The organism is Gilliamella sp. CG22 (assembly GCF_046635725.1).
Classification (GTDB): domain Bacteria; phylum Pseudomonadota; class Gammaproteobacteria; order Enterobacterales; family Orbaceae; genus Gilliamella; species Gilliamella apicola_I.
The window spans coordinates 1-57,671 of the sequence record NZ_JBIDFK010000004.1 but is presented as its reverse complement, the minus strand read 5'-3'; the positions used below and the strand labels follow the sequence as shown (position 1 = coordinate 57,671).

Sequence of the window (57,671 nt, the reverse complement as noted above, 5' to 3'; positions counted from 1 at the left end):
TCTGTGCTATCCAATATTTTAGATAATCAACAGGGATTGGAAATGGTTCACTACCAGCTAGTGCCTCTTGCGGTGCGGTTTTTTCCACACCAAACCATAAGGATTCTCCAAGTTGATTCGTCGGACCTTGCCAAATTTTTCGTAATGCTATAATTTCAGCATCATTAAAATTATGTTGTTTTAAAAAGTTATCAGAAATTTCTAATGCTGTTGGATCATTGATTATACCGTCTTTAATTCCATCTTGTTCATCAGCTAATTGAATTATTGCCTTTCGTAACATTATAAGTTTATGAGTGTCAATCGGATGCCCTAACTCCTTTTGCATAACAACTTGAGGCCACAATTCAGAAGGGATAAATTTGTCCCATTGAATTGCTGGTGCCACAATATAGATACCGTCATAATCAGCGGGAAATCTTTGCGCCTCCATTAATCCTTGTCGCCCACCCGTTGAACAACCATTCCAATATGAATAGTCAGCCGGTTCACCATAATAAGCTTGAATAATTTGTTTAGTTTTAATTGTCATTTCATGAACACTACGATAAGCAAAATCCACTATCGTATCGGCTTGTAACTGATTATTCTTGAATACAAAATCACCTTCAAACAGATTTCCGCTATGTCCGGTATCAGTTCCCACTGTAGCATACCCTTTTTTAACTGCCACAGCTAATTCGTCAAAAGGAATAAAACCAGCATATCCCCCTCCCCCAATGGCTTGTAAACGATGATTCCATTGAGTTGGCAACCAAATTTCAACATTGATTTTAGGTTGAATCACCAATTCAACCCGACAAATTTGAGGAAGATGAGATATTTCTTTTGTATCCGCATTGCGCAATGAATCCGCTAAATTAGACGGCGGCGTAAAACGATCGGCAATAAGTTCTGTTTTGATAATTTTAGCATCATCAAATTTAAGGTTTACTAATGCTTGGCAACGTTCGTTATCATTAGCGTTTGCAAAATTGAAAGTACCAAAACAGCTTAATATCGTCAAAAATAATAGACAATGTTTCATTCTTACCCATCTCCTTGTGAATTTAATCATTTTTTTAAGTTTACAGATTATTAGTATTTTTATAAATGATAATATCAGTTTTACAACGTTATAGTTAGGCTGAAATTTTGGTTAAGTTTATTGCTGTATTTTAAATTTATTTTATAGTTTTGATAATTAAATCATAATTTTTATGTATGCTTAATGATAAAAACAGCCTCGTGTTGAGGCTAATTTATTATTTAATTGATTTGATTTATAAAAAATACTCTATATTCTTTGGCTCAAACCTTAATATTATCTATAATAGCGGCATTTTTATTACCGGTTGTTTGATCAAAGGCTACGGCATAATATTCATGATTAGGTCTTATTCTTAAACTCACTTGACCATTTTCATCTGTGGTATAAGTCATCATGACTTCTCCCGTTTTTCTTAAACAAAGCTGAATTTCGCAATGCGATAAAAGGTTACCCTCTTCATCTTTTACCTGTGCGACAACATCTTTACGATTAACTAGCCAACTAATAATATCATTGACAATCTGTATTGCTTCTTCCGTTAAGGGGCGGCTAAAAGGAAAACCGATAAAAGCACAATCGCTACCAAAAACTTCACCATTGACATTTAAACTGCCTTGGCGGAATATGGCGGTATTAATATCATAAACCCCATTGACCATCTGATTCACTGATAAAATTTCGATTCCATACTCTATTTTTAAATCTTCTCTTATCATAAACGTGTCACCGCTATTGATAATTGCGCCTGTTTCGATTTTTTTATCACAGGTTAATACGTCGCTAACATTAATTATCCTATTTAAATTTCCACTTGAATAATACATAGGTTTTTTGGTCATTCCCAGTGACATAATACAGCCCGTACTATTTCTGGTTCCACCCGCTATAACTGGAATACCCTTTTTAGAGCAGTTTTTAATGCAAAATGATGTGGTATATTCTGTTCCATTTCGATAATCCATAATTAGATCGAATGTCGATAAATACTGTTCATTGTAATCTGTCGAGCTTGCTATACAAAAAGTAATGTCATGATATGGATTTAGTGCATCTATCATTGATTGCACTCTTATAAGTTCTTCACTGCATATAACAATTTTGGCCATGTTGACCTCCTGAAAAACGTAATTATAAAATTTAAAAGATTGATAAAAACAATTAACCATTCATTGAAAATATATGTTTATTAGCATGTACAAGTGATTTTTGATTCTAAACGTCGTTTTAATATCGTAATAAAATGAATGGTCGAATTGAGATGTTATAATTGGTTAGGTTAGAATTTTGGTTTTAAGTATTATTTAAAATTATCTAATAGGTTAATTTTATGAGACTTATATTGATATGTTATTATTATGATTAATCAAACTTTGATATTATCTATAATTACTGCATTTTTCTTACCATTATCTTTATCAAATGCAATGACATAGTAACTTTGTCCATAAAATACTTCAGCAGAAAATAAACCGTCTTCATTACTTGTTATTTCCGAAACTAATTCTCCTGTTTTCTGATCATATATTTTTACCTCTCTTGAGATTGGTTGATCTGTTTCATCCACCACTTTCCCCGATAGGGTTGTATAATTTTGAAAACAAAAATTGATAGCATTATCGAGCATTTTTATCGCATTTCTTGTTAAATATTCACGATCTAAGAATGACATAAAAATACAATTTGCGCCAAAAGTTCCCCCATATTTATCGACCGTTCCTTTTTTAAATTGTGCACAAATGATTAAATCATCACGTTCATGATACATAGCGCACAGTGCTTCACCCCCAGGTGCCATTGAAGAAATAGGAAAAGACGTACACCATGTTGGCTTCAAATAAGGGGCACAACCCAATTTAGGGATCTTTTGTGTTATTAAAGATATTTTTAATGGTCTTAAGTAATTCCAATCACTAACTTGATGTTCATTTTGATCAAACATACCTAAATCTTTACCTAAAGAAACTGACGATGAATTTCCTTCAGCTACAATTGCAGGAATACCATTATCCACACACTGTTTAATTACCTCTTTACGCGAATATTGGTTTGTTGATACGATTAAATCGTAGGTCATCAATTGATTATAAGTTATATTGTCATCTATCAGATAATCAACTTGGTGACCTAACCCTTCAAATACATTCTTGATGTCTTGTCGAGAGGTGCTATTAGATATAATTGCTATTTTTGCCATAATTTTTCCTATTTAATTTTGACTAGTAGATTATTTTTATCAATTGCTGATTGTTCTTCATGAATTTTAAAAATTAAGTCATTATGAAGTTCAATCGAATGAGAAAATGGTGTAAAACAATAAATATTATCGACAATACTTGATATTTGAATATCTAGCGTTCCCTGAAGATATTCAGAAACATCCAATTCAAATGCAGTAACATCAATAATTTGATCTACAATTATTCTTTTATTGAGTTTGATGGTCACATGATATTTAACACCACTTTCTGGTGTAATATCGCTTTCATACCATCCAATAAGTTCTCCTGATGTTTGTTGAAGTCGATTTCTCGATGACCATTTGATGTAGAGTTGGTCGGTACTGAGTTTATCGGGAAAATAAAAATTATTTATCGTAACATTTGCAGGAGGATAAGGTTTTGCAGCTCGACCTTGAATATTAATCATTGCACCTGTCGCTAATGAAGGATCTAATGAATCAGTAGAAGTGTTTGTAATAATTCGGCAATCAACTTTATCACCTTGATAATATTCATCACTTTTTAATGATAATTGTCCCCCACAAAAATAGACTTTACTCCCTTTTTCATGTTTTTCTGGTAATGTGTCAAGACACCCTCTTTTGACGGTCAGCTGATTGTTAGAAAAAGATTGAACATATAAAATTTCGTTTCCAATCAAGATCCAGTTATAGTCTTGTTCTGGTGGATTAAAGTTGAGTGTAATAATTGATGTAACTTGATCAAGTTCATGCTCTATTAATCTCATTTCACAATCTATGATATTTTCTGGATTCTCAAAAGTATTCGAAAGAGAGGTAACTAACTCACTATGAAAAGTCCCCTCTGGTGGCGATGCAATTGTTGCAGCTATTTGACCGATCGACTTATCATCTTGAATCATAAAATCAACTTCTCTTTGCCCGTAATTATAAACCAGTTCATAATAGGGACATTCCATAATAACGTAATGTTCAGCTGGTTTAGCTAAATTTATATCGGTTGTGGGTATAATGACGGGTTGATTACTTACCACTGTCGATGATGGCAATGAAAACACATCTCTCATGCATTCAACGGTAACTTCATTACTTTTCTGAGTACCGTAATCAAGTGAAGTTACACGCATTACGGCTTTATTTAGCCCTAGCTGTGGCATATCCAATACAAAAACATCACCACGATTAAGCATTCTTCCGTCTAAATTAAGGGATAATGAAACAGAAGCTAAATCTGAAGATAATGCGGCTAAATCACGAAGTGCTAGTCTAGAAGCTAATGAACGATTGTAAACCATATCATAAGTAACAGTCGTATTATTTTCACGTCCAGCCATCAAAATTAAAGCATCATCCCGAACAGTCACCGAACCTTGTTTATAGTCATTTGTTCTGTCTATAAAATTGACGGTAACCGAGTTAATCATCTCAGTAATGATATTTTTTTTAATATCGGAAATTTTGACTATATTCGTTTTATCAAAAAGAGGTAATTTTTCAATATGGTAGTCATTTCGAATTACTTTTATTTCAAATTGATTTGTTTTAGCATTTTGATATAAAACACAGTTTGCAGTATTTTCAATATTTTTCTTCAAATCTTCAAACTTACTTTGATCATTCCATATATAAGAAAGACCAAGTTTTTCTCGATAAAAGAGATCAGCAGCTTGTCTAAATGAATCTTCGTTAATGCTGTTCTTGATTAGGCTCGAATTAAAACCATTTTGCTGATTAAGTACTAATTCTCTTAGTATGTGGGCGGGATTCATATCTGCATTGAGATTATTGATTGCATTCATGATGGTATCATAAATAATGTTCGAATCGGTTCCCTTTATTACTGGTATCCCATCTTCTGGCGTATTATCAATTTTTGAACTTAATGATTTATTGGTATTATCAACATTGATACAAAATATTTTGACATCATGTTCATCTTGTTCATTAAATTGACCTTTTTTATCAATCATATTATGAATTTCTTCATTTTTGATATGGTCAGCATTTTCTAATTCACCATCACTAACAAAAATACAACATCGATTCATTGTTTGATTGAATGTGTCTTTAAAGAAATTTATAGAATGAGATAACACATTTTCAAGATTTTCTCCGCCAACAATTTTTAAATTATCAATAAAAGATAAAAGACCTACAATATCGTTTTGAGAAACTTTTCTAACTAGTTTTGTTTGTGGATTTCCGCCTTGATAAGTGGTTATCAGAATATCTAATCTTAATGTCATCAAATCGATTGAAGTTGAAAGATTTTGTATAGCACGTTTCATCGCTGATTTAAGTGCTTGGATTCGCCCTCCACTCATACTCATTGAAGTATCCAATATAAAATGGATAGCTGTATTTGCACTTCCATTTTCAGTTTTTATCACTGCTTTACTGTCATACCATTGTCGTGTTTTTTTGGAGTCTTGATAATGTATACGCTGAACAACTGCCGAAATATCTTTCATATAAGGGTTATTTCCCCAATAAAATTGTCGGAATACAAGACCCGCGACATGACGATAAGCCGGTACAATAGCTGATAATTTACTTGCCAAATAACTATTTCGATTATGTTGATGATGACCTGAATACACATCAACTGTACCTGATACACCACCTTCCCTTTTGTCACCACCGAATAATCCTTGTTTATTTATGGCTATTTGTCCATCTTGCACAGCACCTCGCCATGCTGTCCTGTCTGCTACGCTAATATTAGTCAATTTATCTATAGTGCCTTGACATAAAACCATACTGACTCCAGCGTAATATTTATAACCTACAGTTTGCTTTTTCTTACTTCCGCCCATGTTCTACGCTCCGCATGTTCTATAACTTGATTTGCCATTGCATCATTGGTTGATTTTAAAATTTCAGAATCTATTCCTTCTTTCAAAAATTGGTTCCAATCGAGTCCATGACGTTTAAAAAACTCCCGTCCACCACGACTACATTGTTTTACTGCAATCATATCGTCTCTGGTTACAATTATTTTCATTATTTTTTGCCACCTTTTTTTCTAATAGCTGACGTTTTTTTATCTCCAATCCAGGTATAAATTGGATTGGTTATCTTAACGGTACCAAATACAATGGGTATTCCCGTTCCTTCTGTTGAAGTTCCCGTTTTAAATTCATCAGCTTCTATTTTTTGTTGATTTGCTTTACCCTTTGAAGACACCATCCCAACGACCATTCCAACAACAACAGCAACTAATGCAGAAATTAAAAAAAACATATTTCGCTCCTAAACAATTGAATTACCGTTATTTAACGGTTCTAAAGGTAAATAAGGAAATCCACCATAATTGATGGTGTTATTAAATGAATGGCAAGAATTTAGGGTTCTTAAACAACCTTTGTACAGCGTAATTTGTAATATCCCTTTATTTAAATTGTCCAACAATTGCTGATTTTTTCTCATTAGGACTATTGATGATTGATTATGTTCTTTAATAAACGTCTGTTCGCCTTCAGGCGTCCTTAAAATACCTGCCGTGAAATAACCATTTTCAATTTCACGTTCAAATTCAACCGTGACGATATCATTTTCATAAGCTAACACAGTGCCTTTTACCTTAAAATCCTCTCTATTTAGACCACAATGTTCGCCATAAAGAGAATAACGACAATTACGCTGAATTTTTCCATTTACACCAGTTTGCCCTGAGCGTGTAATCAATAATTCAAATGTCATCACCATCTCTTTTTCTGATGTTGATGTCTGAGTTAAACGCCCACTCCATGACATCGTAGTCATATTTTTTTTATCGAGAATATAGATATCAACAAGTAAATGCTTCGTGATATCCGGGTTTATCCATGATTTCACGACTTCATTAGTAATTGGCATGGTTATATCAATTTTATTTTTGGAAATAGCGGCATCCCGTTTTATCGCTGTGCGATTGATGGACTCTTTTTTATATGTCTGATTATCAATATTTAGTTCACGCATACCATTGGTATAACGATATGTATTGATTCCATCATTAAAAACATATAATTCAGCTTGTTTAAAAATATTGATCATCGAAAACCTCGATTATTGGAATGTTAGATTGAGCTTGTAAATAGGTATCGTATTCAATTTGTATATCATCGGTGTCAAAACGACATAACATTAAGTGACTAATTTTTGTTATAGGCTTAGTGATAACTTGATCAATCGTTAATTGAATACTTTTACCCGTATTTTTAATATTGATAATTTTCACATACGAAACACTATCTGGATGAAATAATGCTAAATATTTAAATGATGGGTTAAATGATTGATTTTCTATATAAATCTTATCGCCTAATATATGTGTTTTAACAAGATTTTCATCGTTATCACATAACCAAAATGCGTTAAGTTTTCCTTCGATTCGATAAATAAATTTTTTAAAAGCCTGGATTTCTTTCAGTCCATCAAGGTAAAAAGTCAAAGATCGAGACAGCTTTGAATATTGCCAATTCTCAATTCGGGTAATTTTACCTAGATCATAATCAACAATTTCAATATCTTTTTGAATTGTTGATTCATTCACTCCATAAAAATTATGCAATACTTCTAATCCAAGATACTTGATACCATAATTAGCGCCGCTGCTAAAATTCAATTCATGACTTAGCTCAACACTAATATCTATTTGACTTTCATACCCTGAAGTCGTGTATTTAGTATTAGTAAGATAACATGGCATTAATGGAAGAATATACGCTGCTTTATAATGATAATTTATCGGTTTTATATTGACCTGCTTTTCAACAGGAACTCTTTTTTTTAGTTCAAACACTAATTTGGTTTTTTTGGGTTCTATGAAAACAAATTCTAATGGCTTTTGTTTTGGTAATTGTAGCCATTCATTTACTTCACTATGTTCAGCATTCTGATAAATCAAAAACTTATCACCCACTTTTTGATTTAAGATATTAGGTATAGTTTTCTGACCTAATTCTAGCTCACCAAGATATATTCCTGACAACCAATCTGGTATCAACCATATCTCAGTAAAATTATTTCTGAGTGAATTTAAATAATAGTTACGATTATGAATATGAGTTAAAAATGAGTATTCATAAGAAACTCGTGGTAAAGCACGTAAACCTATTCTGTGCTCTCTACCGTTTTTTGTTTCGATGATATCAGTTAGCCAGGAAAATGTTTCTTTAGCCCCTTTTATGGGTTGTTCTGTAATGATATTTGACATGTTGGCCTTCTATAAAAATAAGAGTTAAGCAATTTTTGATATGTTGACAATGGTGAAAGGCTAGCTAAATGCGCTTTTGTTAATTTGTTCTTGAATGTTTATAAAGAAAAAGCGCCAATTGAGGCGCTTAATTTTATTAGTTACTCAAGTTTTAAATCCACTTTGATCTTATAACTATATCATTTGGGATTTTCAATTTTGATGCAATTTGGTCTTACTTAGACATTTTAATTAACAAGCTTTCACTATTGTTGCTAGTTCATCACCATTTTCTCGATTTATTTGCATTATTCGCTTGACACCTTCTTGAGTAGATAACCATTGCTGTGCACTGTCATTGTCATTGACTAATGCAATATTAATGATTGGGGCAATAGTTTGTAAGCTACTTTCAGCTTTTTCAGATGTTGAAGTTTGATTTGTAATTTGAGGAACTTGTATGCTACTCATATCTCCACGTTGTAAGGCTTCAAGGTTATTAACCCCTATTCGTTGCGTTGCTGACGCATTCATCACAAATTCTTGACCATGTACTAGACCTGCTACCTGAGTTCGTGCCAGGTTCCCCGTATAACCACCTTTCATAAAGCCTGTTGATTGAGATCGAATGGCTGCGACATTCGCCATACCGGAAGTAATAGCCGCCGCCGCTGCTGCTGCACCTAGAGCCGGGCCTATATAAGGAATACCTGCCATAGATGCATAGGCAGCATTAGCAGATTGATAAGTATTTACAATGGCCTGTGCAATCGCTGCTGCTTTACCAACTTTAGCCATCGTAGCATTATTTGAACTTTGTAATTTTGCCACATTGCCAAAAAATTTATCTGCCTGACTTAAAATAACATCATTTTGTTTGGCCCAAACTTGTGCTCTTAATGATGCGGCAACCGACTGATCAAGATTGAATTTTTCTGTAAGAACATTTATTTGATCATACATCGATTGATATTGTTCAATCTGCAAACTTAATAAGCTCCAAGAGTTTTCGAACATTCCTGTAAATGGACTTCGACTATCTGTGTTCAACACGTTAATTATTTCATTATCATCTAATTCGGACAGACTTAAAGCATTAACCAAATCACCAAAATCTTGTTGCTTTTGTTTTTTTGAATTATTCTCTAAGCCGTCTTTAATCGCAAGTATTCTCAAATACTCCTGATTCAATTCGATTGTTTTTCTTAATTCAGCATTTTGCTGTTGATTTAATATTAAACCTTTATTCATCAAATCTAGAGTGATACGATTAAATTCATTTTCTATAGCCCTTTCTTGAGAAGAGAGTTTCATCAGTTCCCATGTTCGCTCTAACTCTTTATTATAATTACCAAGTGGATCTATTGATTCATCATATTGCTGATTCAATAATGTCATATAGTCACTGTACTCATTTTGACTAATTGCTGCTTTTTGATAGATGCCTGCCAATTCTGATTGTTTTTTGTTGAATTCTGTTAGTTTATCATTTATTGGATTTAACGAACTTAGTAAAAGTTGTTCATCTGGAGTTATTAATGTGTTATCTGTATTTTTAGCTGTTGATTGATGTTGTGCTATCCCTGTATTTTTTGTTTTTGTCGTCAATGTATTGAAATTTTCATTTGGATTCTTCAATATTTTTGTACGATTTATTACAACCTCAAAGCTTTTTAATATTTCGTTACTTAAGTTTTTAATACTATCTTCAGCTTTCTTAAACGGATCTGTATTCCAACTATTTTTTAACAATGTTTTTAATTTGTTTAAATTTATTCTTGCTGAAACTGAAGCACTATCGATACCTTTTAGCTTTGTTTTGATTGAGGAAGGAATATTCTCTGAAAACTGTAATGTTTCAATTGCCATATAAACCCCTTTTTTGCCTGAATATAATCAAATTGAGGTACAATATTTATTAACTAATAAGTCTGTCTCTCATGTTGATATATTTTTAAAGCGCTGATTTAAATTATTTATAGGTAAACTTTTTACAAAATAGTAGTAGTTATACAAGTTCATTTTAGCCTTATATAACCACTCTATTTTCAATAAAAAATTTAATGAACTAAGCTTAATAAAGATGAATAATCATCTACTTTTAAAAAATGTTACTTAGTTTTTTGATTTAAAAGCCCGATTAACATATTTTAAATTTACCTTATCCATTTCACGTATTAGATAAACAAAATCATTCGTATCTTCATTATCTAATTGATAAAACCGAGCGTATTCAATGATTGCTAACCATGAAATAGGTGTTGGGCCCATTGAATGTGAACGTGTCGTATCTAAATCGAGAAAAGCTTGATAGTAAAATTCAAGATGTTCGTCAAGTTCGGGTTTATTTTTGATTTTATCTGGAAGTGCTTGTCCCATTTGTTGAGACATTCTGATGATATCTTCGTCCTTTCCATTCATATCAAGTTGATATTCAAGGACTTCAATTAGTTTTTTATATCTTTTTCCAGCTCAACCGTTTTAAATAAATCAATATCACTTGCTTGTGCAATTAAATCATTAAATAAATCAGGCAATTGAGTTAAAAGTTTGATGGCATTTTCAGAAGTGAAAGGTATAATTTTATTGTCACGTCCTTGTATGTTTTCCCAGCCTCTTAGTACACCACCAACAAAAGCTTGCATCGAAATTTCAATGACTTTATCTTCTGGCAAAGAATCTAACTGTATTTGTCTTTTGTATTGTTTAGTTAGTTTTTTGATTAACATCGAGTATTTAGAATTTACGCCTCCCATTCGGGCTAAATAGAACGTTGGAATTGTTCCATCTTTATTGGCTCCATAAGTCACTGGAACCCCATCTTTTTCTTTATTTCTATCTGTTTCAAATTGTTCAAATAAACTCATTTTCTTCTCCTAAAAAGCACAATTATGATTAATATAATTAAACGTTAACATATGGCATTGCTGAATCAGGAAGGTATTCAAATGTTTGATACATCATTGTGTAACCATGTTTGTTTTCCGCCCCTGTTTTCTCAAGTGGTATCGTAATTTTCTGATCTTTTTCTATATTAGGCATACCACCACTTAATGCTAATAAAGGAATGTCAAAAATGACACCTGAATTTTCCGCAGCTAAAATTGTCGAAAAGCCAACATCTGCGTTGTTTCGAATCGCTTCTATCGCATCAACCGAAGAAAAGTAAGCGGTAATTGATCCAGTTACACTAAAATTACCAACTGATACATCAAAGCTTCCTAAAATTCCAAGTCCTTTAACTCCTGTAACACCATTAGAAATAGCTAAACTGGAATCAGTAACATAAGCAAATAAAGCACTTGGTGTTGAACTTTTGGTATCATTAATACTTAATTTTTGTCGATAAATATTAGAAGTTGCGTTAAAAGGTGATGATTTATCACATTCTAAACGTTCACCTATAATTCGATTCTTCCCTTTTTTCGTGAAAGAATTACATCCAACATAATTCAAATCTGCAGTAACATATTGTGCTGAACCCATATTAATGGTTAATTCATTTGCAACTGCCCCATTAACGTATTGGGCTTGAATTTCGTTATTAACTGAACCGAGTGTTCGTTCAAAACAATAGGTTTTTTTAACAATTTTATTTTGTTCTTTTTCATTTTTAATTACCGTTCCAAAATAGATTTCTAATTTAATATTAGCACCGGTATCATTTTCAGGCACAAAGTCGGTATCATCAAAAGTTATTGTTTTCGCAGTAATTTCGGTTATTCTTGCCCAACCTCTATTTTTTGGAAAATAAGAGTCCGATGCATCACCACCAACCCAAATCCATTCACCTTCAATTAATCCGAGCTTAGTTAAATCAGTCGAAGTAGAAACTAATTTAGGTAATGTTCCTTTTTTAACTTCCATTGAACAACTACCAGAGCTGAATTTAAAACCTACCGCAGAAATTTTTGCGCTAGCTGGCGGATTCAATTCTTCTATTTGTGGTGTACTTGAGTTAGTTGAAATATTGTTATCAGAGCAAGAAGATACAATTTTTAAACCATTGTTTGCAAAATTGCTAAACCCTGAAGCATGAATAATCGTGCCTGTCAGTAATTTTTGCGGTAATTTATGACTATCTGGAAAATTATAACCTTTTGATACACTCTTAATAGGTAATGTTTTACCGCTAAGTGATTGAGTTGTAAATTTTTCTCTTGCTTCTGCAAACATGAAGCCTCGCATTAGCCATGGAAAAATATTTTTAGTCATATCAAGGCTAAAACCTGCTGAAGCATCAATATCAACAATTTTACCCTTTTGATTTTGTCGTGAAGGATTGATCGTTTCTCGCTGTAGTAAGGTTGTAGAACCGCCGAAATCACTATAGCTATTTACTTCGATACCATGCCAAACAGGATTGCTAGGAAGTATTTTTAAATCATCTTCTTCTGCGATGTATAAACTTGTAACATTACTGTCAATTGTTTTTGTTGTATTCATATTATTTCCTAATTAATTAAATGTTTTAGTTGTATTTGCAAAATAACAATTGAAAATATTGCTATTTTGCGGTGGTTGATTATCAGAATTTCTAAATAAATCGTTAGAATTGAGGCTATCAATTCATCTAATATACTGATGAGATTTCTGATTTAATTTTTTGAGATTGTATTATTAGAAAGTTGTTGAGAGTTTGAATAAACTCACGATGGAGATGATGTTTAAGGTTTAAATCTAAAAATTGAAAACGTTACTTATGTTAACTTAAAAAGTTGTAAGAAAAGATATAACATCTTTTTTATACTGATGACTCTGTTAGTAAGATAAAATTAATTATTTGTTTACGTTTTTTGAAAACCTCCTTTTTAAATAATTTGGCATTGATCATATAAAAAATAAATCTGAAATATTTTATAAACTATCAATTTCATTTCTATCAACTAAAAAACGGGAAATTATTATTTTAGTAACCCATTAATGTTTTCGAGAAATAAAAAAGCCCCACTATTTATAGCGGGGCTTTAAATAAAATTATCTTAGTTTAGGTTAATTATACACCAAAAATGTACGGTGTCAATTAATCAAGCTAAATTATCGGTTTTAATTAACAAAAGTTATACTTAAAAATAAAGAATTTGATATTTTTAAGGTTTTTAATTATTGATTTGACCCAATTTTTTGTAATCTTCTTCAGATACCGCTTCACACCATTCATTATAGGTATCCTCACCCAGCACTTCGATAGCTATATGGCTAAAACATGAGTCAATCTTGGCGCTATGCCAATGTTTTACATTCGCAGGAATCATAATCACCATACCAGGTTCTAAACTTATTGGCTTGTCCCCATATTTTTGATACCAACCGCTGCCAGCTGTACATATAGAATTTGCCCTCCTCCTTTTGATGCATGATGAATATGCCAATTATTTCGACAACCAGGCTCAAATGTAACATTTGCAATTAATAAAGAGGACTTTGTGGGTTCTGTTAATAAATTTAGATATGATTGACCAATAAAATATTTAGCCTAATGTACATTAGGCTCACCTTGTCCAAATGTATTATTTTTTTCAAATTCTGATGGGTTAATTATTTTCATCATTAATATCCTTGTTAGAAAATGAATTAGTATCTGTGTTAGGAAACTGATTTTAAGAAAAAAGGACTTAATGATTATTTATATGTCCTTTCTGTAAGAAATATCGTATTTTATTGCCCTTTTATTGCATTAAGGACAATCTTTAGCTTATCTAATAATCAGGTTATTATATTTAAGATTATCTAATCTGCAATATAAAAAAAATTGCAATAAAACTTTCTTAAAAAGATAAAGTATAAAAAAATTGGATAAAATTACTAAAATTTCAACCATTAATAAGCAATCAATTGTATTATTTGAATAATTAATTCTAAAATAAAACAAAATCACTTTTTGCATTCCTATATTTAAGAAAAATGATTTTGGAATTATACAGTCTAGAAATTTTTAATACCTTAATCTGAAAAATAAGATATAATTTAAATTATTTAAACTGTGTTATTTATCATGAAAAAATATGTAAAACGAAAAAGTAAATTAAGAAAAAGAAAAAAAAGCAAAACTTATAAAACAACTACTATAGATTACATACAACACCTTAATTTAAATAAATTATTTTATGGGAAAGGAATAAGTAAAAATAACAAGGATGAACTTCCTCAGTTAATAGAAAATTTAATTGTTATTTTCTCCGAATATAATCCTTTAGATACTTTTTTAGCATTAAACATATCTGAATTGTGGCTTCCAAACATTTCTAGTCAAGTAAAACATACGTTAGCACTTAACGTCTTACTTTCCATGAAAGTTGAATCATTCAGAAGTGAGAAAAAAATAAACACATATCAAGAATTCAGACATTTTCTTTCTTCGGTTTATCAATATCTACCAGAATCTCCTTATTTAGAAGACTATGTTCCCGAGCAAGATTGGGATGAAATAAAAGTTTTATGGAAAAATGAACTATATAGGATATTTTATGGTGGTTCTGTTGAACTTATTACTGATTACATAAAAGCATTTGAAATATATTACTCAACTTATCCTAATATTTTAAAACAAATGGAAAATATTTTAATATTACAAAATATTTGTTTTTCTTTTTTTGATAAAAAAAATTTCAACGTTAAAAATAACATCGAACCCGGTTATATAGAAATTCCTTCTGAAGAATTCTGGCACGAATGTTATCATATGCTTGTAAGTATTTTTACTTCTTTTCAAAATGTAGCACACCAAATAGATGAGGTATTAATTAAAAAATTTGGTGATATTGATCGTATTGATAGTTCAAAAACATTATCAAATATGATTCTTAAGGGTGTAGCAATCCCTGCGGTTGGTATAAATATTGATAATAATATTTATCCTGTTTCATTTAGAAATATGGTAAATGTAGTTATTGAATATTATGCAAAAAAAAATATTAAAATAAACAGCTCATATGCATTATCAGATTTTTTGTCGCAAAGGTTTAATAATATAATTAAAGAGCCTTTTAAACTATGTAATAAATGTAAAATTCTTCCTTATGAATTTTTTGGGTTACTTCAAAATGAAAATAATTTTTCTTTTTTTACATTTATCGATATAAACCAACCCAATTATTTAAGAAAACTATATAATGATATCTATAAGTTTTTATTAGAAGGTGAATGGCTTTTAACCAAGCGATCTAATCCAAATTTTATTCAAATTAAAAATAATTATGGCAAACAACCAACTATAGATAACATAGAACTCATTGTTATTTTCCCTCATGTTTCAACTTGCCCTACTTGTACTTTTGAATTGCCCAAATTAAAGTGCGATTATTTAATCCTTTCATTAGTTGAATTCATTTTTTTATTTGATTCAGTGAAAAACCTAAAAGAACTATCATCTTTTAGATCTTATTTGCATAACTATGAAAAAAAAATAAATCCTCTTTATTCCATAGCTGATATATTTGCTTCATTTCAAACAAGCAATTCAGTTTTAGAGGATGGGGCTGTTTCTTTCAATATGATTTCACTTGATCCCCATTTGGGATCCAATTGGCGATTTAATGAATTAAAAAAGTATTGGTTAGCAGCTCCATCAAATTTTCCTTCCTCCAATACAAAATGGAATATTAAACACAGTTATGATGGGAATGTATTATTAATTGCTCAAAATCATTTTGGTGCATCTTGGTCAACAGAAATAAACAATTGTACTATACATTTTTATTCCAATTGCGAGCCTTTATTAATAGAAGATCCACTAAATGGTGAATTGCTTACTTTATTTTTAGAGTGTATTTGTGATGCTTTATCACAACGCAAAGATATTTTAAAAGATATATCATTTTTAAAATATAAGAATTTGGCTATAAACTGTTTAGCCGATCAAAAATATTTGGTTAATAGTAATGACGATATTAAAGAAAGTGATGAGCAGGAACTAGTTACATCATATTCATTAATTAATAAGGAGGATATATCTGCTAAATTAGAAATTGGTATAAATCTACAATTACTCCAATATAAATTGAATAAACCACAAGATGCTAGCTTCCAAGCTGAAATTTGTATTGCTTTTTTTAAACTTATTTCAACGATTCTTTCCTTTGAATTTCCTTCAGAAATAGAACAAAAAATTCAGCAAACTAAAGATAGAATTCCGAGAATTATTATTTCTAAAGAGCAACGAAATTTTGACACTTTAGAAAAATCTCCCAAAATACCTGAACAAAAACACTTTAAACTTGCTCGAAAAAAACTGGCACAGTTAATTAAAGACAATGATATTCAAAAAGGAAAATATGAGTTACATGAAGCTAAAGATATAATTAATTCATTAGCAACCTCTTTTAGAGACAAAATACATGCAACAATTACTTCTTTTAATCGAAATGAATTATTGTTAAATATAATTGAAAATTATGATGCTTATGTCAATGAAAATCATAATAAAGAAAAACGAATCAAACTTAGTCTTCAACATGAAGTTAATTATAATAGAGTCGAAGAGTTATCAAAATTAAATATGGAATTTAAAAGAACAGCTGCTAATTATAGATATTTATTAGAATGCGCAGTAAATTTAAATTCGAAAAGTACTTATTTACCTGAAACAGATGAAATATTACAATTAATCGCTGATGTTGATTGGTTAATCGTTCTTTATAACTTCAGCGATATTATACACAATGATATTGATGTAGGAGGATTAATCGTTGATAATTTTTATATTCCTCAAGTTTATTTCTCTAATAATAGAGAAATAAATGAAAAAATATTTAATGAAGAACAGGCTCGTTATAAACTTGGTTATAACTTAAATATTGATGATGAAATAGAACCTAATATTTTAATTAGCAGATTAGAAAGACTTGACGCTGCATTTAAGCAAGATCTTGATTTCAACTATTCTAGTTTATTAGTAACCTTTTCTATATTATTTCAGTGGGCTCAAATTAATCAAATTCCAATGAATTTATCATATACATCAACTAAGGCTGAATTAGAAAAGGTTTTAATAAAAAACTGTAAAAACTTATCTATCGATGAAGCAAGAAAAATAATTAATTTTCTTATATTAGAGCCAAATCAAATAAGAAAATTATTAGGTTCTGAGTCAGAATACTTTGATGTTCCTATATCAGATCATAATAAACGAGGTCATAGATATAATATACGCCCACTAATCGAAATTGATAATAAAATAATTTGGGGAGCAGCTGCAACCTATAGGTCTTATATGATATGGGCTAACCATTTAGCAAACGGTTATCTTCCTGCTGAATTTGAATGGAAACATGTCTCTCATGAAGTTAGAAATATAAAAGAGTATATCGAAAATCAATTAGAAACAAAAACTTTTGAGATCATTAAACGATTTACATCGTTTTTAGAAAAGGGAATTGATTTTAAACGTAGATTCAAAAAAGAAAAATTTCCAGATGTTGGAGATTTTGATACATTAGCTTACTTTCCGGAAAAGAACATTTGGCTAAATATTGAGTGTAAATATAATCAGCCATATTACTGTATAAAAGATATGAGACGATTAAGAGAGAAAATATTTGGTAAAGGAGATAAAAGAGGTCAAATAGGAAAAATAGAAAAAAGAATAACTTTTTTGACTGATAACCAAGATAAAATTCTTTCTTTATTAAATTGGAATAATCCTGAAGTAAAATGCAAACCTCAAATTATTAATTTATATATTAGCAGACAAATTTATTGGTGGTTGAGATACCCACCATATGCAGTTGATATTAATTTTGTGCAAGTTGATTTTTTAGACTTTTGGTTGCAAGAAAAAATTTCAACAATATGCAGTGTATAATTTGAATGGATATAGGAAATTATTTACACTAAAATCTGTCATGTCTCGATTCGATTTGATTCGATTTAAATACGATAATTCATGTAAAAAAATTTATCAATGTTTTCCAATTCAATCATTACCGAATTAATTACCAAAGGAAAAACTTTTTTTTTCAATTTTATGATACTAACAAAGTTTTTCATTATTAATGAATAATGTTAATTATGGGCTATTATAATTTTTGATGTTATTAATGATATAATTAGAATAAATATTTTAATATAGGAATAAAAATAAGTAATCATTTAATAAACAAATTAAAAAGTATTACCAATAAGTACAAAGATTGTAAATATTGTGAATAGTTATACTAGGAGTATAGCTTCAACAATTATGTTTTATTACATGGATGGCAGTTAAATAGTTGGGTGAAAGGTTTTCGTATATTTATTATAGAAATTATTTTCTGTTTGGAGAATATGAGGATTTACATCCATATAATGAAATTTTATAAAAAAACTTGAGAAAAAAAGAGTCTGTTTTCATAAGACTTAAAATAATTGTTTATGTAAGTATTATTATATTTACTTATAAATCTATAGTTCAATCTTTTTAAATTTATCTATCCTCCCTTTTTTTATTCGTCTTATAGGTTGATATCTATTTTTCCATTTACAAGCAAATACCAAATGACATTAGGAGAGCAACACAAGGTCATTCTATTTGGTTGTTTCCTTTTTTAGGGACTAATATTATTATCTCTTTCCATCACTACATCATTAAAGATCTAAACAAAAACAGGATCGCCATTATGATTAATGCGTTAAGGGCTAATAAATACTACGGCAGTTTTTGAATTTGAGCTAAATCATGCATAAATTATAAAAAATGGATAACGACTTAGATAAAGATATGTTATATGTTTTTAAATTTGCTTGATTCTTATGATGGTGGCCCCTACTGGACTTGAACCAGTGACCAATCGATTATGAGTCGACTGCTCTGACCAACTGAGCTAAGGGGCCTTTAGTGATGTGCTACTAAGTTAGTAGGGTTGCGATTATAATAGACTTAAATCGATTTTGCTATAGTTAAATGCATAAATTAAGTCGGTTTGCTTATTTCTTAATCTTTAATCTATTGGATACTTTGGATTTTAATAACTGATATTTTTAAACCCATTAACCTGTTACAATGTTTTAGGTTATAATTAATGTTCTGTTGTTCTAATGGCTGAGGAAATATTATGTCTTGCAAAAAATTATTATTAGTTAGTTTAACAGTGTCTACAGCGTTATTTTTAAATGCATGTAGTAATTCTCAATATGAGCTTACCCAAGCTGGGCGTCAAGTTCAGTTTGTTGATACTAAACCAACGGCTAATTGCCAACTGTTAGGTAAAGCTGAAGGACGTCGTGGAACATTTTTTTCTGGTACAAAAACACATAGCGAATTGATACGTGATGCTGCATCTGATTTGATGAACAAAGCTGCCGCTATGGGGGGAAATGTGATATATGATGCTCAAGATGCATCATTACAATATATCTCAGATGTTGCTCCAACTGATGCGGTTATGGTTGGTGATGTTTATCGTTGTAATTAAGATTGATTAAAAGGGGAAGTACTCCCCTTTTTTATTCACAAAATAAATTTTAATTATCCATTTTGAGCTTCAAATTGTTTCATAAACTCAATTAAGTAATTCACACCTTCAATATCCATCGCATTATAAATTGATGCTCGCATTCCACCGGCAATACGATGCCCTTTTATACCAATAATATTGGCTTGCGTTGCTTCACTAACAAACTTTTTATCTAACTCTTCATTGGGTGATAAAAACGTTACATTCATGATGGATCGATTATTTTTAGCCACAGTGTTTCGATAAAAGTCTGACTGATCAATAAATTGATAAAGTTGTTGCGCTTTAGCATGATTGCGTTTTGCCATCGCTTCTAATCCGCCAAGTTTTTTAATCCATTTAAAAACTAGACCTGACATATACCAAGCAAAGGTTGGCGGAGTATTAAACATAGAATCGTAATCGTTCAACACTTTATAGTCTAAAACGGAAGGCAGAATAGATTTAGCATGACCAAGAAGATCTTCTCGGACAATAACAATGGTAATACCTGAAGGACCTATATTTTTTTGGGCACCTGCATAAATGATACCATAACGGCTAACATCAATAGGTTGAGATAGAATAGAAGAAGAAAAATCAGCCACTACAATTTTATCGTCAAAATTAGGTTCTTCAAATATTTCGATACCATCAATGGTTTCATTTGGGCAATAATGGACATAAGCCGAATCACTATTTAAATACCAATCAGACATAGGTTTAACTGATGTAATTCCTGCCTGTTTAATAACAATATTTTGTTCGATAACATTGCAATATTTTTTTGCTTCTTTAGCTGCACATTCACTCCAATATCCACTATTGATGTAATCAGCACTGGTTTTATTCCCTAAAATGTTTAAAGGAACAGCTGCAAATTGTGCGCGAGCCCCACCCTGACAAAATAATATTTTATAATTATTGGGTACTTTTAAAATGTCACGCAAATCATTGGTTGCTTCAATCGCACATTGATCAAATTCTTTGCCTCGATGACTTAATTCCATCACCGAAGCGCCCGTATTTTGCCAATTTAATAATTCAGCCTGTGCTTGTTGTAAAACATCAGCAGGTATTTTAGCCGGACCTGCACTAAAGTTATAACTCTTACTCATTGCAATTCACTTTAATCCTTCAAAAAATAGACATACATTTTTACACTGTCTGGCAAGATATACAATCAGATTTTTATCAAGATTTTTTGAATAATCGCCGTCAAATTTGTTTTGTATATTTGATAAGATTATTGAGTAATAAAAACAGTGATAATATAAAAAGCCAGCAAAATACTGGCTAAACAAGTGGGATGAGCAATTAAATTGCTAATTGTCGTTTAGCATTTTCAATCGCCATTTTTACTTGGTCTGGTGATACGCCCCCTTTTGCACAACGTTTGGCAAGACAAGATGCCAAAGACAAAATTGGGTAAACATCATTGTCGATTACCGAACTAAACGCTTTTAGTTCTTCTAATGAGAGTTCTTCTAAAGCTTTTTGTTTAGCGATAGCACCGACCACGGCCTCACCCACAATATGATGGGCTTCACGAAATGGTATACCTTTAGCAACTAAATAATCTGCCAGTTCAGTCGCATTTGAATAGCCTTGTTTGGCGGCTTCTCGACATCTATCGCTATTAATTTTGATATCTTCCAATACTAAAGCGGCCATATCTAAGCATTCAAGCCATGTATCTAGAGCATCAAAGAGATGTTCTTTATCTTCTTGTAGATCTTTATTATAAGCAAGCGGTAATCCTTTAAAAGTGACAATTGCACCAGTTAAAGCCCCCACAACTCGCCCGACTTTTCCTCGAATTAACTCTAAAGCATCCGGATTTTTCTTTTGAGGCATCAATGAAGAACCAGATGTAACACGATCAGACAATTCAACAAAATTAGCTTCACCGCTATTAAAAATAATCAAATCTTCTGCAAAACGTGATAGATGTACCATACCAATTGAAGCGTTATTTAATAATTCCAGAATATGGTCACGGTCAGAAACAGCGTCTAAACTGTTATTTGTTGCTTGAGCAAACCCTAACCAGCTTGCAAGCTCCTCCCGATCCATAGGATAAGCGGTACCGGCTAGTGCCCCACTACCTAATGGACTCACATCCAAACGTGTTAACGTATCTTGTAAACGGCTCACATCACGCGTTAACATCTCATAATAAGCAAGGCACCAATGCGCAAATGTAATGGGTTGTGCTCGTTGTAAATGGGTGTAACCTGGCATCACAGTCTCTTGATGCTTGTCAGCCGTATTAACTAAAGATTGTCTTAAGTGATTAATGGCTGAAATCAACTGTTGAATTTCAGATTTGCACCATAGTTTTAAATCGGTAGTAGATTGGTCATTACGACTTCGTCCTGTGTGTAATTTTTTACCAAGATCGCCCACTTTTTCAATTAATTTGTGTTCGACCCAACTGTGAATATCTTCAGCATCACTTTCTAAAATTTGATGAGGATTGTGTTGAACACTGACTAATAATTCATTTAAGGCTTTTTCGAGTTTTTTTTGCTCATCATAGGATAAGACACTAACCGTGACCAATGCTTTAGACCAAGCTATAGATCCAATAATATCTTGCTCAGCAAGACGATAATCAAAGCGCAAAGAATCATTAAAATGTTTAAAATGTTGATCTGCTGCTTGGCTAAAACGCCCACCCCATAATGCCATACCTACCTCAAATATTTATTAATCAATTTTAATTGCTAAACAATCTGAATTTATTGTTCTTATTTTGTATAAAATAGCTAACAGAGTATAAAAGAGATATATACAGGACATAGCCTATATATATCTTTTATCTCACTTATCTAGATCAATATCAAAAAATTACTTTTCCGATTTTTTTGTTGTTTTAGATTTAGTTACTTCTTTGGTTGCTGCTTTAGCTTTACTCTCCGTTTTTACCTTTTTTGGTGAATCAGATGTTTTTGTAGCAGCTTTAGCTTTTTTAGCTGGCTGTTTTTTCTTTTCTTCATTCAATGCTCGAATGCGTGAAGATAAAGAAAATAATCGAATAAAACCACCAGCATGGCTGTGATCATAAACCTCATCTTCTCCGAATGTAGCAAACTCTTCGTTATATAAGCTATTCGGTGATTTTTTCTGCACTGCGGTAGCACTGCCTTTATAAAGCTTCACCACAACTTCACCTGTCATATCTTCAGCTAATACATCGGCTGCTGCTTGAATAGAACGACGATAAGGGGCAAACCAACGACCATCATAAACAACATAAGCCATTTCAAGACCTAACTGCTCACGCCATTTGAAACTATCACGATCTAAAATCAACTGCTCAAGCCCTCGCAAAGCGGTCATCATAATGGTACCACCAGGCGTTTCATAACAACCACGTGATTTGATTCCTACTAAACGATTTTCAATAATATCGACCCGACCTACTCCATGTTTAGCACCAATTTTATTCAATGTGGCAACACAGTTGTAAGGCGAAAGTTTTTTACCATTAACTGAAACTACCTCACCTTTTTCAATACCAATAGTCACAAGTTCAGGTTTATTTGGTGCATCTTCAGGAGAAACCGTCCAAGCCCAGCAATCTGCGTTTGCTTGATTCCAAGTACTTTCAAGAACGCCACCTTCGGTTGAGATGTGCCAAGCATTTTCATCACGACTGTAAATTTTTTCGACCGTTGCGGTTGTTTGTATTTTTCTTACTTTTAAATAGTCAATTAAGGCTTCACGTGAGCGTAAATCCCACTCACGCCAAGGTGCTATCACTTTTAATTGGGGAGCAAGCGCGGTATAAGTTGTTTCAAAACGGACTTGATCATTACCTTTACCTGTCGCACCATGGCAAAGCGTATCGGCGCCAACTTCTAACGCATATTCGACTTGTGCTTTAGCAATAATTGGACGTGCCATTGATGTACCAAGATAATAAGTTCCTTCGTATAAAGCACCGGTTTTTAAGACTGGGTAAACATAATCTTTAACAAATTCTTCTCGTAAATCGACCACTTTACATGCTACAGCGCCAGAAGCTTTGGCTTTCTTTTCAACATCTTTCAATTCTTTTGGATCTTGACCGACATTAGCCACTAACGCATAAACTTCACATCCACCATAATTTTCTTTTAACCAAGGAATAATAGCGGATGTATCTAAACCACCTGAATAGGCTAAAACGACCTTTTTTGTGCTACTTTTTTTCATGTTATACCCTTTCTTAATTAACGACGATCGACAAATAAGTTAAAAAATCTTGAAACCTACATCACTTTTTTTCTTAAAACAGTTATAATGATAACCGATGTAATATAATATCTGATCGCTATTTAAGCAATAATTCTTGTGCCCGTTATACCGGATTTTCCATTAAATAATTCTATTAGCTTATCCGGTTCTTTCCAACTTGCTATATCAATTCCCCTGCCTAACGCTTCAGCAGCTTCAAATGCAGAATTAACTTTAACTATCATGCCATCAGTAATCACCCCATTAGCGATAAGTTGATCAGCTTGTGATTGTGTTAATGATTCAATGCGCTGTTTATTCTCATCTAAAACGCCAACTACATCAGAAAGCAAAATTAAATCAGCATCTAATGTTTTAGCTAACGCCACTGCTGCATGATCAGCGTTAACATTCATCATTTGGCCTTCATCTGTTATACCAATTGAACTTACGATCGGTAAATAACCGTTTTTTATTAGAAGATTCACTAAAGTTGGATCCCCAGCCTGAGCTTCACCAACATACCCGAGCTCTTCCGAAATCTGCTTAACTTTGACGCTATCACCGTCCGCTAAACAGAGCCCTATACTTGGTATATGCTGTTTTTTAGCTTCAGAGAGTAAAGTGGTATTTGCGCTACCGGCAAGACTACCAACAATCACATCAATTTGATCTGCCGGCGTGACCCTTAATCCATTACGACGAACAACGGGGATCGATAACCTATCCATTAAGGAATCAACGACACTGCCCCCACCGTGTACAATAATTAAAGGACGGTTAAAATTCTGTTTATAATCACGAATAACTAAAAACAACTTATTGAGTGCATCTTTATTATCGAGTAGTACTCCGCCAAGCTTAATAATTAATGGTTTCATTTCAATTCCCTATTAACTTAGATTATCGTTAACCGTTATTCATCTTAATTTATCGATAAATATCCCAATTTTCAAAGTAACGCTGTTGTTTCATCAAAACCAAATCGAATATTCATACACTGCACAGCTTGTGCTGCTGCACCTTTCAATAAGTTATCTTCCACTGAAATTAAAATTAAATGTCGTCCTTTTAAAACAAATCCTATATCACAATAAGGTAATCCAACGACAGCTTTTAAAGCTGGCCAATCTTTTTGATAAACTCTAACTAAAGGCTTATCGATGTAATACTTATTTAAAGCCGAAAGAATATCATTAGAAGACACATTGGCTTTTACAAGGCAGGTTATCGTAGCGTGAATACCTTGTTTAAAACATCCTAAATGAGGGGTAAAAATGACCTCTTGACCTAGATGCGTTGCAATTTCAGGTTGATGACGATGAGTAAACAATCCATAGGCATGTAAGCTGACTTCACAAAATAAATTATTATGTGAAGGTTTACGCCCTGCACCACTTACTCCACTTACCGCATTGATGACAGGTAATTGCGATTTATCTATTAAATCTTCTTCAATTAATGGCTTTAAAGGTAACAAACTGGCCGTTGGATAACAACCGGGAACGGCAATTAATTTTGCTTGTTTAATTGCATTAAAATTCCATTCGGCTAAACCATAAATCGCTTGGTCTAACCATTGTTGATGTTGATGAGTAAAACAATAAAAATCTTGATAAAATGAGGAAGAATTAACACGAAAAGCACCCGACAAATCAAAAACCGTACAGCCATGCTCTAAAAAATAAGGGGCGATAGCATGACTAACAGCATGCTCAGTTGCCAAAAATACCAAATCGATATCATTAATTAAAAAAGAATAATCTGAGGTTGCAATCAAAGGTAAATCAACCACCCCTTTTAATTGAGGATGAAGATTATAGTCTGAGATAAGCTTTCCCCCATCTTGACTATTTTCTGAAACCGTTAAAGCAACAAGTTCAACATGTGGGTGTTTAGTCAAGTAATAGGCTAATTTTGCACCTGCATAACCACTCGCTCCAACAATAACCGCTTTTAACATACCATTCCTATAATTTATTATTAAATAATGAATATATAGTAGGTTATTTATTAAACCGACACAAGCCCTAAAATGAATTTTTATTCACTTTTTGTGAATTTAATTTCATTTATCGATTTAAAGTAATGTTTAAGACAGTTAAAAACCTGCCGACGACGATCCGCAGGTTTTTTAAATTGATACTATTTCAAAAGTGTTGCTGATTTTAAAATTGCAATAAGTAGATCCCAATAACGATGAACGCTTTGAATATTCACTTTTTCATCAGGAGAATGAGGAGATACAATTGTTGGCCCAATCGAAATCATATCCATATCAGGATAAGATTGCTTAAATAGACCACATTCTAGCCCAGCATGTATTACCATAATTTTTGCTTTTTGCGAAAAAAGTTCATGATATTTGTCTTTCGCAAGTTGCAACAAACTAGAATCTAATTTCGGTTCCCAACCAGAATAACCGCCACTAATTTCATAATTTGCATTGACTAATTGACTCAATGAAATTAAGGTCGAAACAACCGCATCTTTAGCTGAATCTACTTGTGAACGGATTAAAAAATTTATATAGAGTTGATTCTCTTTGATATTCACAATGCCTAAATTTAAAGATGTTTCAACGACGCCATGTATTTGATTACTCATTCTCACCACACCATTTGGTGCTGAGTTCAACCAATTGATGATTTTGTTTTGATGCTCGGTTGTTAATACACGTCTAACTTTAGTTTCATCAACATCACTCAAATTTATTTCAATATTTGGTTCAACGCTACCTAATTCGTTTTTTAAGGTCGATTTGTATTGCTGAATGATTGACTCAAGCTTAGGTAAATCTTGTTTATTCAATGAAATTTCCGCAAATGCTTCTCTTGGGATTGCATTTCGTAATGATCCACCTTGTATATCCGCCAATCGAAATGAAAAGTCCTGAGCATACTCCGCCAAAAACCTTGCCATAAGTTTAATGGCATTACCTCGCCCAAGATGAATATCACACCCAGAATGCCCACCTTTTAAACCTTTTAATGAGATACGCATATAACAATCATGTTTTTCTGGCATAACAGCATAAGTAATCGCGAACGTTGTGGTAAAATCAACGCCTCCAGCGCATCCTGTAAATATTTCACCTTCATCTTCAGAATCGGTATTAATTAAGTATTTGCTTTTAAGCCAATTAGGTTGAAGACCAAATGCCCCGTGCATACCGGTCTCTTCTGATGTGGTAACAAGCACTTCTAACGGCCCATGCTCAACAGTCGGATCAATTAAAACAGCTAATGCGGAAGCCAGCCCAACACCATTATCAGCTCCTAAAGTTGTTCCTTTAGCTTTGACCCATTCACCGTCAACATAAGCTTGAATAGGATCAGTCAAAAAATCGTGTACTGTGCCTTCATTTTTTTGAGGAACCATATCCATATGGGCTTGTAACGCAATTGAAGGACAATGTTCCAAACCTTTGGTTGCTGGTTTTGTTAACAAAATATTCCCTGCTTTATCGATTTGATAAGCAATATGATGAGAATTGGCAAAATCAACAATATATTTAGTTATCATTTGTTCATGATGCGAAGGATGTGGAATTTTACAAATATCATTAAAAATCTGCCAAGTAAATTTTGGCTCTAATGTGGAAAGCATAATATATCCTCAATATTAAGTGAGTAATTAATTAATGAGTGGTTTTTTTTGTGTAATCGCTCTATAATAAGGTGCAATTTTACATCTATTTTTAGTCCATTAATATTAATTTATTATATTTACACATTCGATTAAAATTGCGAGTTACTCATGTCAATAGAACAAAATTTAACTGAAGAAGAAATTAAAGCTAAAAAACAGCATAAAGCCGAAATCATCGCTGAAAAAGAAAAATTCAACGTTACCTGGGAAATGTTACAAGCCTATGGACGTCAACTTTCAAAACGTTTATTACCCGCAAATCAATGGAAAGGCATTATTGCAGTAAGCCGTGGTGGTTTAGTTCCAGCTGCGATTCTTGCTCGAGAATTAAGCATTCGTTATGTTGATACTGTCTGTATTTCAAGCTATGATCATGATCATCAGCGTGAAAAACTGATTCTTAAACAAGCTAATGGTGATGGTGAAGGTTTTATTGTTGTTGATGATTTAGTTGATACCGGTAACACCGCTCACACCATTCGTGATATGTATCCTAAAGCACGATTTGTGACTATATTTGCAAAACCGGCTGGTAAACCTCTTGTTGATGATTATGTTGTAGATATTGAACAAGATACTTGGATTGAGCAGCCTTGGGATACCGGTGTCATGTTTGTTAAACCAATTAGTGATCATGAATAATTAATCTACCACAAGGGATAATTGGCTGTTATGTCAGCGACTAAAAATCTATCAGAACAGATATTTAAACAGCAATATGATTATCCAGAAACTTCGGGGCTTATTAATCGTATTGATTACAGTGACGGTAGTAGTATTAGTCCGTTAGACGGCGACCTAGATTCAAGATGGTATAGAATTATCAATCCCATTTTGTGGTTTTGGCGTGGTTTGCCAAAGCTTGAAGTTGAAGCAGTTTTATCACGAATTGCTGCTTCAACTAAAAAACACACCAATGATAAATGGTTAGATTCAGTTATTAGTTATCAACCTGGTAATTGGATTTACGAATTTTTGAATCAAGCTGCTGAATGGTCAGCAAAAGCCGATGCTATCGATCCCACCAATTTAAGCGAAGACGATAAAAAAAATCTAAATACTTATTATTTGATTGCAAGCGAATATGCAAGTATTGCAAGCTATCCTCATTTTAAAAATGACGAGTTAGCGATGTATGCCCAAACATGTGCATATCAAGCTTATACAAAAGCACTCAATTATTCCCCTTATAAGATTAAAGAACTTGAATTCAAAGTTGAAGATCGGAATATCAAAACGCTACTTCATTTACCTAAAACTGAAGGTACTTGCCCTGTCGTTGTGATCTGTAATGCACTTGGTAATTTGCAAATTGATTTTTATCGATATTTTAGTGAATATTTAGCACCGCAAGGCATTGCGATGTTAACTGTGGATTTACCCAGTGTTGGATACAGTCGTAACTTCACTTTAACTCAAAATAGTAGTCAGATTCATCAAGCCATTATTGAGCAACTTTCTACCGTGCCTTGGGTGGATAATAATCGTTTAATTGTGGCAGGTTTTCGTTTTGGTTCGCATATTGCAACACGATTAACCTATTTGATGCCAAATAAAATCAAAGGATTATTTAATTTTACACCTTTAGTTCATCAAATTTTCACTGATAAAGAACTACAAAAGAATCTACCTAATAGCTACAAAGATATGCTAGCTAGCCGTTTGGGATTACCGCTAATATCCAACCAACAATTAGCCGCCGAATTAAATTATTTTTCACTAAAAAATCAGGGTCTTTTAACTCGAGCTTGCCCAGTTCCTGTGATGAATATTATTTTCGAAAATGACGTGCTTAGTACCTTAACTGAAGCAAAACTTATTCATTCAGCCAAGCAAAATAAAATTATCACTATTCCAAAAACACCATTACAAAAAAGTTTACATCAAGCATTAACACAATCAGTAACATGGATGAAGTCTATTTTGTAATACCAGTATAAAATGAGTATTGTTATGACTAACATAAAACAGCAAGTTGTCGTGGTTAAATTGGGTACAAGCGTATTAACAAGTGGGACAAAACAGCTAGATCGTGCACGGATAGTAGAATTAATACGACAATGTGCAATTTTACATCAAGAAGGTCATAAAGTTATTATTGTAACGTCAGGTGCGATTGCTGCCGGACGAGAGTATTTAAACTACCCTAACCTACCTAATACGGTTGCATCAAAACAATTACTTGCTTCTGTTGGTCAAAGTAAACTCATTCAACTTTGGGAACAACTCTTTTCTATTTATAAAATTTATATTGGTCAAATGCTATTAACACGTGCAGATTTAGAAGATCGTGAAAGATTCCTAAATGCTCAAGATGTGTTAAAAGCAATGTTGGATAACCAAATCGTACCCGTTATCAATGAAAATGATGCGGTAGCAACAGCGGAAATTAAAGTTGGCGATAATGATAATTTATCTGCACTTGCCGCTATTTTAGCAGAAGCCGATAAACTTATTTTATTAACTGATATCGAAGGTTTATATACTGCCGATCCTAGATCAGATAAAAACGCTAAATTAATTTCAGAAATCGAACAGATCGACGATCATTTGCGTAGTATCGCAGGCGATAGTGTTTCAGGGTTAGGTACCGGTGGAATGAGCACAAAAATACAAGCTGCCGAAGTCGCAGGAAGTGCCGGTATCGAAGTTGTTATAGCGGCAGGAAACAGACCCAATGTAATTATCGATATCATGAGTAATAAATCGGTTGGCACCCGTTTTCTTGCTCAAAAAACACCATTAGAACATCGCAAACATTGGATATTTGGTGCACCGATAGCAGGAAAACTTATATTGGATGATGGTGCAGTTAATGCAATTTTAAATAATGGAAGTTCCCTTTTACCAAAAGGAATTATAAAAGTTGCGCAAACTTTTTCACGTGGTGAAGTAGTTGATATATGTGATAAATCAGGCAAATCCATTGCCCGAGGAGTCAGTCGTTATAACAGCGATGCACTACAACAAATAGCAGGACATCACTCGTTGGAAATTAGCCAAATTATTGGCTATGAATATGGTTCAGTTGCCGTTCACCGAAATGATATGATTATTAAAGCATAATTTATTAGCAATCTTATTTAAATACAATACACTAATAATTATTAGGCTTAATAATTAAGATAAAATCAATTGATTTAAATTCATAAATACCAATAATAAGGCAGAAAATCAGCATAATGCTTTAAACGTATATTTTGCGTTTAACCAATATTAAGAATTAAAAAATCTAAAAAGGTCTCATCATGTTAAACCAAATCGGAAAAGCAGCAAAACAAGCTGCATACCAATTAGCACAATGCCCTACTGCTGCTAAAAATAAAGTACTTACGGTCATTGCCGATTTATTAGAAGCACAAAGTACCCTGATTCTAACAGCTAATGCGCACGATATAAAATTAGCAAAAGAACAAGGCTTAAGTGATGCTATTGTTGATCGTCTACTGCTAACCCCTGAGCGATTATCATCGATTGCCAATGATGTTCGTAAAGTTATCACATTGAAGGATCCTATAGGTGAAATTATTGATGGGTCAACGTTAGACAGTGGTTTAAAGTTACAACGTCACAGAGTGCCATTAGGTGTAATTGGTGTTATTTATGAAGCTCGTCCAAATGTAACCATTGATATCACCTCGCTTTGCTTAAAAACAGGTAATGCTGCGATACTCAGAGGTGGCAAAGAAACGCTCAAGACTAATATGGCGATTATTTCTGTTATCCACCAAGCCTTATCACAAGTTGGATTACCACAAACCGCCATACAATATATTGACAATCCTGACCGAAAATATATTAACGAATTACTTAAACTCGACAAGTATATTGATATGATTATTCCAAGAGGTGGCATGGCACTCCATCAGTTATGCCGTGAACAATCTACTATACCTTTCATTACAGGTGGAATTGGTGTTTGTCATATTTTTGTTGATGAAAGTGCTGATTTTGATAAAGCTTTAGCCATTATTATTAATGCCAAAACACAGCGGCCTAGTACTTGTAATACGCTGGAAACATTATTAGTTCATCATAAAATTGCACCAATGTTTATGCCGATATTAAGTCAAATAATGACGGATAATGAGGTTACCTTACATGCAGATAAGCGCACAATTGAAATGTTAAACTCAAATAAAGCTAATGTGTATCCGATAAAAGATGAAGAGTTACGTCAAGAATGGCTATCAAAAGACCTTAATGTTGTTATCGTCGATTCCCTCGAAAATGCAATAGAACATATACGAGAATATGGAAGTGGTCATTCAGAATCAATCTTAACCCGTACCCTAACTAATGCTGAACAATTTGTTAATCAAGTCGATGCAGCAGCGGTATATGTCAACGCCTCGACACGTTTTACCGACGGTGGACAATTTGGCTTAGGCGCTGAAGTGGCTGTAAGTACTCAAAAATTACATGCCAGAGGCCCTATGGGACTTGAAGCACTAACAACCTATAAGTGGATAGGTATTGGGGATGATTTAATTCGTCAATAAATCTGTATCAACTGTTCAGTAACACCTGACAGTTGATACTTCAATATTTAGTCAAAATTACGCATTAATAATGCATAATTTAAATCGATTTCTTCTGGGATTGGAATATAAACAATATGCCCATCACCTAATCCCGCTGGCACTGGTTGCCCTTTTTTATTCTCCATACGTTCAATAGTAAAAGTCATGTTACCTTTTGGTGTCATCATCTCAACACTATCACCCACTGAGAACTTATTCTTAACAATAATTTCCGCTAAACCATTTAGACGTTCACCACTAAATTCCCCCACAAACTGTTGTCTGTCGGATACCGAATGACTGTGAACATAATTTTGCATATCTTCATGCTTATGACGACGCAAAAAGCCTTCGGTATAACCGCGATGCGCTAAAGAATCAAGTTCAGCCAACAAACGAGGATCAAATGGCTTACCTTCGCTTGCAGCATCTATCGCTTGACGATACACTTGTGCCGTTCTTGCACAGTAATAAAAGGACTTGGTACGCCCTTCAATTTTCAATGAATGGACACCTATTTTAGTCAAATCTTCTACTAGTTCTACCGCTCTTAAATCTTTAGAATTCATGATATAAGTTCCATGCTCATCTTCGAATGCTTGCATGTATTCACCCGGTCGACCAGATTCTTCTAACATAAATACTTTATTTGTTGTTTGACCAATGCCAAGTGTAGGTTCAACTTGTTGTACCGGTATGGGCTCATATTTATGTACAATCTGACCTACTTCATCTTCTTTTCCTTCGGCAACTTTGTATTCCCAACGGCATGCGTTAGTACAAGTGCCTTGGTTAGAATCTCGTTTATTAATATAACCAGATAACAGACAACGCCCAGAATATGCCATACAAAGTGCACCATGGATAAACACTTCTAATTCCATCTCAGGAACTTTTTCACGTATTTCGGCAATCTCATCAAGAGACAGCTCTCGAGACAACACAACACGTGTTAGTCCCATTTGATGCCAAAATTTAACGGTTGCCCAGTTAACAGCATTGGATTGTACCGATAAATGAATTTCCATTTCCGGAAAATGCTCACGAACAAGCATAATTAAACCCGGATCAGACATAATGAAGGCATCGGGTTTCATATTGACAATAGGTTCAAGATCACGAATAAACGTTTTAAGTTTCGAATTATGAGGTGCAATATTCACCACCACATAAAACTTTTTACCCTGTGCGTGGGCTTCGTTAATGCCGATAGCTAAATTTTCATGATTAAATTCATTATTGCGAACACGCAAACTATAACGAGGTTGACCGGCGTAAACCGCATCTGCACCATAAGCAAACGCATAACGCATATTTTTAAGAGAACCGGCAGGCGAAAGTAACTCAGGTTTTGGGTATAAATTTGTCATTAAAAAATGCCTCTGATTTCAAGTCAGTATTACTCAGCAGTAATAGGTTAAGCAAAATAGGTGGGCATTTTACGCTTTAGGCTAGAGCTTGGCAAATTTATTTAAAGATGAACTTAACAAATCCTAACTTGATAGGATTTAATACGATTTTCATCAAAAATGATGATTAAATTCAAATCAAATTGTTCAAATAACTAATTCTTTAATGATTGGAACAACGATAAGAATATACCATATATCGTAAACTAGAAAATAAATGGTTTTCACTTTATTTAACTATTCATCTTTTAGATTTCTTTATTAATAAGAGGGAAATACTCTTCCCAACGATACTCTCTGATTGGCATAGGCTTTTCGTTCACAAAATACAACACCAAAGCGGGTTTAATTCCATTCCAATTATCCACAAACTCATAGCCAAGAAGAAAACCATCTTTGATTAATTTTTTTGCTTTTGCATGATAATTAAAGTAGCTCATAGTAGTCAAATCAAGAATACCTATAATTGACTATTATTTGTACTCTTTTTTGAGCAATATAGCAATCAGTTTAAACAAAAATTAATGAAAATAGCGTAAGATTAAGTTTGAAATTTAGAATATGAGTTGATTAGAAATTTAATGGAGGCGCGTCCCAGAATCGAACTGAGGTAGACGGATTAGCAAACCGGTGCATTAAACCAACTCTGCCAACCCTCCCAATAAAAACGGCAACCGACATTAATTAAAAAATTATGAAACAAACAAAATGTGCCGATTGCCAAAAACTGGGTATAAAAAAAGCCCCGAACACGGAGCTTATAAATGTGAAATTTTTGAATATTAATTTTTTGATATTAGCAAGGAATGAAGTCTTTTAATGATCATTAAAATAGTTAATAGTAAATTAATGGTTACAAAAATTATTAATGGCAAAAACAACAAACGATTTATACTCAATTCAATTTCAGTCCAAGGAATGTCTAATATAAATTTACTACCCATTGAATATACTAGGCATAACATAATCAAAAATAATGAAACAATCATTGAATAGCTGATATTAAAATATAAATCTTGGAGTAAGCTTGATTTCAATTTCAACATTGAATCGTTCTTATTTTATCATCATTTAATTTTTCATTAACCTTACCAACCTGATCATAAACCAAGACCAGAACGCTTAATAGTAAGGCCGTGAATATCGAGCCGAAATTAACGAGCAACGAAATAATATCAATGCTTAAAAATATACCCCAAAAACTACCTAATATAGCAACTAGCGCTGGTAGAACAAAAAAAGTCACGATATCACTAAAATCCAGCTTTTTTGTACTGGCATTATAAAGTGTTTTAATGTGCCCCTTAATTAAAGAGCCTATATTTATTTTGGAATTCATAATTTATCAACCTATAGACAACCCAGGATACATGTGTTGAGCGTACTCCTTTGAGATTCTTATACACCACTTTTGCATTGATTCAAATACAGGAACTCCGCCAACTATTTCAACATCATCATCTAACTCAATTTCGCACATAACATTGGTTGCTTTTTTGCCAATTCTAAATGTTCTTTTTTTACCACCCAATTCAACAACGCTTTTTATTACCCCCGAATTTTCAGCTAGCACTTCAATCACTTTTAACTTATCGCCTTTACCGATGAAATCTCTCAGCCTCCCCAAAGATTTATTTTTCTTTGGTTTGATAACCAACTCTTGCTCTTCATGTCCCAACAGCGTTAATTGGTCTGTGATATCTTTGCAACCTTCAAATTTAACACATCTAATTTCAGTTGTTCTGGCATCCAACCAAGAATTAAAGGCTTTGTCATATGATAAAGGATTCATTTGTAAACTTTGATTAGTCATACTGTTAAAATACTTAGAAAATAAAGAATAAAATAAGGTTTTCACACCAGAACTTCGGTAATTAGATGTTAATACAATAGCCTCATCAAAGTTTTTTGGTATAAAAAAATACATAAAATATTTTATAATTTCAGCATTTTCTTGAGCTTTTTCGAAATCAACTTTACCTGTTTTTATATCAATAATATCTGTTTTGATTCCATAAACACCCACAGAAAACCATATTGATATAAATCTTTGTTCATCATCAAAGAACAAATTTTCAAATCGATACACTTGCTTTGAATCAGATTTATCATGGTAATCTCGATTTTTTTTAAAAAAATCTTTCAAAAGTTCAAATAAATCATATCCAGCAATATTATTAAGAGGCGAATAATGATTTCCTTTAGGGCCCATAATGTTTTTATTATAACTACGGAATAAATATGGAGAAATTGAATACATTTTCTTAATTTCATTTTATTAACAATACAAAATATATTTAACAGTATAGTTTATATTTTAACTATTTTATATATTAAATTTATAGAAAATTATATTTATTTATAACCAATTTTGTGTTAGTAGTTAAATCTTTAACAATGGAGTATTTCGATGTTTGTTAATGCTGATTGCTGGAATGGGCATAAAAAAACCGACTTTTGTCGGCTTAATTACATTGTTGAGTAACGAATTTATTATCATTACCCTGAATTTGTTTTATTTTCAGACTACGAAGGTGCGACCAAAGATAAGCAACTATTTAGTGGTCACAAAACTGAAGCGCAAGTTAATACATATGACAGAAAAGTCAAAGTTACACCGACGCTAAACCCACCTCAGAAAGAAGATTTATTCTAACTGTATATTCTAAGTATATTCTAAGTGGTTTAAATTTTGAGCGATTATTTTTTTAATTTATTGATTTATTTTATATTTTAATGGAGGCGCGTCCCAGAATCGAACTGAGGTAGACGGATTTGCAATCCGCAGCATGGCCACTCTGCCAACGCGCCGTTGAGGTCTAACTGAATAGGTGGCAAATATTAGCATTGGCATGTTTATACGTCAAGAATAAATAGTTTATAATTACAGCAGTCACAAAAGTTATTTAATCTCACTGCCCTTTTCGATAATTATTCATCCAAATTTCAACATATAATAGACATAAATATAAAAAATTAAATTTAGTGATCAGCAAAAATCAATTAGTCTATTACGTTTTAAAAATGGTATTCACTTGCTTACGGATTAACTAAAAAGGCGGTTGATAACGACTGATGTCAGTACTTAAAACAAAAAAACCAATAACCGTGAATTATCAGAACTGTCTTTACCAGCTTTGTTTATCTGATTAATTTTCAGAATAGTGATAGATCCATGTGATACCCTCATAGTCTGCGAAGGCACTCGGAAATAAGTAAATGCCATTGAATAAAGGAAAGTTAGCATACTTCCATTCTAAATTAAACTGCGGATAGATTTTGACAATGGCGTCATAAAGCAATGTAGTGCAATATAAATGATCTTCATCACGACTAGCTAGTACAAACGGAGCACCTTGTTTAGTTAATAGTTCTGCAACTATCAATTGTTGTTGTTGATCAGATAAAAAATGGGGTCTTGCTATCGCATACTTCTGCGCAAGTGAAGGCGTAGTAAATTCGTCAATTGTTGAAATAATAACTTGATTTGGTAGATTTTCATTATCGCCCGTTGTTGCATGAATTACTCTAACTTCTGGCTCAGTTGCAATAATAAAACCAATATGAGAAAAATCACCCCCGCCTAATTGATTAATAACCAAGCTATCAATTTGTACACCTTTGCGAAAAATCCAATCCCCTACTTTTATAAGTGGAATAAAGTTAGATTGAGCATCTAAAGAATCAGCTGATACCGTTTTTGTCACTAAATTAGAACAAAACAGTATAACAATAAAGACATAATGGCAAAATTTCATGACAATTTAAAAATTAGTTAATCATAATTGAAAAAGGGTAACCATTGATTTACCCTTTTTTATTTTCGTTATTAAATACTATTCTTATGATTTATTTCATATTGACAAGCCATTTACCATCAATCTTTATCAAATCTAAACTAGATTTCTTTTGAGCACCATCTTTAAATGAAACAGTGACTTCAACTTGAGCTTTTGTTTTATCGGTATTATATTCAGCAGGTGAACTAACGATTTTATCAATTCCGCCATGGTTTTTTGCCATTTTTGCAGATTCATCTAAAACACTCTTAAATTTACTTTTTAATAGTATTTTTACATCAACTCCATCTTTTTGCATATCATCAGAAATATACAATAAATCCATAAAGGTATCCATATCAACGCTATAACCAGCTTTTGTAAATTTTTCTCCAACGGCTTCTGGAGAATCATTATTGGTACAGGCAAAAACCATAAGCGATAACATAAAAATACCCAAAAATTTTACAACTAATTTCATTTTTTTTTCCCATTAACAGAATATTAACGACATAAATCTATTCGAATTCCTTTTCAAGGTAGCATAAATCGATTTACAAACTTGAAAAGGTACAAAATCATACTATGTAATATTTTAATTGAAAAGAAATAAGTAAAATTTTATTAATTATTCTTAAGTAATCAAAAACAAAATCGTTATATTAAATTACATTTTAATACTTTATTTACTCCGTTTTTTAAATGGACTTAATGACCCTGTTCATTTGTATTATTAATAGAAATTGAAGCAACTTGCACTGAAATAACACCAAATTATCTAATAAAAATATGAAATAAATTGATTAAATCAATTCAAAATTATTCAAAATAGATTGCCAGTTATCATCTAAATCAGCTTTAATCGTGATTGGACACAGCGTTAGAGGGTGAATAATATTTAGTGAACTTGCATGTAACATTAGTCTTTTAATACCAAAGTAAGCAGTAAAGGCTCGATTTTGATGAAGATCACCATGTTTACTATCACCTAAAATAGGATGAAATATATGTTTCATGTGGCGACGTAATTGATGTTTTCGACCGGTTTGGGGTTTTAATTCCACAAAACTAAATCTTGCTGTATCAAATTTACCAACTTTAATCGGTACTTCGATCTTACTGATACCTCGATAAAAGGTAATTGCATCTTGTGCGGGTTTATTCGGTGTTGAGAACTTATCGGCAATTTTATCCAGCTCCTCAACTAATGGATAATCAATTATCGCCTCACCTTCAACATAACCACGAACAATTGCATGATACGTTTTTTCAATTTGTTTAGTTGCAAACTGTTGTGACATTAAACGAGCCGTTTCACTAGATAAAGCAAACAATAATACCCCAGATGTAGGACGATCTAAGCGATGAATAGGAAACACATGTTGCCCAATCTGATCTCGCAAAGTTTGCATGACAACCGTTGTTTCATGTTTATCTAACCAACTGCGATGCACAAGCCAACCGGATGGCTTGTTAATCGCAATTAAAGCATCATCTTGATAAAGAATTTCGAACATTATTTAACAAATACTATAAAAACAGTTTTTCAAGTTCACTCGCAATACTGGTACTGTTATTGTCACCAATAACATGGTCGGCTTTGGCTTTCACTTCATCATCTGCGTTGCCCATCGCAATACCCAGCCCCGCCAATGTCAACATTGAAATATCATTATAGCTATCACCAAATGCGACGATTTCACTAAGATCGATATTTTCGTGATTAGCCCAATGCATTAAACCATTTCCTTTTGTATTGCCCTTCACGGCGACATCAGCGCGATTCGACCAAGACCATTCGCATGAAAATTGATTAAGTGCTTCAACAGCATCCGAAAATTGTCGTAATGCAGGCAGATCATGACTACTTGTGGCAAATTTGTAAACCGCTCCTGCTTCGTCAATTACCTTATCAAAGCTATCTACTTTTTTAATCTCAGGTTGTAAAAATGAAGGCAACGAATTTACCCATTTAAAAAAACCTTCTAAATGATCATCGAGCACTTCATAAGTCATCATTTGGTCAGTGTAAATAAGCGTATGAATACCATATTGATTGACCAAATTAAGCAATGTTTTTGCTTGCTCTTTTGTCATGGGTTTACCGGCAAATGATTGCTGTTTTTCAAAATCATACAGGTAAGATCCATTACAACAAATTGCAGGTGTTGATAATTTAAGTTGATAATAATACGGATAAATAACAGAATGGTGACGACCAGAAACTAAAATAACTTTAACACCTTTGGCACTGATTTTTTCAATCATCGCAACTGTCTCAGGTAAAATTAGACGATTACTGGCAAGTAAAGTACCATCCATATCAAAGGCAACGGCTTTATACTTCATTTTATTCCTCTTTCTATCTTCAAATAACTATTCCTACACCCTTTTACATCATTCGATTTTGGCTAATTTAACGAATGATTTGGTAACTAATTAGAAAATACTGATGCTTAATCTACAACCGATTTACCATTCAATTTTTTGACGACCAACAAACGAGTGCGATAACGTTGTACCGTCTACCATTTCAAGTTCTCCACCAACTGGCACGCCATGAGCGATACGGGTTGCCGTTACATCAAACTCTGCACACATTTGAGCAATATAGTTGGCGGTTGCATCCCCTTCAACTGTTGGGTTCGTCGCTAAAATAACCTCACTGATCGTTTCTGAAGATAGTTTGTGCTTTAATAGATCAAGACCAATATCAGTTGGACCAATACCATCTAAAGGAGAAAGATGACCTAACAATACAAAATAACGACCACTGTATTGACCGGTTTGTTCAATAGCAACGATATCTGCTGGGGTTTCAACAACACAGAGTTGACCGCTACTTTGACGACGAGCATTGGCACAAATGGTACAAATGGATTGTTCAGTAAAAGTTCGGCACTCTTGGCAATGACCGATATTAATCATCGCTTCATGAAGTACGTGAGCCAATTTAATACCGCCTTGTCGATTACGCTGTAATAAATGGAAAGCCATCCGTTGTGCAGATTTGGGACCAACGCCAGGTAAGCAACGTAATGCTTCCATGAGTGATTCTAATAATGGGCTAATTTGCATAAATTCGTTTAGTTATCACAATAAATACATTTAGCGTTAATAATACCTCTTTTCAAGCTTTGATAAAACAACAATTACATCGCTTTTAAATTTCAATTCAGGCAGAACGATTTAATAAATCACCCGATTTTAATGTCGATAACCGAAGCCATGAATGGTTTTAATTAAAACAGGATTCAATGGATCGAGTTCAATTTGTTTACGTAATTTAGAGATATGCTGATCAAGTGTTCGACTATTTGGTGAATAATCATATCCCCATACATAATCAAAAAGCATATCCCTTGTCACAACTTGATTTTGATGTTGATATAGGCAAGATATAATTTTGATTTCTCGAAGTGAAAGCTCGATTACTTGTTGATTACGTTTTGCACATAACTCGATTGGATAAACCGTCAAATCACCAAAATAAAAAAATTCATCGTTTATATGGTTAGCATGTTTTAATTTTAAATAACGTTTAGCAATAGCTTTGATTCTTGCTCGAAGTTCATGAATGCCAAAAGGTTTACTCATATAGTCATCAGCGCCAAGCTCTAAACCAATAACGCGATCGATTTCTTCATCTTTAGCGGATAAAAAAAGAATCGGTATATCATCATCTAATTTTCGAATCTCACGACAAACACAATACCCATCCATTTCGGGCATCATAATATCTAAAATGATAAAATCAGGTTTATCCTGTTTAAACAATTTAAGCGCAGTTTTCCCATTTTCAGCTTGAAGGATGGTATAACCTTCTTGTTGTAAAAGATCCGACATTCCTTTACGAATGTTATGATCATCCTCAGCGATTAAAATCTTCATGCACATGCTCCGTTAAAATTAATGAAAACGCAGTACCCGGATTTTCATTGGTTACCTTGATAGTACCCTGCAATTGCTGCGCTAATTGGTTGGCAATAGTAAGCCCAATTCCTGTTCCCGAAACGCCTTCGGTAATGGATGAATTTATCCGATAAAAGGGTTTAAAAATTTTCTTTAATAGATGCTTAGGGATACCACGACCATAATCCCGCACGGTGATAATAGTCTGTTTATCATTAGTCGTCAGTGATAAATCAACATTTTTGCCATTTACGGCATATTTTTCAGCATTGCTTAAAAAATTACTTATGATTTGCATCACACTATCTTCATCGGTAAAGATAGTGTGATTTTTATTCGAATTTAAAATCAAATTCAGTTGCAATGATTTTGTTTTAAGAACGGGATTGAAAGTTTGAAAAACTCGCTCAATGAGCAACGTTAAATTAACGGCTTTAAAATTCTGTTTAGCTGGCTTACTTAAATTAAGTACATTTTGCACTAAGCGAGTTAATCGCTGACTTTCACTGGTGATCACATCCAAATATTCAGGTACAGGAAAAGGTTCATCGATTAACTGTTCTTTTAACATTTCTGAATAAAGTGTGATATTAGTTAATGGCGTTTTAAACTCATGTGAAACTTGCCCAACAAAGCTAACTTGTTGTTTAGCTAAACGAATCGCTCGTGTATATTCTCGATAAACATAACAAACGATACCAATAACTAACACAATAAACAAAAATAATATTCCACCACCTAACCAATAAAAAGTAACAAAGTTTGGTGATAAATAATAATAAGTTAATTGCCAATTCTGTAGTGGATAGTCAAGCATCACATTAATGTCATTGATTGTCGAGTAACCATGAACATAGATTTGTTTTGAACCATCATAAAGACTGAAATTATCATCGATAGATTGATCTTCAAATAACCGAATAATATCTAACGCAAATTTAATCGTTGATAGCTCAAATCCCTTGATAATGTTACCCTTTTTAGACCAAAAAATCAGATGATCATAAGACTGATACCAGCCCGAGGTTGGCTGAGATAATTCACTGGAGGAATTGGGATTGATTAAAATTGCATTATCATACTTAATCGACTCAACAAATTTAACCCATTGCAGATCGTTACTATTACTGATATAAACAATGTTATTATGGCGAATTTCGAAAGCATTTTTAATATCCGATTGTGATTCTAACAGATTATCAAACGTACCTACGCCCTTTTCCAAAAGTTGAATTAAGCTAATCAAATCAACAGAACGCTGATTTAACAGCGATTCAATCGATGATTTTATATTCTCCAACCGGCTTTGTGCTAACATTCTTTGCTGATGTTGGCGCATTAAAACTTCATGTTCAATACTACGCCAACCAAGATAGCTAAGTGCCATTACAAATATTATACAAGAAAGAATCGCTGCTAATTGTTTCATACTTTCGTTATTTTTTAATCACACCCAGTTTAGTATTTTGTTGCTTTTCTGCCATTTCTTTACTATAAATTTTGCCATTTCCACTTTCATTAACTGCATCTGCTGCCATTTTTTTATTCCATTTCATATCATCTTTCACTCTATTCGCATATTCTGGATACATATTAGCAACTGCTTCAAGCCTATAACTGTTATCCTCTAGAATTTTCTGCGCAGCTTTTCGATCGCCTTTATTATAGAGTTCTAATGCTTTAACGCTATTTTCATTCACTTCTTGTATTTCAATCTCAGTAACGACATCTTGGCGCAAAGCTTTTTTTACGGCTTCCAGATTATCGGTATAAGCAAGTTTTACTGATTGTTTTTCTTTTTGAGTTTTCTTATCTAACAAATCATCATACACTAAATCAATTTCCGCTATTGTTTTTTCTTCGCCTACTTTACCTTGTGGTTGCTCGACCTCTAACAAAATATACTTTTCTTGATTAGAATAAATTTGATTCATTGTTACCGTTACTTGATTACCTTTGATTATGCCGTCTCTACCTAATAAACGAACCGGTTTTACCCCATCTTTTAAATAGATATTGATCTTAACATGTTGGGCAACCGTTGACATTACATCCTTGAACTCACGGGCAAATACATTTTCAAGATCTAAAGAATCATTAACAAATACATGATTACCATCACTATAACTGGCAATCGATGACATCAATAATTCATTATAATCCTCACCGATACCAAAAGTACTGACAGAAATATTCTTTTTGGCGGCAATAATGGCAAGTTCAGAAAGTTCTTGAACGGATGTCGGACCAATATTCGCCTGCCCGTCCGATAATAAAATAATGCGATTAACATTATCTTTAGACAACTGTTTTTCAACTTGATGGATACCTTTACTTAATCCGGCAAATAACGCTGTGCCACCATCTGCAACAATATTTTCTTTTATTAAACTAATCAATTTTTGTTTATTGTTAACTTTGGTTGAAGGAATAATCACCTTTGCATCATTATCATAAGCAACGACAGATAAAGTATCATTCTCATTAAGCATGTTAATAGCAAAAATAGCCGCCTCTTTTGCTTTAACAATACGATCACCTTGCATCGAGCCTGAGCGATCAATCACAATTGCCAAATTAATGGGAACCCGTTTTGCTGAATCAAATTCATGGCCGGTTAAGGAAATTTTTAAATAATTCTTCTCTTGGGAATTTTGCATAACAATTGGCGATGCAAGTTCTGAGCGAATTTCAATTTGCTTATTGACTTGTGCATGACTGCATAAACTTAATATTGAAAGCCCAGCTAATAGGACTGTTTTAATTAATTTCATTGTTTTTCCTTATATAAAAATATAAAAAGTTTATGTCATTATATTTATTTGACCCATCAAACTGTCAGATAGTTGTATTTAATTGTAAAAAGTTGTAAAAAATACCATTTTAGAACAGGAAAACGCCAATAAAATTTTCTTTTATAAAAAACAGATCATCTCATCCCCACTTCCAATATATATCAATCAAATGATGAACAATCGACCGATTTTACTGCATTGTTACGGTTTGTTTATTGCAAGCACAAAGAACGAAGGTATATAATACAAAATTAGCCATTCTTAAAAAGAGAATATTTAGAGAACATTTAATATGACTCAGTTACAAGAAAAACTTGCGCTTATCAAAAACAGCATTATCACCATTCCAGACTATCCTAAGCAAGGAATTTTATTTCGTGATATTACCAGTCTGCTTGAAGATCCTGTCGCATTTAGAACTTCGGTCGAATTGTTAATCGATCACTATCGAGATAAAAAAATCGATAAAGTTGTCGGTACTGAAGCGCGTGGTTTTATTTTTGCAGCACCAATTGCATTAGCGTTAGGCGTTGGTTTTGTGCCAGTTCGAAAACCCAATAAGTTACCGCGTCACGTATTTAAAGAAGAGTATCAACTTGAATACGGAACCGATACACTTGAAATCCATTCAGATGCAATTAAACCAAATGAACGAGTACTGATCATTGATGATTTACTTGCAACAGGTGGAACGGTTGCTGCAACCGCTAAATTAATTCAAAAAGCAGGTGGTATAGCAGAAGATGCCGCATTTGTTATTAATTTACCGGATCTGCATGGTAAAACAAAATTAACCGATCTGGGTATCAACTGTTTTACCCTCGTTGATTTTGCCGGTGAATAATCTTAGTCTACTGGGGCGATGTTGTCGCCCTACTCATGCTACGAGCTAACTCCTCCCTTCACTTTTTGTCCATGTTGTATATCAACTTCATTTTTATTCAATACTGATCGCCAACTACCACAACTGACGCTACGCAATAATACTCAATTTAAATCAACCACACGCCTAAAAAAGTCGCTCATTAAAAAGTGAATAAAAAATCAACTTAATGCTTGATTTACATTTTAATGTGAATTATTATTCAAAAATATCGCATAATTATTAAATAGGAAATAAATCAAACATGAAAAAATTTAGTCATATCATTGCCAGAACGCCTGCCAAATCCCTGATTCACGGATTAACTTCAGCAAATTTAGGCAAACCTGATTATCAAAAAGCCTTAGACCAACACAACAACTATATCCGAGCCCTACAGCAATGTGATGTTGATATCACCCTATTACCCGCCGATGAACGCTTCCCTGACTCGGTCTTTGTTGAAGATGTTGCACTGTGTACGCCACACTGTGCCATTATTACCAGACCAGGGGCAGAAAGTAGACGTAACGAGACTGAAATCATCATCGATACCATTGAACGATTTTACCCAAATAAAGTCGAAAAGATTAGGGCTCCGGGCACGGTTGAAGCCGGTGATATTATGATGGTGGAAGATCACTACTATATCGGATTATCGGCACGTACTAATCAAGAAGGTGCTAATCAAATGATTGCTATATTACAAAAATATGGCTTAACCGGTTCGGTGGTCACACTTGAAAAAGTACTACATTTAAAAACAGGATTGGCTTATCTGGAAAACAACAATTTATTAGCAGCCGGCGAATTTATTACCAAACCCGAATTTCAACATCTGAACATTATTGAAATTCCAGAACATGAAAGCTATGCCGCTAACTGTATTTGGGTTAATGATCGGGTCATCATGCCTGCTGGTTACCCAATCACTAAAGCTAAGATCGAAGCTTTAGGTTATCAAGTGATTGAGGTTGATACATCAGAATATCGCAAAGTCGATGGTGGTGTTAGCTGCATGTCATTACGATTTTAATTAAACGCTGCCAAAGCCGAATAAAACGCAAAATAAGACAAAATTATGAATACACCTACCCGTACAAAACTAGGCATACTTCCTTTAACCTTACTTGTGGTTGGCAGTATTGTTGGAAGTGGTATTTTTAGTTTACCGCAAAACATGGCTGAAGCGTCTGGTGCCGGCGCTATTTTAATTGCGTGGATCATAACGCTTTTTGGCATGTTAATGCTGACACGGATATTTCAGTATCTTTCGATTCGTTTTTATAAGATTAATGATGGTTTATATGGTTATGTCCGTGAAGGCTTTGGTGATTATATAGGATTCAACGCAGCTTGGGGATACTGGATATCTGCATGGATGTCGTGTGCCAGTTATTTAGTTATCTTATTTAGCGCATTAGGATCATTTGATTGTTTTAGTTATTTTGGTAATGGCACCACCTTGCCAGCAGTCATCGCCGGACTCATCTTTTTATGGCTGGTTAATGCCCTTGTTCTAAAAGGGATTTATCATGCTTTCTTATTAAATTGCTTAGTCACATTAGCAAAAATTATTCCGATTGGTCTGTTTATTGTCTGCATTATTCTTGCTTTCAAGGTTTCAACATTCAAAATTGACTTTTGGGGAACGCCACAACTTGGCTCAATCGTGGATCAAATAAAGCATACTATGCTTTATACCGTTTGGGTTTACTTAGGTATCGAAAGCGCAACTGTTTATGCTTCACGAGCCAAAAACATTTTAAGCATAAGCCGGGCAACTTTTTTTGGTTTTGCGATTACCAGTTTATTGCTCATCTGTGTGTCTGTTCTGTCGCTGGGTATTGTTCCTCAACAAGAACTCGCAGCAATGAAAAATCCTTCAATGGCTTTAGTCATTGAGCATGTAGTTGGCAGTTGGGGAGCAACGTTAATTAATATTGGGCTGATTGTTTCGGTTAGTGGTGGATTATTATCTTGGTTAATGCTTGCCGCTGAAATGCTATTTTTAACCGGACAAGGCAATAATCATACTGTTGCACGCTGTTTTGGCAAATTAAATAAAAATGGCACGCCTGCCAATGCATTATACCTAACATCAAGCTTGATCAGCCTATTGATTGTTCTCGCATATTTCTACCATTCGGGTTATAACACTTTAATCCAATTATCTACCTCAATGGTACTAATCCCCTATTTATTATCAGCTTTATTCGTCCTTAAATTAGCCATAAAATCTCGCAAAGTTTACCTGATTTTTATTGGGGCTGCGGGATCAATTTATGGCGCATGGTTAATTTATGCTGGTGGGATGTCTTACTTATTATTATCAATGATATTGTATGCAATTGGGCTAATATTTTACTTATACGCACGCAAGCAACGATGCCTTACGGCTTTCACTTATGTTCATGACAAAATCTATGCAATCGCAATTATAATATTAGCCATTATTGCCGTTATGTATTTTTATGTCATACTGGATTAACTAACATTTGGCGCTATTTTTGGAACAAATAAAAATCCGCTAATAGCGCTCTAAAAGCAGGCGAATACTGCCCATCATCACAACGCATACACAGTTGTTGTTCAATGACATTCGCATTAGGTTTTGGAGCAAACGCCATTAATGATAAAGAAAACTCTTTATCTGCCATGTATTTTACCTGCAACAATTGTTGTAAAAATAGATGATTTGATTCGCATAATTGCCTAAATTGATCTGCTAAATTAAAAGGCAGCACCAAACAGAATAGACCGTCTGGCTTTAATAATCGTTTGACTGAATCAATAAGCTGTGTGTAGTTTAAACTTTCTGTATAACGGGCTAATTGCCTTTGGTTCGTTCGACAATCCACGGCCGACTCAAAATAAGGCGGATTGGTCACAATCAAATCATAGCTATTAGCATCATCCCTATTAAAATGATTTACATTCCCCTGTATTGTTGATATGGATGTAAAGCCTGCTTGTTGGCTATTTTGTTGACATTGGTTAACGGCTTGTACATCAATATCGATAGCATCAATTTGACAAGCTTGATGTTCAAGGCGTTGTGCAAGCATTAACGCAATCACGCCACAACCACAACCGATATCAAGCACCTTATGAGTTGAAGAAAAGATCGGAGCCCATGCCCCAAGTAAACAACTATCAGTGGTAATTTTCATCGGACTTTTGTCATGCGCAACAAAAAAGCGCTTAAACGTAAAGCCCCCTTTTTTTAACGATTGTGATTTATTTTGCATGGATAAATTTTTTAAATAACGGTTTATTCGACGCCACCGCATCCGCCCAGCGTGTAGGTTCAGGCAAACGATAATCACGTAAACATAAATTGACCCAATTCAATGCACTCGCTTGGCTAATACGATGACCCGATGAAATAAATAACGGATTACAATTATTCTTGCTTTGTAATACCCAACCAATCTGTTGCTGCTTATCGGTGAGTGGCGTCATTTGACCGGCGACTTTAGGTAATGGATTATAATGACCGCAAAGGCGTTTTTTAGCGACACCAATGGTTGGCATATCTAATAATAAACCAAGATGACTGGCAATACCTAATCGCCTTGGATGCGCAACGCCTTGACCATCAACCAACAATAAATCAGGTTTATGTTCGACCTGCTCCCAAGCAGAAAGTAAAGCAGGATACTCCCGAAAAGATAAATAACCAGGGATATAAGGAAACTCGGTTTTTAACCGCGCGACATGATATTCCACCACATCAAAATCCGGATACGTTAAAATCACAATAGCGGCACGGGTGGTTTTGCCTTCATCTTCAAAGCCTACGTCGGTACCACCAACTAAAGTGATTGATGAATTAAAATCATCGGTTAGGTTTACTTGTTCAGATAATTGCTGCTGGGTTAGTTTCAATTGTTCTAAATTAATAGACATTTTCTTTCTGCTGAGTATTATTAACGGCAATAAAATGATTTTACCAGATTTAGTATGCCATATACATTAGCAAATCCAACCGAACTGACAGAAGAAATTAAAAAAAGCCGCTTTATTGTCAATGCGGCGCCGGTTATTAATGCCCAGCAAGCAACGGATTTTATCGATCAAATTAGCGATCCTAACGCAACACATAATTGTTGGGCATGGAAAATTGGTCAACAGTATCGATTTAATGATGATGGCGAACCAACCAGCACCGCAGGGCGTCCAATTCTATCAGCGATTGAAGGACAAGATTGTGATCAAGTAGTGGTGGTGGTAACTCGTTATTTTGGCGGAATCAAGCTTGGCACAGGAGGCTTAATACGAGCCTATGGTGGGTCAGCCAGTCATTGTCTACAAAAAGCAGAATTGATTGAACTTATTGCCCGAATACCTTTGCAGTTTCACTGCTATTATAATGAATGGCCAATTATAGAAAATCGCTTAAAAGAAATGGATGCACTAATTGAAAATCAAGATTTTGATGCCATAGGGGTAAACGTCAATATTGCCATTACGCAAGATAAATTGCTTTCACTACAAAAAAGCATCAGTGATATTACTCGTGGTAGAGTGATAATACCAATATAAATCCTGTTGGTTAATTTCCGTTAGATGTTCACAAAGTCATAACTGTCCCTATTTTTATAATATTGCTAAAGTTTTTTTATTAAAAAATGGCTTGCTACGAAATTCTTAAATTATCACTGAGCACTACCGATAACTCTATGCTCTGAGTAAGCAAGAAATAAAGCGATATAGGATGTGTTTTTCATTTATTATGCTGGATTATTCCTGTGTATATAGGGAACACTAAATATGATTTTATTTATTTACAACAACATGCTTATCATATAAAAGATGACTTGCCCACCTTGAGTTAAGTGTTTATTATTAAAACTCATTTATTTTTATTCCAAATGCTCTAATATATCTGTTGTACTAGTTGGATTTTTTATATCAGACTTAGGTAAAATTTCCTCTCTCATATAATATTTTGAGTACATAGAATCAGGATGAGGAAAAGCATTTTCTTTAATATGATCTTCAATCCAATTATCTTCTTGTTTTTTAGAAGATAAAGGATATTTTTTATTAAAAATTAAGTACCATATCCCCCCCCCAAATACTTATAAATATAATCGAAAAAAGAATAGCTTTAATACTCATTTTTGATCTCTCCTTAATTTAGTTTTTCTTTTTTATTTATACTATCTTGAACAGGGTTAGGATCTTTGAACCATTGATCGGCTTATCCCTGTATATACAGGAAACACATGTTTGTATCGTAACGTTTCCGTTTTTCCTGCGGTTTATCCCTGTGTATACAGGGAACACGTACTTTACGTATTTTGTCTTCAGGCATTTGCAGGTTTATCCCTGTGTATACAGGGAACACTCTAATTATAACCTATTGTTTATTAATTAAAATAGGAAGGTGTAAAATTCCACCAATTTTTTGTTGTTTTTTTAGTCGATTTAGTTTAAAACGCATTAGGAATGTAATTTTATATTTATCAGATAGTTACTTGTGATCATACAGTTTTTTTAGCGGTACTTTCTTTTGCGATTTTTACTGCGCACCAAGCAATTTTTGATAACAAGGTAACATTTTTCTTTTAGGTAGATGATTTTAACGATATACTTAATATTGCTCTTGCCTTTGTCCCCTTATTTTATTCGGCTCTATGCCGAATGATATTATCATTAACTCATTTGGCAAAATTTATAAAAAATAGTTGAGAGTTTGAACAAAGCATTACCTTTTGGATCTCAAAATAATGGCTATCCTTATATGTTAGAGAACACGCTCATTTATCATGTTTTGAGTGATAAATGCTCTCTTAGTTTATTCAGAAAGTCCACTTTTGCTTTAGTAGCTATTGTTTCGGCAATTATGTCTTTTTACTTTTAATCACAATATTTGTAAGTAAATGACTGTAATTGTACGTCTATTTAACAACCTTTCTAAGTTTTAGAAAGATTTTTTCTTATGCTTACTGACTCTTTTGAGACGGTATTAACATCTCTTAAGCTCTCAATCAAATTTCGAAAATCAACATAAAATTGATCACTTAATTAAGCAATACACCAATGACGTCTTCAACCTCTTTAGTTGTTCGAGAAAGAGTTTTGATAGTTTGTTGACAACTTTCGAATTCATTAGTAGCAGAGCGGTGCGCTCCGCTTTTTTACAAAAATCATCAAGTTTTTTTATCCGCTTAATCGATGCTTTCCACATCAATTTTTAGTTTTAACGATGTAATTTCTTCCACCTTATTTAGTGAGGGGTATTAAAATTGCTAATAACTTTGTATTTTATATGCTGATTCGTGGCTTGCAGAACCTCAATAACAGTACCTTTATACCTTATCATTCTAGAACGCGATAAATCATACTCAGCATTATTAGAAAAGGCTGGACGAGCCATATCGTTATTAAACTCTCGATATCCTATATTAATTTTACTACCGACCATACCGTTGTAAATCAGTGTTTGTTGGAATCCATCTTGATTCGTCACACTAACCTTTTTATAGGTAAACTGTTTATGAGCCTCACAAAAATCAGTTCCTGTTGTAAAAGATATGCACACTTCATTTTTAGACGAATCTTTACTGACCCTTATGCCTATCGGAGTTGCAGGTACATTGACACTTTTTACAGTAGCATTACCGTTTACACTTTTTGCTGCAAAAAATAAATATTTTTTATCTTCACCTAGCTTGGGATAATCGCCTGCATCAATGATATAAGCGCTCCAAAACCTATTAACTTGAGTTGTTACAGGAAAAGAAATGACATCCATTGTTTTAATATTGCCTTGACGAACCATGTCATCACCTATATACGTAGTTGTAACTACATTAAGATCGGGATAACTTTTTTGTGTAACTTCTGGCACATAATTATATTTAATATCACTGACACACCCGACTAACACAAACCCAATGAAACCAGCTAGTAAAGTCTTTTTCATACCATTCTCCTGTAAATAATTTTTGTTAATAGTATGAAATTAATTAACAAAGAGCAATAAAAACCAACCGAAGGTAATTTGACTGTATTTGATGCATGCGGTGATCGGTTGTACATAGAACACTGTAACCAAAGATAAAGGATGAATAAACCACACCCAACCATTTTGACTTAAAGTGGCAAGTGTTGATGAAGTTTGGGTTTGATTAGTTGAGATGTCTGCTAATTGCTCTTTTTGAGTTTCTGCGTCACTTTGTTCTGTCTGTTGACTTTGCTTAGCTAATCCTTTGGCGACATCATCCCACCACAGCATTTTTGTCGCTTTTTCTTTGGTTTTCTCCCATAATTTATACTTCTCTTCTAACTCATTTATATAACCCAATAATTTAAGTTGCTCTTGTGTTAATTTCTTGTCGGGTGCATCTTCATAACCATCTGGAAAACGTTGATAATCTCTTCTTTGTTGTTCTAATATCTAAGAACGAACAATTGACTTTCTTCACATCTCAGTATTACTTAATGCTCCAACTGCATGAAAAAATTTTTTCAACAAGAGCTTTTTCAATTTATATCCATAAATTGAATTGTTCATACTTTAATATCATCACGATTTTTAACATCTAATAGTAAATTTATAGCCCCCCAATAATGTTAATCATTTTTCTAAAAGCTCAAACTTTTCATTTATGAAATTATAATATCTTCTTCTATATCCTTCGTTAGCTTCATTTTCATCAGGATCCGCTATTATTCCAGAAATAATAATTAAACTACTATTTAAGTGATACTCTATAGAAAACTTATTTTCTCCATTTTCATCTTCTATTAAATAAGCATTAGGAAGCCCAATAACTTTGTTAGAGAGTAAGTTTCGAATCTCTCCACAAATTGCACCACCACCACACCCATAAACCTTAATCAAATAATGATACGCAAAGTTTGCATTTTTAATTTTTGTTTTAGTTTTAATAGCGAAATCGTTAAAATTTAATTTGATAAGTTCTTTACTTTGAGCTTGAGCTATTAAGGAATAATTAATTACAAATATTATGAAACACAGAAGAGCAAACTTTAACTTTTTCATATTTACCTCCAAATTCCATTTTTCAATACTTTTAAGGCTTCAACCATTTTATCTGGTAATATATGGGCAGAATTTAGCCTATCTCCTTGATAATATGATGAACCTTCAAAAGCTGCTATTCTTCCCTTACTTATTGTTTTCCCTTTACGTACTCCTGTTGATGCAAATTCTTTAGCCCAATCATAAATAGCATCTTCAACATCACCATCCTGTTCTAAATATTTTATTATGTTCTTCCTTTTAATTTTATTAAAACCGCCTATTTAATTAAAACTATTCAAAATCATTGGTTCAATAGTACTTGGATTACATTCAAACTTCTTAAAGTGCATCTCTTTTCTTTTAATTCTCACACTTTCTTTTCCTGGATTTGTGTCCACCAAATAATCAGTGTCTTTATTGGTAAAGGTTATTACAGATTTTTTCTTGTCTTTATCATCAATTATTTTTACTAATTGCAATTCTAATTTTGACTGGCTACCAAACCTATAGAATAACTTAGAATTAATATAATCATAACATAACGATAATTGAGTATTGTTAACTTCACATCCAAATGCATTTTTTTCATTTTTATCTTTATTACAAAGTGTAGTATTTTTAAAAAATACATTTTGACTATAAATATTAATGATATCTTGATGCTGCATTAAATTTAATTTTTTATAAAACTGCTTTATCCAATCTTTAGAAATGTTTTTTTCCAAAAATGAATTAAATAACAGCAATAAAAAATAATCAGGATAAGACAATTGAGTATTATCTATAAAATAATGCTTTATTTTTTCTGAGAAGATAGAACTCATAATGTCTAGTTTGTCATTAATATTCTGTATAGAATAACTAACAACTTGTCCTTGAGAATAATCTAGATTAATTTCGCCAAGTATGATTAATTTTTTATTTAAACTAGCTAAATAAGTTATTTTAGCTGGGCTTTCCATTCCACCAAATTTATCAAAAATAGAAATTACACCTAAATTTGAAGTTTCAATTGATGGATTACCTCCTCCGTTGTAAATATAACTATTAATTGTTCCATCTATATTTAAATTAAAATTAATTTGTGAGATTTTGTCTTCTTCAGGATTACTCAAACGACAATAAATATATTTTCCTTCAAAATTATTGCCATTAATAAATTGACCTTTAATAACATTTAATTTGCTTTCCTTACATATTTGCGCAAATATCGGAAAATTAAAAAAAAGCAATATAGTAAAAATATAAATTTTTTTCATTTTAACCTCTGTGTTGTAAATCTGCATACAAAGCACTTAAAGCTGCCTCAACTTCTTGTACTTTAACTGTATTATTTTTATACCATTTACTATTAATCATTGCACTAGTAGCAAAAGAATAGTTATCAACTTTAATATCATGATATTCTTTACAATTTCTGATATTAAACTCATTGTATAAAGTTATAAGAGCTTTGTTTCTATCTGCAACATGGTTATATCCCCCATTTATAGCCATGGTAACTTTAAGAAAGTCATTATTTGCTGCAATATTATTTACATTTCCCCATGCACTACCTTCAATCCAATACCAAAATGCCGATTTAATTGTATAATCCAAATCAGAGCATATAAGATCTGGGTTATCTTTAATCAAATCATTTTTAATATACTTACCAAAAGATTTATAATTATAATCATGAGTAATTTGAATTAGTCCCCTACCATGATAATTTGAACCACCACTATAATTATTCCAATTCTTAGGTATAGAACCATCCCTATTTTTATACTCTTCAGAAGTTCTTAAAAAATCACTTTCACATAATATTTGTGATATAAAATGAGCTTTCTGTAAACAACTTGTAACGTTATATTGTTTAAAATATGCATTCAACTTTGAAAGAAATGTATTTATTGATATATTTTTTAGATCATTATTCATTTTATGAAATAACCCATTTTTTAAAACATCTACAGGTATAATAGATTTAAATTGTTCTTCAGTTATACATTTATTACACATACAACTTTCAAAATTAAATATTTGGATTCCAATGGGATGCATAAACCAAACTTTACCATTTTGACTTAAAGTGGCAGGCGTTGATGAAGTTTCGGTTTGTTTAGTTGACGGGGCTGCTGTTTTACTGTTTTCAGTGGTCGCATCACTTTGTTGTGTCTGCTGCTTTTGCTTAGCTAAACCTTTGGCGACATCATCCCACCACAGCATTTTTGTCGCTTTTTCTTTGGTTTTTTCCCATAATTTATACTTATCTTCTAACCCATTTATTATGCCCAATAATTTAAGTTGCTCTTGTGCTAATTTCTTTTCGGGTGCATCTTCATAACCATCTGGAAAACGTTGATAATCTCTTTTTTGTTGTTCTAAGCCTTGTTTTATTGATTCTTGTTCGCTTGCGTCCATCTTACTAACATATGCATCACGTTTTGCTTCATCACCATCTTTTATATAACCCAAATAGTTTTCCGCATCATCGGTCATTTCACTGTTTAATGCTTCCCATTCCGGTCGCTTTCCTTCTGCATCCAGCTTTTCATACCATTCACTTTTATAATTTACTAACAGCCATCCCAGTGCCGTTGTTAAGTATGGTTTTTGCGATATTCTCTTAAAACATTTTCAAAATGAGGAATATCATCTATAAGTTTATTCCTCCAAATAAAAATATAAATGTTATTTTTTTATTCAACGTAAGGCTCATAATGAACATATTTTAAACACTCACCTTTAGAGCAACCAAAAATTAATTGTCTAGTATTTTTTCCATAAATGAAAGCTAAGCCACCTAAATCAATATCATATTGCTTATTAACTCCATTAATCAATAAGTTACCTTTTATTTTGCAAGAGTAAACATCAAAAGAATTTATTTGAGCAGAATTAATTGATTTTTCTGCTGTTGAAAAAAAATGAACAATATCTTTTTTATTTAATTGCCACTTATCACATAGATCCTTAATGTAACCATTATCATTTATCTCTAATGTCTTTTTTATCGTCAATACTTTAATATCATCACGGTTAATAGCATTAGTAACAATTGGGGTCAACATTCCAATGATCAGCAGGAGGATAAAGATTTTTACCTTCCCCACTTGTCTTATAAGCAATACATTGATGTTGATATAAGTCTTTGTCTCCAAGATTGAACTCCTTTTGTAAGAAAATAACTAAATTTCTAATTGATTTCAACTGTTGTGGTGTAGCTTCATCCCATAATTTTGTATCCTTGTCCCACCATGCAACAACTTCAATACCTATACTATCCCTATTATATGGATATCGTTCAGGATAATCCTTTTTTAATTCAGATAAATATTTTTCTGTCAAACTTTTTGATTTGTAAGTTGAATCACAACTTCCAGTTAAATTACAGCGAGGTCTAATCTTTCCTACATGATTAGCATATTTTTTTAAACTTACAACTTGATACGTTGTTCCATCTTTATCGATAACAAAATGTGCACCAATATTGTCTTTATTTGCAGAAGATTTCCATGCATTTTCTATAAGATTAATTGCACTCCCTTTTGAATAAGTTCTATGTAAAACAATAGCATTGGGACCTAAATTATTTCCTCTTTCTAATTTTTTAACCTGATATTGAATAATATCACTATTACAAATAAACCCGTCAACATTTATATAAGGTTTGTTATCATAAATTTTCATTATTTCAATGGGATGAATAAACCACGCTCTACCCTTTTGACATATGGTAGCCAGCGTTGATGAAGTTTGGGTTTGTTTAGTTGACGGGGCTGCTGTTTTACTGTTTTCAGTGGTCGCATCACTTTGTTGTGTCTGCTGCTTTTGCTTAGCTAAACCTTTGGCGACATCATCCCACCACAGCATTTTTGTCGCTTTTTCTTTGGTTTTTTCCCATAATTTATACTTATCTTTTAACCCATTTATTATGCCCAATAATTTAAGTTGCTCTTGTGCTAATTTCTTTTCGGGTGCATCTTCATAACCATCTTGAAAACGTTGATAATCTCTTTTTTGTTGTTCTAAGCCTTGTTTTATTGATTCTTGTTTGCTTGCGTCCATCTTACTAACATATGCATCACGTTTTGCTTCATCGCCGTCTTTTATATAACCCAAATAGTTTTCCGCATCATCGGTCATTTCACTGTTTAATGCTTCCCATTCCGGTCGCTTTCCTTCTGCATCAAGCTCTTCATACCATTCACTTTGATAATTTACTAACAGCCGTCCCAGTGCCGTTGTTAAGTGTGGTTTGTCGGATATTCCTTTAAAACATCCCTGTGTTAATGTTGCATATTTATTACTATTTTGAATGTATTGCTTGTCTAATATTGTTAAGGCCTCTTTGAGGGTTGGCTTATAGTTCTCCAGTGAAGCATTATCCTTATTTCGGGTTTCCGCTTTTTTCGCACTCAGGTAAAACTCTTTTAAACTGCCAGTTTCTGTAATCTGTTTAAAACCAAACCACTCCCAACCACTGACTTTCTTCACGCCCTCACTGCCAATAAATGTCCATCCTTTGATAGGAACATTTTGACTATCCACTGCATGCTCTATCCATAACCATAATGTCCCCTTTTCATCCATGGCTCGTTTATCATTCTTGATTAAATCTTCATCATTTAAATTCAGTAGCAACGGTGGTGTATCGACTTCTTTTTTACTGGTTGTTAACTCACTCTGTTGTAATGGAAACTTGCTCC

General features: G+C 33.0%; 48 protein-coding genes, 2 tRNA genes and 3 pseudogenes (1 of these 53 running past the window's edge). 11 read left to right on the top strand and 42 right to left on the bottom strand.

Annotated elements, in window-relative coordinates:
• The 13 genes and pseudogenes from ACGH46_RS04900 to ACGH46_RS04840 all read right to left on the bottom strand — a co-directional run.
• Positions 1-1,027, bottom strand: partial view of a tannase/feruloyl esterase family alpha/beta hydrolase gene (locus ACGH46_RS04900; RefSeq protein ID WP_411589845.1) — the 5' portion only. 488 nt of this gene lie to the left of the window's left edge; only the first 1,027 of its 1,515 coding nucleotides appear in the window; its start codon is at positions 1,025-1,027; its stop codon lies beyond the left edge, outside the window.
• A gap of 263 nt (positions 1,028-1,290) precedes the next feature.
• The gene (locus ACGH46_RS04895) at positions 1,291-2,136 is read right to left on the bottom strand and encodes a hypothetical protein (RefSeq protein WP_411589846.1); all 846 of its coding nucleotides are present in this window, start codon (positions 2,134-2,136) and stop codon (positions 1,291-1,293) included.
• A gap of 257 nt (positions 2,137-2,393) precedes the next feature.
• Positions 2,394-3,224 (bottom strand): carboxypeptidase-like regulatory domain-containing protein, encoded by an 831-nt coding sequence (locus ACGH46_RS04890; RefSeq protein ID WP_411604487.1) that lies wholly within the window; start codon positions 3,222-3,224, stop codon positions 2,394-2,396.
• 8 nt (positions 3,225-3,232) lie between these two features.
• Positions 3,233-6,046, bottom strand: coding sequence for a phage tail protein (locus ACGH46_RS04885; RefSeq protein ID WP_411604484.1), 2,814 nt, complete (start codon positions 6,044-6,046; stop codon positions 3,233-3,235).
• Positions 6,016-6,234, bottom strand: coding sequence for a hypothetical protein (locus tag ACGH46_RS04880; RefSeq protein ID WP_411589850.1), 219 nt, complete (start codon positions 6,232-6,234; stop codon positions 6,016-6,018). Before ACGH46_RS04880 ends, ACGH46_RS04885 begins: the two co-directional genes overlap by 31 nt.
• Positions 6,234-6,473 carry a hypothetical protein gene (locus tag ACGH46_RS04875; RefSeq protein ID WP_065557716.1) on the bottom strand — a complete coding sequence of 80 codons (240 nt, stop codon included), beginning with the start codon at positions 6,471-6,473 and terminating at the stop codon, positions 6,234-6,236. Before ACGH46_RS04875 ends, ACGH46_RS04880 begins: the two co-directional genes overlap by 1 nt.
• Before the next feature lie 9 nt (positions 6,474-6,482).
• Positions 6,483-7,268 carry a phage BR0599 family protein gene (locus ACGH46_RS04870; protein WP_411604481.1) on the bottom strand — a complete coding sequence of 262 codons (786 nt, stop codon included), beginning with the start codon at positions 7,266-7,268 and terminating at the stop codon, positions 6,483-6,485.
• Positions 7,252-8,430 (bottom strand): hypothetical protein, encoded by a 1,179-nt coding sequence (locus ACGH46_RS04865; protein ID WP_411604479.1) that lies wholly within the window; start codon positions 8,428-8,430, stop codon positions 7,252-7,254. Before ACGH46_RS04865 ends, ACGH46_RS04870 begins: the two co-directional genes overlap by 17 nt.
• Positions 8,431-8,661: 231 nt before the next feature.
• Positions 8,662-10,278: a hypothetical protein gene (locus tag ACGH46_RS04860; RefSeq protein WP_411604476.1), complete on the bottom strand. Its 1,617-nt coding sequence runs from the start codon at positions 10,276-10,278 to the stop codon at positions 8,662-8,664.
• Positions 10,279-10,524: 246 nt separating this feature from the next.
• Positions 10,525-10,830 (bottom strand): hypothetical protein, encoded by a 306-nt coding sequence (locus tag ACGH46_RS04855; protein WP_220217140.1) that lies wholly within the window; start codon positions 10,828-10,830, stop codon positions 10,525-10,527.
• Positions 10,831-10,856: 26 nt separating this feature from the next.
• Positions 10,857-11,276, bottom strand: a complete 420-nt coding sequence (locus ACGH46_RS04850) for a hypothetical protein (RefSeq protein ID WP_065557711.1) — start codon at positions 11,274-11,276, stop codon at positions 10,857-10,859.
• Between the two features lie 37 nt (positions 11,277-11,313).
• A complete protein-coding gene (locus ACGH46_RS04845) occupies positions 11,314-12,855 on the bottom strand; it encodes a phage tail tube protein (RefSeq protein ID WP_411604472.1) in 1,542 nt (513 codons plus the stop codon).
• 653 nt (positions 12,856-13,508) lie between these two features.
• Positions 13,509-13,957: pseudogene (locus tag ACGH46_RS04840) on the bottom strand (cupin domain-containing protein).
• A 447-nt stretch (positions 13,958-14,404) separates the two neighbouring features.
• Between ACGH46_RS04840 and ACGH46_RS04835 the strand changes: the two are divergent.
• Entirely contained in the window at positions 14,405-18,211 is a 3,807-nt protein-coding gene (locus tag ACGH46_RS04835) for a hypothetical protein (protein ID WP_411604469.1), read from the top strand.
• A gap of 930 nt (positions 18,212-19,141) precedes the next feature.
• Here ACGH46_RS04835 and ACGH46_RS04830 read toward each other — a convergent pair.
• Positions 19,142-19,218 (bottom strand) — tRNA-Ile (locus ACGH46_RS04830).
• 221 nt (positions 19,219-19,439) lie between these two features.
• On the opposite strand from ACGH46_RS04830, the gene ACGH46_RS04825 reads away from it, so the two are divergent.
• Positions 19,440-19,799 carry a DUF4156 domain-containing protein gene (locus tag ACGH46_RS04825; protein ID WP_065557704.1) on the top strand — a complete coding sequence of 120 codons (360 nt, stop codon included), beginning with the start codon at positions 19,440-19,442 and terminating at the stop codon, positions 19,797-19,799.
• Between the two features lie 53 nt (positions 19,800-19,852).
• Here the strand turns inward: ACGH46_RS04825 and serC are convergent, their stop codons facing one another.
• From serC to ACGH46_RS04795, 6 genes and pseudogenes are all read right to left on the bottom strand, one after another.
• Entirely contained in the window at positions 19,853-20,938 is a 1,086-nt protein-coding gene (gene serC / locus ACGH46_RS04820) for a 3-phosphoserine/phosphohydroxythreonine transaminase (RefSeq protein WP_267352275.1), read from the bottom strand.
• A 199-nt stretch (positions 20,939-21,137) separates the two neighbouring features.
• A complete protein-coding gene (gene argH, locus ACGH46_RS04815) occupies positions 21,138-22,514 on the bottom strand; it encodes an argininosuccinate lyase (protein WP_411604466.1) in 1,377 nt (458 codons plus the stop codon).
• A 291-nt stretch (positions 22,515-22,805) separates the two neighbouring features.
• Positions 22,806-24,023, bottom strand: a pseudogene (locus ACGH46_RS04810) (argininosuccinate synthase); the annotation flags it as partial.
• A gap of 122 nt (positions 24,024-24,145) precedes the next feature.
• Positions 24,146-24,925, bottom strand: a complete 780-nt coding sequence (gene argB / locus ACGH46_RS04805) for an acetylglutamate kinase (protein WP_267352278.1) — start codon at positions 24,923-24,925, stop codon at positions 24,146-24,148.
• Positions 24,926-24,996: 71 nt separating this feature from the next.
• Entirely contained in the window at positions 24,997-26,007 is a 1,011-nt protein-coding gene (gene argC / locus ACGH46_RS04800) for an N-acetyl-gamma-glutamyl-phosphate reductase (RefSeq protein ID WP_411604462.1), read from the bottom strand.
• A gap of 182 nt (positions 26,008-26,189) precedes the next feature.
• Positions 26,190-27,653, bottom strand: a complete 1,464-nt coding sequence (locus tag ACGH46_RS04795) for an aminoacyl-histidine dipeptidase (protein WP_411604459.1) — start codon at positions 27,651-27,653, stop codon at positions 26,190-26,192.
• 150 nt (positions 27,654-27,803) lie between these two features.
• Here ACGH46_RS04795 and gpt point away from each other — a divergent pair, with 150 nt between their 5' ends.
• From gpt to proA, 4 genes are all read left to right on the top strand, one after another.
• Complete coding sequence (gene gpt, locus ACGH46_RS04790; protein WP_220217131.1) at positions 27,804-28,337, top strand: xanthine phosphoribosyltransferase; 534 nt, start codon at positions 27,804-27,806, stop codon at positions 28,335-28,337.
• A gap of 30 nt (positions 28,338-28,367) precedes the next feature.
• Entirely contained in the window at positions 28,368-29,624 is a 1,257-nt protein-coding gene (frsA, locus tag ACGH46_RS04785) for an esterase FrsA (protein WP_411604457.1), read from the top strand.
• Between the two features lie 24 nt (positions 29,625-29,648).
• A complete protein-coding gene (gene proB, locus ACGH46_RS04780) occupies positions 29,649-30,761 on the top strand; it encodes a glutamate 5-kinase (protein WP_411604454.1) in 1,113 nt (370 codons plus the stop codon).
• 182 nt (positions 30,762-30,943) lie between these two features.
• The gene (gene proA / locus ACGH46_RS04775) at positions 30,944-32,197 is read left to right on the top strand and encodes a glutamate-5-semialdehyde dehydrogenase (RefSeq protein ID WP_411604451.1); all 1,254 of its coding nucleotides are present in this window, start codon (positions 30,944-30,946) and stop codon (positions 32,195-32,197) included.
• Between the two features lie 47 nt (positions 32,198-32,244).
• Here proA and yegQ read toward each other — a convergent pair whose 3' ends face one another.
• The 4 genes from yegQ to ACGH46_RS04755 all read right to left on the bottom strand — a co-directional run bounded on the left by yegQ (position 32,245) and on the right by ACGH46_RS04755 (position 35,887).
• Positions 32,245-33,588, bottom strand: a complete 1,344-nt coding sequence (yegQ, locus tag ACGH46_RS04770; RefSeq protein ID WP_267359846.1) for a tRNA 5-hydroxyuridine modification protein YegQ — start codon at positions 33,586-33,588, stop codon at positions 32,245-32,247.
• A 287-nt stretch (positions 33,589-33,875) separates the two neighbouring features.
• Complete coding sequence (locus tag ACGH46_RS04765; protein ID WP_065557694.1) at positions 33,876-34,067, bottom strand: thermostable hemolysin delta-VPH; 192 nt, start codon at positions 34,065-34,067, stop codon at positions 33,876-33,878.
• A gap of 599 nt (positions 34,068-34,666) precedes the next feature.
• The gene (locus ACGH46_RS04760) at positions 34,667-34,966 is read right to left on the bottom strand and encodes a hypothetical protein (protein ID WP_411604448.1); all 300 of its coding nucleotides are present in this window, start codon (positions 34,964-34,966) and stop codon (positions 34,667-34,669) included.
• 6 nt (positions 34,967-34,972) lie between these two features.
• Entirely contained in the window at positions 34,973-35,887 is a 915-nt protein-coding gene (locus tag ACGH46_RS04755) for a hypothetical protein (protein ID WP_411604446.1), read from the bottom strand.
• A gap of 261 nt (positions 35,888-36,148) precedes the next feature.
• Here ACGH46_RS04755 and ACGH46_RS04750 point away from each other — a divergent pair.
• Positions 36,149-36,283: pseudogene (locus tag ACGH46_RS04750) on the top strand (integrase); the annotation flags it as partial.
• Positions 36,284-36,364: 81 nt separating this feature from the next.
• On the opposite strand, the gene ACGH46_RS04745 reads toward ACGH46_RS04750, so the two are convergent.
• The 9 genes from ACGH46_RS04745 to ACGH46_RS04705 all read right to left on the bottom strand — a co-directional run bounded on the left by ACGH46_RS04745 (position 36,365) and on the right by ACGH46_RS04705 (position 44,092).
• Positions 36,365-36,438 (bottom strand) — tRNA-Cys (locus ACGH46_RS04745).
• 338 nt (positions 36,439-36,776) lie between these two features.
• A complete protein-coding gene (locus tag ACGH46_RS04740; RefSeq protein WP_267352286.1) occupies positions 36,777-37,385 on the bottom strand; it encodes a YiiX/YebB-like N1pC/P60 family cysteine hydrolase in 609 nt (202 codons plus the stop codon).
• 91 nt (positions 37,386-37,476) lie between these two features.
• Complete coding sequence (locus ACGH46_RS04735) at positions 37,477-37,887, bottom strand: DUF4878 domain-containing protein (protein WP_267378808.1); 411 nt, start codon at positions 37,885-37,887, stop codon at positions 37,477-37,479.
• 322 nt (positions 37,888-38,209) lie between these two features.
• The gene (truC, locus tag ACGH46_RS04730; RefSeq protein ID WP_411604443.1) at positions 38,210-38,923 is read right to left on the bottom strand and encodes a tRNA pseudouridine(65) synthase TruC; all 714 of its coding nucleotides are present in this window, start codon (positions 38,921-38,923) and stop codon (positions 38,210-38,212) included.
• A gap of 13 nt (positions 38,924-38,936) precedes the next feature.
• Entirely contained in the window at positions 38,937-39,755 is an 819-nt protein-coding gene (locus tag ACGH46_RS04725; protein ID WP_267352289.1) for a pyridoxal phosphatase, read from the bottom strand.
• 123 nt (positions 39,756-39,878) lie between these two features.
• A complete protein-coding gene (gene recR / locus ACGH46_RS04720) occupies positions 39,879-40,484 on the bottom strand; it encodes a recombination mediator RecR (RefSeq protein ID WP_267352290.1) in 606 nt (201 codons plus the stop codon).
• A gap of 129 nt (positions 40,485-40,613) precedes the next feature.
• Positions 40,614-41,297: a response regulator transcription factor gene (locus ACGH46_RS04715; protein ID WP_267352291.1), complete on the bottom strand. Its 684-nt coding sequence runs from the start codon at positions 41,295-41,297 to the stop codon at positions 40,614-40,616.
• On the bottom strand, positions 41,278-42,747 hold the full coding sequence (locus tag ACGH46_RS04710) for a sensor histidine kinase (protein WP_411604440.1): 1,470 nt from the start codon (positions 42,745-42,747) through the stop codon (positions 41,278-41,280). The genes ACGH46_RS04715 and ACGH46_RS04710 overlap by 20 nt, the downstream gene beginning before the upstream one ends.
• A gap of 7 nt (positions 42,748-42,754) precedes the next feature.
• Positions 42,755-44,092, bottom strand: coding sequence for a vWA domain-containing protein (locus ACGH46_RS04705; RefSeq protein ID WP_411604437.1), 1,338 nt, complete (start codon positions 44,090-44,092; stop codon positions 42,755-42,757).
• Positions 44,093-44,405: 313 nt separating this feature from the next.
• On the opposite strand from ACGH46_RS04705, the gene apt reads away from it, so the two are divergent.
• From apt to ACGH46_RS04690, 3 genes are all read left to right on the top strand, one after another.
• Entirely contained in the window at positions 44,406-44,957 is a 552-nt protein-coding gene (gene apt / locus ACGH46_RS04700) for an adenine phosphoribosyltransferase (protein ID WP_220217113.1), read from the top strand.
• A gap of 283 nt (positions 44,958-45,240) precedes the next feature.
• The gene (gene ddaH, locus ACGH46_RS04695; protein ID WP_411604434.1) at positions 45,241-46,011 is read left to right on the top strand and encodes a dimethylargininase; all 771 of its coding nucleotides are present in this window, start codon (positions 45,241-45,243) and stop codon (positions 46,009-46,011) included.
• A gap of 45 nt (positions 46,012-46,056) precedes the next feature.
• Positions 46,057-47,466 (top strand): basic amino acid/polyamine antiporter, encoded by a 1,410-nt coding sequence (locus tag ACGH46_RS04690; protein ID WP_411604431.1) that lies wholly within the window; start codon positions 46,057-46,059, stop codon positions 47,464-47,466.
• A gap of 13 nt (positions 47,467-47,479) precedes the next feature.
• On the opposite strand, the gene ACGH46_RS04685 is transcribed toward ACGH46_RS04690, so the two are convergent.
• Together ACGH46_RS04685 and nfi are read right to left on the bottom strand one after the other, a co-directional pair.
• Positions 47,480-48,226: a tRNA1(Val) (adenine(37)-N6)-methyltransferase gene (locus tag ACGH46_RS04685; protein ID WP_411604429.1), complete on the bottom strand. Its 747-nt coding sequence runs from the start codon at positions 48,224-48,226 to the stop codon at positions 47,480-47,482.
• Positions 48,216-48,887, bottom strand: a complete 672-nt coding sequence (gene nfi, locus ACGH46_RS04680; RefSeq protein ID WP_411604426.1) for a deoxyribonuclease V — start codon at positions 48,885-48,887, stop codon at positions 48,216-48,218. Before nfi ends, ACGH46_RS04685 begins: the two co-directional genes overlap by 11 nt.
• A 54-nt stretch (positions 48,888-48,941) precedes the next feature.
• Here nfi and ACGH46_RS04675 point away from each other — a divergent pair, with 54 nt between their 5' ends.
• Entirely contained in the window at positions 48,942-49,523 is a 582-nt protein-coding gene (locus ACGH46_RS04675; RefSeq protein WP_411604424.1) for an IMPACT family protein, read from the top strand.
• A gap of 1,690 nt (positions 49,524-51,213) precedes the next feature.
• On the opposite strand, the gene ACGH46_RS04670 is transcribed toward ACGH46_RS04675, so the two are convergent.
• The 7 genes from ACGH46_RS04670 to ACGH46_RS04640 form a co-directional block, all read right to left on the bottom strand.
• Positions 51,214-51,912: a hypothetical protein gene (locus tag ACGH46_RS04670; RefSeq protein WP_411604421.1), complete on the bottom strand. Its 699-nt coding sequence runs from the start codon at positions 51,910-51,912 to the stop codon at positions 51,214-51,216.
• A 39-nt stretch (positions 51,913-51,951) separates the two neighbouring features.
• A complete protein-coding gene (locus ACGH46_RS04665; protein ID WP_411604419.1) occupies positions 51,952-52,293 on the bottom strand; it encodes a hypothetical protein in 342 nt (113 codons plus the stop codon).
• Between the two features lie 273 nt (positions 52,294-52,566).
• The gene (locus ACGH46_RS04660; RefSeq protein WP_411604416.1) at positions 52,567-52,995 is read right to left on the bottom strand and encodes a hypothetical protein; all 429 of its coding nucleotides are present in this window, start codon (positions 52,993-52,995) and stop codon (positions 52,567-52,569) included.
• Between the two features lie 263 nt (positions 52,996-53,258).
• Complete coding sequence (locus tag ACGH46_RS04655; protein ID WP_411604414.1) at positions 53,259-54,236, bottom strand: hypothetical protein; 978 nt, start codon at positions 54,234-54,236, stop codon at positions 53,259-53,261.
• 1 nt (position 54,237) lies between these two features.
• Positions 54,238-55,461, bottom strand: coding sequence for a glycoside hydrolase family 19 protein (locus ACGH46_RS04650; RefSeq protein WP_411604413.1), 1,224 nt, complete (start codon positions 55,459-55,461; stop codon positions 54,238-54,240).
• A 200-nt stretch (positions 55,462-55,661) separates the two neighbouring features.
• Positions 55,662-56,033: a hypothetical protein gene (locus tag ACGH46_RS04645; RefSeq protein WP_411604410.1), complete on the bottom strand. Its 372-nt coding sequence runs from the start codon at positions 56,031-56,033 to the stop codon at positions 55,662-55,664.
• Positions 56,011-57,671: N-acetylmuramoyl-L-alanine amidase (locus ACGH46_RS04640; RefSeq protein ID WP_411604408.1), on the bottom strand; the 1,661-nt coding region annotated here is incomplete at its 5' end. The genes ACGH46_RS04640 and ACGH46_RS04645, both read right to left, overlap by 23 nt.

Excerpts from the sequence above, each read along its gene's own strand:
- ACGH46_RS04875 (WP_065557716.1), bottom strand. The coding sequence starts at position 6,473 with ATGTTTTTTTTAATTTCTGCATTAGTTGCTGTTGTTGTTGGAATGGTC.
- ACGH46_RS04760 (WP_411604448.1), bottom strand. The coding sequence starts at position 34,966 with ATGAATTCCAAAATAAATATAGGCTCTTTAATTAAGGGGCACATTAAA.
- argH (WP_411604466.1), bottom strand. The coding sequence starts at position 22,514 with ATGGCATTATGGGGTGGGCGTTTTAGCCAAGCAGCAGATCAACATTTT.
- ACGH46_RS04735 (WP_267378808.1), bottom strand. The coding sequence starts at position 37,887 with ATGAAATTAGTTGTAAAATTTTTGGGTATTTTTATGTTATCGCTTATG.
- argB (WP_267352278.1), bottom strand. The coding sequence starts at position 24,925 with ATGAAACCATTAATTATTAAGCTTGGCGGAGTACTACTCGATAATAAA.
- ACGH46_RS04855 (WP_220217140.1), bottom strand. The coding sequence starts at position 10,830 with ATGAATGGAAAGGACGAAGATATCATCAGAATGTCTCAACAAATGGGA.
- ACGH46_RS04880 (WP_411589850.1), bottom strand. The coding sequence starts at position 6,234 with ATGAAAATAATTGTAACCAGAGACGATATGATTGCAGTAAAACAATGT.
- ACGH46_RS04845 (WP_411604472.1), bottom strand. The coding sequence starts at position 12,855 with ATGAATACAACAAAAACAATTGACAGTAATGTTACAAGTTTATACATC.
- ACGH46_RS04890 (WP_411604487.1), bottom strand. The coding sequence starts at position 3,224 with ATGGCAAAAATAGCAATTATATCTAATAGCACCTCTCGACAAGACATC.
- ACGH46_RS04715 (WP_267352291.1), bottom strand. The coding sequence starts at position 41,297 with ATGAAGATTTTAATCGCTGAGGATGATCATAACATTCGTAAAGGAATG.
- ACGH46_RS04675 (WP_411604424.1), top strand. The coding sequence starts at position 48,942 with ATGCCATATACATTAGCAAATCCAACCGAACTGACAGAAGAAATTAAA.
- frsA (WP_411604457.1), top strand. The coding sequence starts at position 28,368 with ATGTCAGCGACTAAAAATCTATCAGAACAGATATTTAAACAGCAATAT.
- proA (WP_411604451.1), top strand. The coding sequence starts at position 30,944 with ATGTTAAACCAAATCGGAAAAGCAGCAAAACAAGCTGCATACCAATTA.
- ACGH46_RS04645 (WP_411604410.1), bottom strand. The coding sequence starts at position 56,033 with ATGTTGACCCCAATTGTTACTAATGCTATTAACCGTGATGATATTAAA.
- ACGH46_RS04710 (WP_411604440.1), bottom strand. The coding sequence starts at position 42,747 with ATGAAACAATTAGCAGCGATTCTTTCTTGTATAATATTTGTAATGGCA.
- ACGH46_RS04755 (WP_411604446.1), bottom strand. The coding sequence starts at position 35,887 with ATGTATTCAATTTCTCCATATTTATTCCGTAGTTATAATAAAAACATT.
- ACGH46_RS04705 (WP_411604437.1), bottom strand. The coding sequence starts at position 44,092 with ATGAAATTAATTAAAACAGTCCTATTAGCTGGGCTTTCAATATTAAGT.
- ACGH46_RS04850 (WP_065557711.1), bottom strand. The coding sequence starts at position 11,276 with ATGAGTTTATTTGAACAATTTGAAACAGATAGAAATAAAGAAAAAGAT.
- ACGH46_RS04795 (WP_411604459.1), bottom strand. The coding sequence starts at position 27,653 with ATGCTTTCCACATTAGAGCCAAAATTTACTTGGCAGATTTTTAATGAT.
- ACGH46_RS04865 (WP_411604479.1), bottom strand. The coding sequence starts at position 8,430 with ATGTCAAATATCATTACAGAACAACCCATAAAAGGGGCTAAAGAAACA.
- nfi (WP_411604426.1), bottom strand. The coding sequence starts at position 48,887 with ATGTCTATTAATTTAGAACAATTGAAACTAACCCAGCAGCAATTATCT.
- ACGH46_RS04740 (WP_267352286.1), bottom strand. The coding sequence starts at position 37,385 with ATGAAATTTTGCCATTATGTCTTTATTGTTATACTGTTTTGTTCTAAT.
- ACGH46_RS04885 (WP_411604484.1), bottom strand. The coding sequence starts at position 6,046 with ATGGGCGGAAGTAAGAAAAAGCAAACTGTAGGTTATAAATATTACGCT.
- ACGH46_RS04835 (WP_411604469.1), top strand. The coding sequence starts at position 14,405 with ATGAAAAAATATGTAAAACGAAAAAGTAAATTAAGAAAAAGAAAAAAA.
- ACGH46_RS04650 (WP_411604413.1), bottom strand. The coding sequence starts at position 55,461 with ATGACCGATGATGCGGAAAACTATTTGGGTTATATAAAAGATGGTGAT.
- ACGH46_RS04870 (WP_411604481.1), bottom strand. The coding sequence starts at position 7,268 with ATGATCAATATTTTTAAACAAGCTGAATTATATGTTTTTAATGATGGA.
- ACGH46_RS04670 (WP_411604421.1), bottom strand. The coding sequence starts at position 51,912 with ATGAAAAAGACTTTACTAGCTGGTTTCATTGGGTTTGTGTTAGTCGGG.
- ACGH46_RS04725 (WP_267352289.1), bottom strand. The coding sequence starts at position 39,755 with ATGAAGTATAAAGCCGTTGCCTTTGATATGGATGGTACTTTACTTGCC.
- argC (WP_411604462.1), bottom strand. The coding sequence starts at position 26,007 with ATGTTAAAAGCGGTTATTGTTGGAGCGAGTGGTTATGCAGGTGCAAAA.
- ACGH46_RS04690 (WP_411604431.1), top strand. The coding sequence starts at position 46,057 with ATGAATACACCTACCCGTACAAAACTAGGCATACTTCCTTTAACCTTA.
- gpt (WP_220217131.1), top strand. The coding sequence starts at position 27,804 with ATGTCAATAGAACAAAATTTAACTGAAGAAGAAATTAAAGCTAAAAAA.
- ddaH (WP_411604434.1), top strand. The coding sequence starts at position 45,241 with ATGAAAAAATTTAGTCATATCATTGCCAGAACGCCTGCCAAATCCCTG.
- ACGH46_RS04765 (WP_065557694.1), bottom strand. The coding sequence starts at position 34,067 with ATGAGCTACTTTAATTATCATGCAAAAGCAAAAAAATTAATCAAAGAT.
- recR (WP_267352290.1), bottom strand. The coding sequence starts at position 40,484 with ATGCAAATTAGCCCATTATTAGAATCACTCATGGAAGCATTACGTTGC.
- yegQ (WP_267359846.1), bottom strand. The coding sequence starts at position 33,588 with ATGACAAATTTATACCCAAAACCTGAGTTACTTTCGCCTGCCGGTTCT.
- apt (WP_220217113.1), top strand. The coding sequence starts at position 44,406 with ATGACTCAGTTACAAGAAAAACTTGCGCTTATCAAAAACAGCATTATC.
- proB (WP_411604454.1), top strand. The coding sequence starts at position 29,649 with ATGACTAACATAAAACAGCAAGTTGTCGTGGTTAAATTGGGTACAAGC.
- ACGH46_RS04825 (WP_065557704.1), top strand. The coding sequence starts at position 19,440 with ATGTCTTGCAAAAAATTATTATTAGTTAGTTTAACAGTGTCTACAGCG.
- ACGH46_RS04660 (WP_411604416.1), bottom strand. The coding sequence starts at position 52,995 with ATGAAAAAGTTAAAGTTTGCTCTTCTGTGTTTCATAATATTTGTAATT.
- truC (WP_411604443.1), bottom strand. The coding sequence starts at position 38,923 with ATGTTCGAAATTCTTTATCAAGATGATGCTTTAATTGCGATTAACAAG.
- ACGH46_RS04860 (WP_411604476.1), bottom strand. The coding sequence starts at position 10,278 with ATGGCAATTGAAACATTACAGTTTTCAGAGAATATTCCTTCCTCAATC.
- ACGH46_RS04655 (WP_411604414.1), bottom strand. The coding sequence starts at position 54,236 with ATGAAAAAAATTTATATTTTTACTATATTGCTTTTTTTTAATTTTCCG.
- ACGH46_RS04685 (WP_411604429.1), bottom strand. The coding sequence starts at position 48,226 with ATGCAAAATAAATCACAATCGTTAAAAAAAGGGGGCTTTACGTTTAAG.
- serC (WP_267352275.1), bottom strand. The coding sequence starts at position 20,938 with ATGAGTAAGAGTTATAACTTTAGTGCAGGTCCGGCTAAAATACCTGCT.
- ACGH46_RS04895 (WP_411589846.1), bottom strand. The coding sequence starts at position 2,136 with ATGGCCAAAATTGTTATATGCAGTGAAGAACTTATAAGAGTGCAATCA.